The organism is Limosilactobacillus rudii (assembly GCF_014145455.1).
In the GTDB taxonomy this organism is placed as follows: Bacteria; Bacillota; Bacilli; order Lactobacillales; family Lactobacillaceae; genus Limosilactobacillus; species Limosilactobacillus rudii.
In genome coordinates this window covers 57,672-115,342 of record NZ_JACIVB010000054.1, presented here as the reverse complement: position 1 = coordinate 115,342, position 57,671 = coordinate 57,672, and the positions used below count along the sequence as shown (strand labels likewise).

The window sequence follows — 57,671 nt, the reverse complement described above, 5'->3', positions numbered from 1 at the left end:
CAACAAGTGGCAATAGGGTGTGATTTCGTACTTCACGCATTACATCCAAGAATGCCATTGCTGGTTTAACCATTACAAAATCAGCACCTTCTTTTTCATCACTAGCCACTTCGCGTAAAGCTTCTAAACGATTAGCCGGATCCATTTGGTATGTTTTGCGATCTTTTGGCCCCTCTTTAGGAGAACCGTCAGCAGCATCACGGAATGGGCCATAGAATGAAGATGCAAATTTAACTGCATAAGACATAATTGGTGTATTCTCATAGCCTGCTTTATCTAGTCCCTGCCGAATAGCAGCTACATAACCATCCATTGCATTGGAAGGAGCAATGATATCGGCTCCTGCTGCTACTTGGCTAACGGCAGTCTTTGTAAGGTACTCTAATGATTCATCATTTAACACTACCCCATCTTTAAGAATTCCACAGTGACCTGTACTGGTATACTCGCAAAGACATGTATCAGCAATCACAATTAGTTCGGGATAGTTCTTCTTAATTAGCCGAATTGCCTGTTGAACAATTCCGTTGTCTTCCCAAGCGCCAGTACCAACTTCATCTTTCTTTTCTGGGACCCCAAAAATAATAATTGACTTGATACCTAGGCTCACAATTTCTTTAATTTCATCAAGAATTGAACCTAAACTATAACGATAAATCCCCGGCATTGATGAGATTTCTTCTCGGCCACTAATTGTTGCATCAACAAATACCGGCATGATTAAATCATCCTTATTTAGGTGCGTTTCTCTTACTAAATCACGCATAGCAGCACTAGTACGTAAACGACGATGACGATCAAATTCCAACATGATCACTACTCTCCTTCAATAATTCCAAATTTATCCTTAGCCAATAATTGATCGGCAACCATTTTACCGACTCCATACTTATTGGCAGGCACTCTCAATTCTTTAATAACATGCTCACCATTGGGGGAAGCAATTAACCCATCAAAGAGAATTTGCGAACCCTTTTGGTAAGCATGTCCTCCAATTGGAAAATTGCAACTTCCACCCAACTCGCGCATAAATTCACGTTCTATCTTTACACAATATGCAGATGTTTCATCATTTATTTGATCAAGCATCTGGCGAATCGCTGTATCGTTTTTTCGACATTCAATTGCTAAGCATCCTTGTCCAACCGCAGGAATAACATCATCTTTTAGCGACATTATATGATACCCATTCAAATTAGCATTTAAACGGGCTAATCCAGCCTCCGCTAATACAATCCCGACAAGATTCTCTGTGTCTATTTTCCGCAATCTGGTATCGATGTTACCTCTAATAGGCACAATTTCTAAATCCGGACGCACACTTAATAATTGACCTTGACGACGCAAACTATTAGTCCCAATTCGCGCACCATGAGGTAGGTCCTCAACACTTGCAAATTTCTGCCGGCTGACCAAGCAATCAAATGGTGATACGCGTTTAGGAAATGCGCCTAAGATTAATTCATCAGGAAGTGCAGGCATCACATCTTTTAGACTATGGACCGCAAAATCGATTGTGCTATTTTTTAATTTTTCCTCAATTTCTTTTACAAAAACACCCTTGCCACCGATCTTAGCTAGACTAGCCTGTTGCTTACGGTCACCTTCTGTAATAACGTTTTTTATTTCAAATTCTGTTGCTGGAAAAAGCTTTTGTAATGCAGCAATAACTAACTTTGTTTGTGCCATTGCTAACTTACTTTTACGGCTACCAACAATTACTTTATTTGCCATTTTCTTGATTCTCCACCTTTAAATTCTCCATTCCAAAGATTTTACAGAAAAAGTCAATATCCGCTGTTGCCCCCGGTGTTATCGACAATTCTTTAATCTCTTTGATTGGTCCCTTAATCATCTGGTTAATAATACTCTTCATATGTTTGCTAATTACCTTCCGTTCATGCGCATTTAACTCTGGCAATTTCCGAAGTAGGCTATCGTAAGCCTCTCCTTCAATTTTTAATGAGTGTTCCCGAAGTCCTCGGATTACAGGCACAATATGCAATTGTTTTTCCCAGACAGAAAAATCAGCAACTTCATTAGGAACTTCTGCAGCAATTCTAGCTAACATCTGCTTTTTCTTTACATCATTTGTCGTTAAAATTGAACGTAAATTATCAATATCATAATAGTTAATACTTTCGCTACTGTATATTACATTTCGTGGAACTCCTAAATCAATAATAATTTGGCGACTTTTCCCTGCCGCTTTATATAACGGTCTCTTTACCGCAGCAGCAAAAATAGCAGCATCAACTTCTGCCATTATTGTGTCTAATTGGTTAAATGGCCGTGCTTCTACTACTCCCTGTAATGCATCAGCAATCTCTTCTGCCTTTTGGTCTGTACGATTTAATAGCAGAACCTTACTAAAGCCCATGTTGCTAGCATTATAAGCCGTGTGCTTCCCAATATGTCCCATTCCAATTACCGCTAGGCTTTTTCCTTCTAGTGAGCCAAAGCTGCTCTTAATTTGGTGTAACCCTGCTTGACCAGACGACTGGGCCAATTCACTTACACGATACTTGGTATGCATCCGTTTTGAAAAAGTGATTGCCTGCCGAAAGAGATGATTTAGAATTACCCCGGTCGTTTCTTGATTGGTTGCTATTTGAAATGCTCTTTTCATTTGACCAAGGATTTGTGGCTCACCCTTAATTAAAGAATCCAGACCGACAATTACCCGAAAAAGGTGTTCCACCGTATCTTCTTTAGAACTAATTGAAACATATTGATTAAAATCATCTACCGTATAATGAAACCACTCGGCTAAAAATCTTTTAATATAATAACGACCAGTATGAATCTGATCAACAACTGCATAGATTTCTGTTCGATTGCATGTCGAAATCAATAAATTTTCTAAGATACTTTTTTCAGCATTAAGCAATTTATCAGCTTTAGGAATTTCATCTGCTGAAAAAGAAAACTTTTCTCGTAGTTCAATCGGTAGTTGATGATAATTTAAACTTACACACATCAAATACATCCTTATTCAAACTCCTTATGAAATCTTTTACTGATCCACTCTTTAATTTCATTCTTTATTTTTTTCGCCATTCGCGGTGACTTGCCCATTGTCGAAATGCTTATAAACAGATCGTCAGAACTAAGCGTGGCTAAATTATAGAAATCAGAATTAGTTTTATCGCTAGTATTGTTAACTAGTTGAAAATGTGTTGCCTCAGCCTTAACCTGATTATTAACTTTATGATCACTCGTACAAGCAAAAATAATGTCCATTTCTTCAACATACTTACGATGATAGGTGTCTTGTATCCAGTTAATCTTTGTTTTATCAATATTCTTAGCTAACTGTGGACTTATCACAGTCGGTATTACCCCTGCTAATAACAACTTCTCTATTTTACGGTGGGCAACTTTACCACCGCCAATTATCGCTACACTTTTTTCGGCTAAGTTCAAAGTAATCGGATATGGTGCTTCCATCATTCTTATCATCCCTTGCTTTTTGTTGAATCACGTAATACCTGAGTAAATTTTTCCATATCAACATTTTCTTCAAATAGTCGAGCAAGTTTTTCATATTGTTGATCCTTATAATCGCTAATTGAAACATTAGTATCAACAAGCGGTGCTAATCCTTTAGCCATTCGAACCTTATTTAATAAATGCCTCGTCCAATAAGGATTATCAAAAATACCATGAAGATATGTTCCCATTACGGTTTCATCACTATTAACTGCCCCATCTTCACGTTGTTCTGCTTTTCCATTAGTCATACAAATGGTAGAAAATGGTGTTGCATTTATGCCTAAGTTAGTAGTTCCCATGTGGATCTCGTAACCCTTTAATGTAAAGTTTCTTCGCTTTGCGACCGCCTGCGTAGTTGTTTTTTCTTCGTTAAAAGTTGTCGCAACATCAAGCAAGCCCAATCCTGCCTGCTCCTTAATGGATGATTCAATTTTTTCAGGATCATAAAGCATTCGCCCAAGAATTTGATAGCCACCACAGATTCCAATAACCACACTACCATCTTGGTGTGCCCGTAATATTGCGTTAAAAAGGCCATTCTTTTTAAGCGCAGCAAGGTCTTCATTGGTATTTTTACTTCCAGGAAGAATTAATAAATCAGGATTACCTAATTCTTCTGCCTTTACAACATAGCGAACCGACACATCTGGTTGAATTTCAAGGCTGTGAATATCGGTAAAATTAGAAATTTTCGCAAGGTCAATTACAGCAACGTCTAATGCCTTCCCTGTTTCTTTTTGCCGCGGTTTCCGCGCTAATGAAACGCTATCTTCTTCATCAATGTCAATATTGCTCATTGGCAATACCCCAATAACTGGGATGCCAGTCAACTTTTCAATCATTTTATTTCCAGACTCAAGCAGTGCCTTATCCCCACGGAACTTATTGATAATAATTCCCTTAATACGTTGTTGATCTTTTGGCGACATTAGTTTAATAGTTCCATAGATAGAGGCAAATACACCGCCTTTATCAATATCAGCAACAAGAATTACCGGTGAATTTGCAAGCCGTGCCATTCCCATATTAACAATATCGTTATCGTTTAAATTAATTTCAGCAGGACTACCAGCACCTTCAAGGATCACAACGTCATTTTCATTTGCAAGGCCGTTATATGCTTCCATTATTTGCGGAATTAACTGCGGTTTAAATTTGTAGTAAGTTGCCGCATCCATATTCTTTAAGACTTTCCCCATTACAATTACTTGTGAATCCTTATCAGTCGATGGTTTTAACAGGATGGGGTTCATCCTAACATCAGGTTTTACCCGCGCAGCCTCTGCTTGGTATACTTGCGCTCGTCCCATTTCATCACCAGTATCCGTAATAAAAGAATTTAATGCCATATTTTGTGACTTAAATGGAGCAACTTTTTTACCCTGATTTGTCAAGATCCGACAGACAGCCGCGGCCAACCAACTTTTCCCGGCATCCGAAGCCGTTCCCTGAAACATTACAGATTGTACTGACATAACCATTCCCTCCAAAACTTTAACAGCATGTATTAAAGAAGCTAGTAATTTCAAATTTCCACCGAAATTTCTTTACAACACCACTAATTATGTTGTCCATCATTAGCAAACAATTCTTGTTCGTTATCATATAATGGCAACCCTAGCTTCTGATGGATTTTCACTAACCACGGTTGATCCAGCTTGTTTTCTTTCAACAGTTGTTCATTATTAAAAACTTCCTGCTTATTTCCCTGTTCTAAGATTTTTCCCTTTCCTAACAAATAGAAGTAGTCACAGGTTTCATACATAAAATCCATATCATGACTAGAAAGAATTATGTGCTGACCATTGTCAACCAATTTTTGTATTAACTTTTTCATTCTTGCACGACCATCTGGATCAAGCCCTGATGTTGGTTCATCAAGCAGGATCCACTCAGAACCAATCACCATTATTCCAGCAATTGCTACCCGTTTTTTCTGTCCACCGCTTAAATACTGAATTGGTCGATCTTTTAACGGTAAAATATCAAGTTCGCTCAGCACCTTCTCTACCCGCCTGTTTATTTCTGCTGGAGGAAGCTTTAAGTTATGAAGGGCAAAAGCTACATCATCCTTCACAATCGAATAAAAAATTTGCTGGTCGGAATTTTGAAAAACAATTCCTATTTTTCGTCTTAACTGTCGCAATCCCTTTTTGGAATACACTACTGGCTTTCCATCAATCAAAATTTCACCATCAGTTGGTTTTAATTCACCTACTAAATTGAGAAAAAATGTCGATTTCCCGGCACCATTATGACCCATGAAACCAATCACTTTATGATCATCTGCACCAATTTTCAATGAGATTCCATTGAGGATTTTAGTTTTGTCATCATAACTAAAACTAAGATTTTTCAATTCAATCATTTTATCCTCCTAAATGTAAAAATCACCATCATACAATTTAGCATCTAGTGCCTTTGTCATCATTTCATAGTTAATAATGACCTGTTCAAAAAGCATCTTTGCTAAAATGCCAGATGAACGAATCATTAAGCTCAATGAGTCATAACCAAATCGTAATTTTTGTGCCTGACGAATTTGTTCAAATGCATCAATAAAAATGAATATAAATCGATACATCAACATCGTGACTTCAATCATTACCCGTGGAAACCTAGCTGCTTTTAATACCTGCAAAATCTGAATAAACGGCGTCGTTAACGCAAACCAATAGGTACAAACAATTGCCGTCATACACTGAAGTACCATTCGGCCGGCCTTAGGCATCATTACTTTTGCCATCCCAATATAAACGCTGCCAACCTTAACAGGCCAAATCAACGATGTTTTATGTACAGAAGCTGTTACAACAATTCCAACAATACTCAAAATCACAAACGGAATAATTGGATAAAACCAGCTGAAGTAGCGCTTAACTGATACTTTTGTTAGGTAAATTGTAATAGCGACAACAGCCACCAAGACGATAACTTTTAACCATTGAATTGGCTGAAATGCAAGCATGATTCCTACTAGCCATAGCAAGGCTTTAAATTTTGGTGACCAGTTTACAATTCGATTTTCATAAGCATATTTATCAATACTCAACATGAAATAGTCACCACTTTTTCAATTACTTATTTATAACTTGATCTTTCTTACTTTCTGTACTGCTGTGAGCTTTTTTCTTACCATGAGCAACACCAATAAAATAGCAAATAAGCCCAGTTCCCAAAGAACCTTGAACAGTAAAAAGTAGGCTTTCTATTTCACCCGATGGCGGTGTCCATACCGGATGAGCCCATACTTTATAGCCCGGATCATATTTTTTTATTTGCTCTGTTCCTTGATCATCACTACCGCCATATTCACCTTTAACAAAGATGAAAGGACTTAAAACCAATAAAATAACGCAGATCAGTAAAATAATATTAGTTCTCGTTCGCTTTTTCATTGTAATGCCGACTCCTTCCATAAATCATTGCTGATTACGAGGTTGTAAACAATAACCGTTAATAATCCTTCAGCAATTGCCAATGGGATTTGAGTTACAGCATAAATTCCAAGGAACTTTATAAGAGCGGCGCCAACGCCACCGTTCGGGTCAGGAAAGACAATTGCTAACTGAAAGGCAGTTGTGACATAGGTTGACCAATCAGCAAACATCGCACAAAGAAATAAAGATACAGACCGATTAACCTTCATCGCCCGACATAATTTCCAAACAGCGTAACCAACAATTGGGCCGACAATCGTCATTGAGAATTCGTTAGCTCCAAGGGTAGTTAATCCACCATGAGCCAATAATAAAGCTTGAAATAATAGCACAATAACTCCAAGAACAGACATGACCCCTGGGCCAAACATAACCGTTCCTAACCCAACACCTGTCGGATGTGAACATGAGCCAGTGACTGATGGCAATTTTAATGATGAAAGGACAAACACGAATGCCCCACAAAGTGCCAGCATAACCTTTGCATTCGGCACATCTGAATTAACTATCTTATGCATCCGATATAATCCATAAATAAAGAATGGCGCAGATACAACGAACCAGAAAATACACCACTTAGGCGGTAACATCCCTTCCATAATATGCATCGCATGCGCAGTCATTGGATAAGCAAGAGTATAAACAAAACCAACAGTAAGAAACAAGATAAATTTACGATATTTTTTTAATACTCCCATAATTAGCCCTCTTTTTTCTTTAGTAGTGCCGTTGTAAAGTAAGGTAAATTATCCCCAAGCGAATAATCAGCTAATCGTCGTACTTTTTGTGTTGCCATTGATGCATTTTCAACAACAATTGTCTTTTCTAATAACCCTCTTTCCTGTAAAAGCTGATAAACTTGCTTGAAATTAGTAGCAATTTTCATAATAATAACGTTATCGTTTAACTCAATTACTTTAGTTAATTTATCTTCATCTGCTGTTGCCGGAACAATTTCTAACGATTCTTCATCTAGCATTAATGGAATTGATAAACTTGCCGCAATCTGACTAAAGGACGAGATCCCAGCAATCGTTTGTACATCAATATCTTGCTTTAACATATCGGCAATATAACTAAATGTACTATATACAGATGGATCACCTAATGTTAGAAAGCCAACGTTTTGGCTATTTCGAACGTCATCTTTAATTTCATCCGCAATCTTACGCCAACTTTCTATTTTGATATTCCAATCTTTAACCATTGGAAAGTGGCGTTTTTTTATTATCAAAGTGTTTGGTAAGTATGGTGCTGCGATCTTTTCCGCCACACTCTTACCACCCTTATGCGCTTGTGGCACATACAATACGTCTAATTTTTTAATTACGTTAACTGCTTTTATAGTAAGCAATTCACTATCTCCAGGACCAACGCCTATGCCAAAAAAGCTTGCCATTTAGTTTTCCCTCCTTTCAATAGTCTTACTTAACTTATCAATAAACATCTCTTGAATTTCTTTATATTCACCCAGTCCCTTTAAGACAGGATGACCATTTATCCCATTTCTATTCAAAATTGTCTTCCAAGAATCCGGTTGTTCCGAGGCCATATCATTGTGAGCATGATTACCCGCTACCATCATTAGTGGCTGCATATAAACTTTTTCAATTTGTGCATGCTTTAAGCGTTTAATCTCATCATTAATGCCTGGATAGCTTTCAACCGCACCAACATAGCTTTTTGTTCCTGCAAGCATATGGTCTAAACATGCATACGTTGTAAAGGCACTATGAGCAGTCCCATGGCCCATCCATAGAACCGCTTGACCAGATGGTAAATCGGTACTTTGTTTCTTTAAGAACGATACCATCCGCTCAAAATCTTCAAATTTCTCAAGAAGTGGTGGGGTCGCAACCAGTTGTTTAAATTGTTTAGAATAATTTTTTACTGCATCTTGAACTAACTGATACTCAATTCCTGGAATAATATGAAGAGATTGAAGATAAACTTCTTCATACCCGTGCATCTTTAATCTTTCTAGCGCTTCACCAATACTATCAACCGTGGTTCCTTCTTTTTCATGAATCCTTTTTCGGACAATTTTTGATGTAAATGCTCGATAAACATCATAAGCAGGAAAAGTTTCTTTTATTGTCTCTTCAGTAGCACCGATTGTCTTTTCTCGGGTTTCCGGAAATGTTGTCCCAAAGCTTACTGCCAATATTGCTGCTTTAGTCACCAGCGAATTCCTCCTTCACCTGTTCGATTGTCGCGTTAATATTCGGTCGGCAATTAATTACTTTTTTAAAGTTCATTCTTTTTGCAATATCCCCGATTGACTTCCCCATGGCAAAAGCAATTATATTTTTTAATTGCCCAACTTGTTTATGATTTAATGCTGACTTAAAATCCATTAAACTGACCGTACTTGGAAAAATAACAGCATTAAATTCTGTAAGGTCAAACAGCAGCGATTTTACTTGTTGGCGATGATAAAGACTCAAAAACTCAGTATCTTCATACATTGGATATTGACCACCAATTTCCAGTAAATGACCCGTTGACTTCTTATCGGTAATAACTTCGTCAACTAACAAGCCTTGATTATGTAGTTGCTTAGCGATACTATCATTTCCTACCAAAATCTTTTTTCCCACTAAAGCTCGTAAATCTTGTCCACAATCAAGTAATAATTGGACAAACTTTTTATATGCTATAAAATCATCAAATAAAATTGCAGAATAAGAATCCAGATTTGGTAATTTCACAGGTATTGATTTAACTGTTGTTCGTTGATAAAAATCAGCTGTTGCTCCTAAATCTCCAAGCATATTAAATAGCCGTTGACGTTGACTATAAGGTACCAGTACATGAACTTTCTTCAATGGTCTCGTTACATTTAGCTGTTCGCTCAATCTAACAACATTTCCTACAACAATTAACGCTGGCGACGATAATCCTTTTTTGTTAACTAACTCTACAATATTGGATAAGTCACCAATCACCATCTTTTGTCGCCATTGTGTTGCCCACTGAATAATTGCAACTGGCGTTTTTTTATCTTTTCCGTATTTAATTAACTGCTGACATATATTAGAAAGCTGCGCCATCCCCATCAAAAAGACTAACGTTCCTTCCTGACTAGCAATATTATTCCAATCAAGTTGTTGTCCATCTTTTTTATGATGGCCAGTTATGACATGAAAGCTTGATGCAAAATCACGATGAGTAATTGGGATTCCTGCTGCTGCTAAACCGGCAATCGCACTAGTAATCCCGGGAATAATTTCAAAATCAATTCCCTCTTTTTTTAGAATTTGTGCTTCTTCGCCACCACGACCAAAAACATACGGATCACCAGCTTTTAAACGAACAACCTTTTTTTCTGACCGGGCATAACTCACTAGCATTTCATTAATCTTTGATTGCTTAACCTTGTGATGTAAAGGCATCTTTCCTACATCAATTAAGGTTGCTTTTTCATTTGTAAATGCCAACAATGATGGGTCAATTAGCCGATCATATAACACTACATCAGCTTCATTTAATCGCCGTTTTCCAATTAATGTTAATAATTCCGGATTTCCGGGACCTGCTCCAAGGAGACTTACTCTACCATTCATCGTTTTCCTCCAAGTAACTTACTAATTCATCTAAGTTACCAACTACTGCTGGATAATTGATTTGTGGGCGTCGAATGATAACACATGGAATCCTTAATTGTTCACACGCAGTTATTTTCTCTTGAATTCCACCTTGACGGCCACTTTCCTTTGTCACCACTGCTTTTGCATGAGCTCGTTTAAATAGTTCATAATTCAAGGGCGTCGAAAAAGGTCCTTGAATTGCATCGATTTGTGAAGCAATAAAGCCTACAGTTGTTAGCTTATCCATTACTTTAGTTGTTGGTAATACCCGTATATGCAGCCGTTTCACACCTAAATTTTCGGCATAGTCTGGAGCTGTCTTACTCCCTGTTGATAAATAAACGACTCCTTCAAGTGTTTTTAAGTATTCACATGCTTCATTTAGCGAATCAACTATTTTTAATACGGCGTTCTTATCATAAATATTCTGACGCTCATAACGTAAATAAGGAATCTGAAGTTTTTCAGCTTCTTTAATTGCTAATTGTGATATAACTCGTGCAAATGGATGAGTAGCATCAAGAATAAAACTAATTTGATTATCATGGCAAAAACAAGCAAAGCTTTCTTCGCTAAAAGTTGTCTCAATGACATTTTTTGAATGCTGATGGGCTAGCTCTGCACCATAATCGCTAATAACTGACAATATAAAAGGCTTTTTTTGCGCAGTTAATCTATCTGCAACTTCTAGGCTTTCTGTTGTTCCACCTAGTAAAAGAATCATAACGTGTAACCTCGTGGCGTAATCATCCGTCCATCTTCAACATAAGTATTCTTATTGCCAACAATCACAATTGACGTCATGTTAATCTCAGTTTCATCAAGGTCTTTAATTGTTGTAACCTTATCAATCTCTTTTGGACGCGCAACATCTTTTCCAATCCCGACAACAGTATCTGGAGACTTATATTTCAAAATGATGTCTAATGCCTTACGAAGGTGGTGGGGACGCCCTTTACTCCGCGGGTTATAAAGACATATTACAAAATCTGCCTTAGCTGCTGCATCAACCCGCTTTGTAATCACATCCCACGGCGTCATAAGATCACTTAGACTAATATGACAAAAATCATTCATTAATGGCGCACCTAAATGGGCTGCGGCTGCAATGCTAGCAGTTACTCCAGGAATTACTTTAACGTCAATATGAGTATCCATCTTACCAGCTAATTCAAGGACTAACCCTGCCATTCCATAAATTCCAGCATCCCCACTGGAAATAATCGCAACATCCTTTCCGGTTGCAGCAATATCAAGTGCTTTTTTGCACCGTTCAATTTCACCACGCATACCGGTAACCACTAATTCTTTGCCCTCAAGCATGTCTTCAATTAGTCGTACATAGGTCGCATAGCCAACAATTGTATGAGTATTTTCAATTACTTGTCGTGCTTCCTCTGTCATTAATTCCTTTGATCCTGGTCCTAATCCAACTACATATAGCATCTTATTTCCTCCTAAATTTCGTGTAACCGACTAAGTGCCATTGTTATTTCGTGATTAGCATATCTTCTTGTCACATTTTGTTCACCACTTGCATAATCCGCTGCCGCGCAGGCTACATTGCCAACACCAACAGTCTTTAACACAAATGCTGATGCAGGATAATTGGTGCTGACTTGTCGTAACTCTGAAGCCGAATAAAATTCAGCAGTTATATTAAACGTTTGTGCTAAATATTGAATTGCCGGCTCATGTTTTTTCACATCAATTGACGCTAACTTTGCGAACGATTGCCATAACAATTGATGCTCTGTACAAAATTCAGCAAATGTTTGTTGCATCATTTCATAAGTTACATTTTTACGGCAACCGATTCCTAATACGTTCACCTGTGGAATAACATGGATAACATCGTTACTTTTCATAAATCCAGAACGATCAGAAACAATAATCAGTGGTATGCCTTCTTGATGTTCTTTTATTCCGGATAATATTTCAAAACCATTAAGCCGCTTTAAATAACGTCGTAAATAGGGTTCCAAATATAGCTCAACTTTTTTACCCTCAGCTAACAAGCAATTTATTTTTTTAGTATTTTCCTTAAAGTTTGGATACCATCCGTTAACTCGTTTAGCTAAGATATCAAGTGCCTGAACATTTTCTGTATCCGTTGCTGTGGTGATAACTGGTGTTGCTCCAGTTAATTTTGCTATCAGTCTCGTCCACTCGTTTGCACCACCAACATGACCCGATAGTAGGCTAATTACATTAGTAGCCTTCTCGTCCATAACAATGACTGCTGGATCTACCGTTTTATCCACAATTACACTGGCTAATGATCGTACAACAATCCCAGTTGCCATTATGCAAATCACGCAATCATATTCTTTAAACAAGCGGTGAATTGTCCGCGTAAACTCCCCCTTAAGATAATAATTTTCATCATCTTGGGCCAATCGCTGCGACAAAACTACATCAGCATGGCATTCCTGTTCTTGTAAACGTTTCTTTAAATAACGAGCAACCTTAGCGCCACCTACTGTCAACGCGATAATCACAAACCTTTTCATTACTATTTACTCTTTTTACGGAACATCGTGCTGAATCCAGCATCATAAAGGTGCGAATAGTTATATTCATCGCCTAAGAATTTACCAACCATAATCAACGCCGTTCGCCGAATATCTGCTTTGTGAACTTTTTCGGCAATATCTTTTAAGGTTCCGCGAACTACTTTTTCATCTGGCCATGTTGCCTTATAAATAACCGCTACTGGTGTGTCTTCTGGATAGCCGCCTTCTTCAAGTTGGCTTACCACTTTCTTTATTCCTTGAACAGAAAGAAAAATAACCATTGATGTTTGGTGTTGTGCTAATGATTTGAGTGATTCACCTTCAGGTACCGGTGTCCGCCCTGCCATTCTTGTAATAATGACGCTTTGCGCAACTTCTGGCACAGTATATTCCACCCCCATACTTGAAGCGGCCCCAAGGAATGAACTAACTCCTGGAACACATTGGTATTCAATTCCACGTTTCTTCATTTCCTCAATTTGTTCACGAATAGAACCATAAATTGAAAAATCACCTGTCTGTAAACGAACAACCGATTTATCATTTTTTACTGATTGTTCCATTCGATCAACGATGTCATCTAAAGTCATCTTAGCGCTATCATATTTTTCAGCATCGGCTTTACAATAATCCAATAACTCCTTGTTGATTAATGATCCTGCGTAAATTACCACATCCGCATCCGACAATAATTTATAACCCTTCAAGGTAATTAAATCTGTTTCACCAGGACCTGCTCCTACAAAACTCACAATTGCCATTTCAATCATCCTTTCTATTTACGCGCACTAACGATAATGGTTGGATTATTAGGCTTAAAGAAATGCCCCTTGCCTAATTTATGCCAACGCAAAACACCAACTTCGATCATTTCAATATTCTTAAAATCGTTTTCTTGCAATAATTGCTCTACTTGCATTGCGTTTTCAAACAAAATAAAATTCAATACAATCGTGCCATTCGCATTTAAATGGTCACTTGCAAAATTAATAATTTCATCTAAATGTGATCCACTACCACCAACAAAAATTGCATCGTATTTTTGTTCAGGAATATCTTCTGGTGCAGTGCCTTTAATTAACCGAATATTCTTTAAAGCAAACTTATTAATATTTTGGTTGATAATATCAATTCCGTCTGGATTCATTTCAATTGCGGTTACTGTTAAGCCGTTAAACTCATGTGCAGCTTGGATACTAACGCTTCCGGTTCCAGCTCCTACATCTAACATTGACTTTTTACCAATTAAATTAAGCTTATCAATGCTAATCGCCCGAACTTCTGACTTTGTCATTGGTACCTTATTTCTTAAAAATTCATCATCACGCATCAGTAATAATCACCACGTTCATTTCATAATCTCTATTTTCGATTGTTTGTTCATCGTACTTGGTTATCTTTTCATCTGGATAGCTAAGTTTTTCCCCAACATAAATATTTCGTTGAAGTCCTCTTCTTTTGATTTCTTGACCAATTTCATAGGGACCAAGTGTTTTATCCGTAACCATGCCGACCTTTGAATGTTGAAGTAAAAAGTCAAAATCTGGTTTTCGACCGTGACTACTAGTTAAATAGCAGTCATTCATTGATAACTGCAGTTGATGAAACATATACTGGATTGAACTAATTCCTGGAACTATTTTTATCTTTTGCTCATCAATTTGATCTGTTATCCATGTTCCAATGCCGTATAAAAGTGGATCACCCGAGGCAAGCAACACAATGTTCTTTTGCAAATTTGCTTGTAAATATTGCTTTAACTCAGATAAATGCGGCAGCTCCATTTGTTTGCTTTCAACCTCTGGAAAAATTGTTAACTGGCGCTTTGACCCAATTACAACATCCGCCTGCTCAAGATATTCATGTGTCCCTTGAAGCTGGTACCTTGAATCACCCGGACCAATTCCTAATACTGTAATCATTGCCACTCACCTTTAATTTCTTGTAGTGGTTTACTTGCAGCTAAGAAGCCGCTTTCGTGGGAAAAGATAACTGCATCAATCTCTACATGTAGTTTACGGTGAGCTAATAATTTTTCAGCCCGTTGTTTGATCTTATTAGCAATCATTTGATACACCGCTTGATAGCCGGCCTCATTAATTAACTTAATCATTGAAATTGTTGTGAGGCATTGATTTATTTTGCGTAAAAAGTCGGTTGAAACGCCGCCCATCAGCGCAAGGTTAGCAACCATTATTTCAGCTCGGGCATCCGCATCTTTACTATGGGTAGAAAAAATGCCACCAGCAACTTTAATCATCTTACCTAGGTCACCAACAATTAGAACCTTGGTAAATCCTAAGCGCTGGGTTTCATGGAGAACATAACCAACAAAATTGCTCATTTGAACGATTTTTGCATTTGGTATCCCAAGTTTCTCTTTAGCAAAGTCCTCCCCGTAATTTCCGGGAACAAGGACAAGGGTGTTATCCCCACGCTTTCGATGAATATTCATCTCAATTGAAATCGAATGCTTCCAGCTTGATTCCGACATTGGCGTAACAACACCACTTGTCCCTAGGATCGATATTCCACCGACGATCCCTAACCGCGGATTATAAGTCAGCTTAGCAATTCGCTCACCTTCTGGAACCGAGATAACAATATTAACTCCTCGTTTCTCTCCTAATTCATCTCGGGCTGCTTCTGTAATTACCCGTCGTGGGGTTGGATTAATTGCCGCCATTCCCGGTTTATTAGCAAGTCCCTCTTTAGTGACTCTACCAACACCCTTACCACCATCAAGATGAATTTCATTATCATCCCGCATTTTTACAGTTGCAAAAATCAATGCCCCATCCGTTGCATCTTGATCATCACCACCATCTTTTTTTATCGCACAACTAGCTTGACGAGTATCAAAATCGGTTTGCTCAACATCAAATATTGCTGTCTTACCATTAGCCGCATGAACTGTTACCGTTTCTTGTGTTTCTTGGTTTAATAACGTTCTTATTGCTGCAACAGTTGCGGCGGTCGCAGTTGTTCCCGTAGTAAAACCCTTGCGTAACTTTCGACCATTGTAATAGACAAAATTATCTTCAGAGTTATTGTTTGGTGTGACGGCCATATTCATCACCTAACTTTTTAATATCCATGTTATACATCACTGCATTGATCAAGGCTGCCGCCAGGTTACTGCCACCTTTCCGACCAAGAGCAGCAATTGCGGGAATATCTGATTCATATAACGCTTGCTTACTTTCTGCAGCCTCTACAAAGCCAACTGGAACACCTATAACTGCTGCAGTTTGTAATTGATTATCATTTACCATCTCAATAATTTTGCAAAGGGCAGTTGGTGCATTACCGATAATAAAAATTTTCTGGCGAGAATCCTTAGCAGCAACTTCAACCGCTGCCATTGAGCGCGTAATCCCCTTTTTTTGTGCCATTTCAATAACTTGCGGATCACGAATTAAACAATGATAATCAACGCCAAGTTTATTTAGTCGCCGCTTATTTATCCCCGATAATGCCATCGTAGTGTCAGTATAAATAACGCCATGATTCATTAGGACATCCTTCATTTTTTCCAATACATTATGGGTAAATTTTAGATTTTGTAAGTAGTCAAAATCAGCTGTCGTATGAATTGCACGTTTAATCACTGCCTCTTGTAACGGATTTTCAAATTTATAGTTAGGAGCGATCTTCCCAATCTCTTCTTGAATAATTTGAAAACTCTTATCCGTTATTTGGTGTGGAATTGTTATATAGTTTTCTTTTTCCATCCTACTCACTTCCAAACAATTAATAATCTAATGAATTCAAAACATCCGAAGCTAAGTGCCGATGCCATATATAGCATTGTGATTGTTCGCTTTAAATGCCAGTTAGCCGCAATTACTAAACGATCATTACCAATATATGGTTTTTGCACTAATTCACCAAAATAATAATGGGGCCCACCTAATTGGAGATGGAGCGCTCCAGCAACCACTGCTTCACTAAATGCACTATTAGGGCTTAAATGCTTTTTACAATCTCTCCTACCAACTGCAATGGCCTCCCTAGTATCATCACGTAACAGCCAACTGCTAATGATTAAAAACAACCATGTTAACCGAGCAGGAATATAATTAGCAACATCATCAACTCTAGCGGAAAATTCACCAAAAGCTCGATACTTTTCATTTCGATATCCAATCATTGAATCCAGTGTATTAACTGCCTTATACATCAATCCAAGAACCGGTCCACCAATAACTAGAAATAATAACGGTGCAACAACACCATCACTTGTATTTTCTGCAACAGTTTCTATGGTTGCCTTAGTTACCTCTTCAGCACTCAAATTGTCTGTATCCCGGCCAACAATCATCCCCACTTGATAGCGCGCTTTTTTGAGATTATTTTGTTTAAGACTTTTCATTATCTTTTCAGCTTCAATCGCTAATTGCCGCGCTGATAAACAGGTATAACTTAAATAAGTTCCAACAGCCATATAAAGATAGTAATTAATCATTGCTACTCGCATTACTATGTACGTAATTAAACCTGTCCCGCCGACTGTGATTAGCCATGTCAGTATTCCCAAATACTTCCGTTTACTATTAGCGTAGCTTGATTTATTAAATTGTTTGGTTAGAAATGCTATCAACTTACCTATTATCTTTATTGGATGAGGCCAAGAATGTGGGTCTCCAAGTAAAAGATCAAGGATAAAGGCAAACATTACCATTATTACGATATTCATTGCATATCAGCTCCTAAATTCTTTAAGAACCGGGTAAACAATGATTTGCTTTGATAAAAGTGGACATGAAGATAGCTAGCAAATGTTTTTTGTTTTTGATAGCCCCCATTCCATGTATCAACCACTTCATTGTCACGAATCTTTTTCATTTTTAGAACTGGCTTTAGCTGTTCATTTAGTGGGGTAAATACTGAGTGGTGAAATTCATGACCAATAATTTTTTGCTTTGTTGCTCCTAATAGACAATTCTCTTGTGGATATGCAACACAGTAACCAAACTTTTTTAATTGTGGCGTCATTTGACTCCTCCCATCAAAAATTCCTACCATTGGATAAGAAGTCCCCTTCTCTTCCAATGTTTTACCCAAATACATTAATCCCCCACACTCTGCATAAATTGGCTTACCAGCTTGTGAAAATTTCTGAATTGCTTTCTTCATTAATGTATTAGCAGCTAACTGGGATGCAAATTCCTCTGGATAACCGCCTCCAATATATAAAGCATCAACATCGGGCAATTTCTGATCCACAAGCGGGCTAAATGGAACTAGCTCAACTCCTATTTTCTCTAGTAAATTCAGATTATCTGCATAGTAAAAACTAAACGCTTTATCTTTAGCTATTCCTAATTTCAGTCTGACCTGCAAACCAGAAAAAGGATCTTTTACTGTTTTAATAACCGGACTAGCGATTTTCACAAATTGCTGCAGGTCAACGTGTTGCTTAACTTCTTTTGCTATTAGTGCAATCTTTTTGTCAATATTTGGTAGTTCATCATCTGGTACTAACCCTAATTGTCGCGAGGGTAAACTCACGGTTGAATCATGTGGCAGATAGCCAAGAACCGGCAGTTTTAAGTACCGACGAATAGCACCTGCAATCAATTCATAATGATTTTGACTCATTACGTTATTAATAATGACTCCTTTTATCTGAACACCAGGATCAAAATCAATAAACCCTTTTAAAATTGCTGCCGCAGACGTCGATGTTGCCCGAGCATTAATTACTAGCACTACCGGAATATTTAACTGCTTAGCAACGCTTGCTGTTGAATAGGCATCTTTGTCCGTTCCAAGGCCGTCATACAATCCCATTACTCCCTCAACAATTCCTAAATCAATTTCATCCGTATCCTTGGTAAATAAATATTTTAAGGTTGCTGAGTCAGGCACTAGATAGTTATCAAGGTTTCTTGCAGGTCGTTTGGTTATCCTCGTATGAAATTTAGTATCAACGTAATCTGGACCAACTTTATATGACTGAATCCTATATTGTTCATTAAGCGCTTTTAAGATTCCAAGAGTAACAGTCGTTTTCCCTGAACCACTCGTTACACCTGCAATCAAAATCTTCTTCATTGTCTATCACACCTTAGAACCTTTTTCAGTGTATTTACTAACAAAACGTTATCTTGTGGACCTTTAACCGCAATTCGGTAGTATTGAGGACCCAACCCCTCGTAATCATCACATTGACGAATCAATATGTGTTGTTTTATCAACTTAGCCCGCAAATCAGGATCAGAACTTCTGAATAGGAAGAAATTAGTAACACTAGGAAAAACTGTAATTGCTGAAATATTTTTCAATGCCGTATATAAAGCGGGTTGTTGAACATCAAGCCACTGCTGAGTTAATTTAATATATTTTTTGGCGCTAAACATATTTTGACCAAATACATCGGCAATTCCGTTAACCGACCATGTATTTTCTTGAGTTTTTAATAACGTTTTAAGCTTGTCATTTTTGGTAATGCCATACCCTAATCTCAAACCGGGAATTGCAAAAAATTTGGTGGCTGCTCGAACAACGTAAACTCGATCTTTGTTAGTTAATTCACTAATAAAACTAGGCTGGTTACCCACTGTCAAATCAATAAACGATTCATCTAGTATTAATAACCGATGATGCTGATTACAAAAGTCAGTGAGTTTTCGTAAATCCTTTAGAGGAATTAGTTGTCCTGTTGGATTATTGGGAGTGGTTAAGCAAATAATGGTTATCTCATGATGTTGCTTTAATAGATTCACCATGCCATCAATATCCACTGCAAAATTTGCTGCTTCTTGCAAATAATAATGATGAATATTTACCCCAATTCTTTTAAGCAACCGCTCGTATTCACCAAATGTTGGCGCTAAAATCAGTGCATCCGTTGCCTTCTCTGCCCTAATTGTTTCATCTAAAATTTCCGTCGCACCATTACCAACAAATACATCATTCGAATCTACATTAAGGTGCGCTGCAATAGCTTTTTTCAGTTCAGGATAATTGGGATTAGGATATACCTCAATATTGGCAAACGACTGCACTAATACGTTCCACAAGTCAGAAGGAAAACCTAGTGGATTTATATTTGCACTAAAATCCTTTACATCCTCAACTGGTATCCCCAGGGTTTCTGCAATCTCTTCAACATTTCCGCCATGATGAATTTTACTCACGATACCACCGCCGATCTCTTAAAGTAAGCGTTTCCTTAACTTTCGCCTATTAGATTACGATGTTCACCATTCAAGTTCAATACTTAACAACACATATGACAAATAAAGATTATTCATAATTGAACAAGTTAAGAAAAAATAAATATAAGTTTTTTGTAGTTCTGTTTTTTGTCTTTTCTTGCAAAATTATTAGTATGTTTTTGCAATTAAAAATAATTACGTTAGTTTTTGTAACTAATAGCATTACTTTTTTGATTGATTTAATTTGTTTTAGCACTATTTAGTGGCATATATTAAAAGCGCTTACAAAAATAACAGTAAATAGTAAAATGAGAACAAAATAATGAAAGGAATGTAATCTATGAAAATCTATACAAAGACCGGTGATAAAGGGCAAACACGAATTGTCGGTAAACAAATCCTATACAAAAGCGCCCCACGTGTTGAAGCCTATGGGGAAGTTGACGAACTTAATTCATGGGTTGGCTACGTAAGATCATTGTTATCTCCGCAAACAAAAGACCTTTCTCCCGAATTAGAAGAAATTCAACAATTACTTTTTGACTGCGGTCACGACTTAGCAACCCCCAAAGATGAAGAGCGACATTCATTTATATTTAATCAAGAAAAACCAACTAACTGGCTCGAAAAAAAGATTGATGATTATACAGCAAAAGTCCCTACGGTTAAGAAGTTCATCCTTCCCGGTGGTAGTCCGGTTGCATCTGCTCTTCATGTTGCGCGCTCAATTACCCGTCGTACTGAACGTCGAATTGTCCTCCTGATGCAGGAAGAAGAAATCAATCAAGACGTCCTAACATTTATTAATCGCCTATCCGATTATTTCTTTGCCACCGCACGCTATGCCAATTACTTAGAAAATAATGAGGATGTTCTTTACCGCAATAGTAAAGATGTTTTTCGCTAGAAGTATACAAAAAGAGAAATTACACTCAGAAAAAATCTGAAGCGTAATTTCTCTTTTAATTTAGAAAAATATTTTGAAACTGTGGATGTGCCTTTAAATAGCTTTTTGCAAACGGACAATTGGCCTTTACCTGCCGATCAGCCCCTTCGACAAGCCACATCAGAGTTGTCATTATTTTGTTAGCTAATCCCTGACCCCGATAATTTTGATTAACCTTAACTTCTTCTATGACTACTGTCTTTTCATCGACATTATTTAGAATAATCTTAGCAATTTTATCACCATTATCATCCAGCAACGCTAACTCATTAGGAGAATAACTAAATTCATGTCCCATATCGATACAGGCTTGATGTGGAAGCTGACTTTCGTTAATAAAACTCTCAAAGTCTTTTACGTCTTGAATTAAACGTTTTGCCAAATTTGCATCATGGTTTTCGCCATTTTTGAAGACAGATTGTACATTACCAATCGCAATTGTACAATTCATTACCCGCATCCCCAAATAACGTAATACTTGATGAATATGCGCATTAGCAATTATTCCACCTTTTTCACCGGCAGAATCTGTTATTGCCAACACTGGTTTCCCCATCAGATGCTGATTAGGTGATGGCACAGATAAAACATCTAACGCATTTTTCAACCCACCAGGAATTGAATAGTTATACTCTTGCGTCACAATTAACAGTGCATCAACACTATCAGTTGCCTTTCTAAAAGCCTGCCATTCAATTGGTGGATTATTCTTTTCTAAGTCTGGATTATAAAATGGCAATATCGTATAATTCAGTTCCACAAATTCAAGATTACTTGGCAGATTCGTAAAATAATCAGCTACTTTTCTACTATATGAATTCTTACTTAAGCTACCAATTAATACACCAACTTTTGCCATTGCGATCATCCTTTCAAACTTCTTACTTAGAAGCTGTTTCTACTAATCCTTTCGCAAACTCATTTAAGTGCTCTATATCTTCTTCATAGGGTTCCAAATCAATTTTTACTTTAGCAGCGCCAGTAGTCGCACCTGCCTTTTTAAACGCCTCGTCAAAACGGTCCACTGTTACATTAAAGTACTCGCCATAAAACCTGTCACCAGAGCCCGCTACCCCATAGACTTTTCCAGTTAAGTCCATTTCCTGAAGATCGTCATAAAAGTCAAGGCCTTCTTCTGGCATGGCACCTTCATCATAAGTGTATGCACATACCACTAGAATATCCGCCTTAGCAAATTCGGTAACATCTGTCTGTGAAATTTCTGACTCAGTCACCTTTACATTCAAATTTGTCAAACTATCACAAACAATATTGGCAACTTCTTCATTATTGCCAGTCATTGTGGCATAAACTACGTGTGCTGTTAACATTTTAATTCCTCGCTTAAATTATTTAATACCCATGGTCATGTGTAACCGCTTTTATTATAATACAAGTAAATAGTACAATTTTGTAAAATTCGGAGGCAGTAATCATGAAAAGAACTATGTTTATCGGTGCGATCGCTTGCGGAAAGACAACCCTTACTCAGCGTCTAGAACACCAGCAGATTAAATACAATAAGACACAAGCAATTGAATTTTCATCAAACATTATCGATACACCTGGTGAATATATGGAACACCATAATATGATGAGCACGCTCCGGGTAACCTCAATGGACGCCGATATTGTAGTCTTATTACAAAGTGCCATTGATAAACGACTTGTATTTCCAGCTGGATTTTGCTCAATGTTTACTAAACCCACTATTGGTGTCATCACTAAAATTGATTTGGTAGATGACCCTGCCGACATCGAGTATTCAAAAAAGTTATTACTAAGTGCTGGTGTTAAAAAAGTTATTCCAATCTCTGCTGTCAAAAACATTAATATTGACAAACTGCTTACTGAACTCAGTTAAACAATGCCCATAAGTGGTTTATTAAATGACTGCTCCATATTATATATAATCCAGCCAAAACATATACAACTTTACTACCATAATTGCCATATTTTTCTAGTAATTTTGCTATTGGGCTGACTGATATTATTCCCTTCCCTAATAAAATAAGGACAACCGAACAGGCAACAAAAATAATACCAATATAGACTATTTCAAGCCATGTTAAATTTACTACCCATGGAATATAAACGGCTAAGTTGTCACCTCCAAGGCTTAAGCAAAATAAAAAGAGCGACATAAAGTTAGTATTAACACTTTTGTTATCATCATTCTGACCAAATATTGCTAAGAAAATCAATATAATTCCCATAAATCCCGTAATCCAATTAGGAAAAAGCAATGCTAAACTCTTTCCTAAAATGACTCCTAAAATCCACAGTACGATTGTTGACATTCCAAAAGCGATAATAGGTAACCGATAATTATAGTTTCTAAGAATAAATAACAACGCAATAAAAGTATCAATATTTAACCCGATAAAAATCATTAGAATGGCTACTAAATTCATAATTTACCAATTCCCTTAATTGGACGGTTATAATAGCATACTCGTTGTTTTCCTGTGATTGAATCAACTTGAACTTTACTAATGCTCAAATTTTGTGGATTTTTAAAAGCAGTGCCGTCCGCAGTTTTTAAACATAAAGCAATAATATTTTTTATCACCCAGCCATGGGTAACAATTAAAATTGTTTGGTTGGGGTATTTTTTTGAAATTTCAGTAACAAATGCCCATACTCTTTTTCGTGCATGATCAAAATTTTCACCCTGGTTTATTTCAATTGAATGGGGATAGACATCATTAGTTTCCGAATCAAAATATGTTGCATATTGACTCTTTAATTCATTAATTGCAGTTCCATTCCATTTTCCATATGAAATTTCCCTTAAACGTGAGTCTATTCGTACTTGGATATTACTATTCTTACAAATAATCTTACTCGTTACTAATGCCCTTTTCAGTGGACTCGTGTAAACAAGGTCAATCTGGGCATCCTTCAAAAGTTTTTGATAATTCTTTGCCTCCATAATTCCAAGTTCTGTTAAAGTTGCAAGCTGATCATTTAATGTTCCCTGAATATAATTCAACCGGTTCGCGTAGGTCTCACCATGACGGATTAAAAGAAGAGTTGTCATCACTATCACCTAAAATTAATTATGTATAAGTAAAGCTAGGAATAATTGTTACCGCTTTACTTATTTTAATAATATCGTAAGATGGGCAAAAGCTTAACCATAAAATCAAGCTTTTGCCCACCCTAATCAAATATCTAAACAGCTCCAACTATTTTTCCAAATATAAGTACTTTAGTTGTTCAATCATTGAATCACTAATTTGCAGTACATTTCTGATGTAGTTCTGCATTCCACCATATTTATCATCAATAATAGAATGCACCTGGTTGTAGTAACACTGGTTTGCCGTTGATAAATCATAGATTGACCGTAAATAATTCTCTCCTAAATTATTTTTCACAGCATACTGAAGACGCTCTTTTACTCGCTTGACGGATGCTTGATTTGTCAGCATATAATCTTGATAAATAACATTTTCCGGCACCTGTAAGGCATTTAAAAGATAAATCGCCGCTAGCCCAGTACGATCTTTACCAGCTGAGCAATGAAATAGAACTCCTCCTTGTGCAGAATGAAGGCATAACTTTTTTATAAAAGTATGAAACGCTTCTTGTGCCTGTTCATCCGTGACAAATTGGTGATACACCTTCATCATTCGATTAAATCCTGCTTGTGGATCTTGAGAAAAGTTTTTTCGTGCCTCATTAATACTAATATTACTTTCAGTAAGATCATTATCAAACACTGGTATCCGAATATAATTCATTAGCGATGTTAATTGGTCTGGATATAAGGCAACCTCGGATGTTGACCTGAAGTCAATGACTGTTCTAATACCATATCCGTAAAGTTTTCGCTGTTCAGTTTGATTAAAATAGGAGAGATGTGCAGAGCGAAGGATGTTATTCCACTTTAACTTATGACCTTCATTAGTTTCATATCCACCAAGGTCTCGAAAATTAAAGCCATGTTCAAATGATAATATTCGCTGATGGTTCGCCATAGTACATGCCCCTCCTTTCTAAAGAAGTGCACCCATTCATGTTAACTTACAGAATGAATGCACTTCTAAATTATGTTCGTGTAATTTCAGGAACATCAAATCCTAGTAATGCATGTAATTTATCGACAACGTGGCGAAGCGCTGACTCGACTTCAGAAACTTCTCCCACAATTACAACCGATCCGCTAAATCGATCAATAAATCCTAAAGTTACATTGCTCGATTTAGTAGCGATATCTCCAGCAATAATTGAGGCTTCACTTGGCGTTATTGTCAAAATACCAAGTGCATTTTTAGGCGTTTGTATTCCTAATTTTTCATAAATATCTGGCGTAGGATTAGCAACAATATGCGCTAATGTTACCTGTTTACCTGGAACATACTCTTGAATCGTTCGCTGGATATCTTGTCTAGCCATAACACCATCCCCACTTTACTGTTGAGTTACCTTCATCACATCACGAGCGATAATGATTTCTTCGTTCGTTGGTATAACGGCTACTTTTACCTTGCTATCTGGCGCTTCGATGCTGAGTTCATTATTCTTATTCTTCTCTTCATCAATCTTGACTCCTAAATAATCAAGATTCTTACAGATTTGACTTCGAATATAAGCAGCATGTTCACCAATACCCGCTGTAAATACTAAGGTATCTAACCCATCCAAGTCGGTTGTGTAAGCGCCGATATATTGTTGGATTGAGTGAACAAACACATCTAACGCTAATTGAGCACGCTCATTACCATTTTTAGCTGCACTTTCAATTTCCCGTTCATCATTTGAAATACCAGACAAACCTTTAAGTCCAGAATCTTCATTCATTATCCGCCGTATTTCATGCGAATCGATATTAAGCTTTTCTTCTAAGAATGGAATTATTTCTGGGTCAATATCCCCACAACGGGTTCCCATTACAACACCTGCTAACGGGGTAAAGCCCATTGAAGAATTAACTGACTTTCCGTCTAAGATTGCAGAAATGCTGGATCCATTTCCTAAGTGGCACGTAATCATGCGACGAGTCTTTTCCTTACCAAATAATTCACGTGCTTTTTCAGAAACGTATTGATGAGAGGGAGCATGAAATCCGTAGCGCCGAATTTGATATTTTTCATAAAACTCATATGGCAAAGCATACATATAAGCCTTTTTCGGGATAGTGTGGTGGAACGAATTATCAAACGTAACAACTTCCTTTGCATCTGGAAGGAACTTTTCAAAAGCCTTTATTCCTGCTAACCCGTTTGGATTATGCAGAGGTGACAAAACTTTTAATTCGTCAATTCGCTTTTCTACTTCTGGAGTGACAGCTACCGCGTGGGTATAGTAACTTCCACCATGAGAAATTCGGTGGCCAACACCATAAATTTCAGACTTATCTTGAACAACCCCACTTGACATTAAAATATCAATAATATGATCAATTGCTTCTGAATGATTCTTTAAGGGAAGTTGTCTAGTTTCTCCTGTTTTATCAGTCTTATATGATAATTGACTTGTTGAGGAACCAAGATTCTCTGCAGAGCCACTAATTAATAGTTTTTCTTCTGGCATTAAGTAAAGCTTAAACTTTATTGATGAACTACCAGAATTAATCGCAAGTATTTTTTTAGACATCTAATCACTCCAAATAAACTAAATTAACGAATTATTGCTTCGTAAACCATCTTCAAATCATCGTCTGAAGGAACAACCGGATTACCAGGGAATGTAGCATCCTTTTTGGCATTAGCAACTACTGTATCAACAGCAGCTTCCGCCTTAGCAGGATCAACGCCAAATGCTTGAAGTGTCATTGGACAATTCATTTGGCGTGCCATTTCACGAATTTTTGCAATCAAACGCTTAACAGCTAATCTATCACCGACACCAGGAGCGGCAATTCCTGCCTTCTTTGCAGCAACTGCAAATTTATGCAAAGCTTCTTCACAATGTTCAGCATTATATGCAACAACATATGGTAATAGCATCGTATTGGCCAAACCATGAGGAACGTGGAAATTAGCACCTAATTGGTGAGCAATTGAGTGGCAAATTCCAAGGCCAGCAATGTTGAAGGCTGTTCCAGCAATGTTTGATGCTTCGTGAACAATCTTTCGGGCATCAACATTATCACCATGGCGATAACATTCAACTAGGTACTTAGTTACTGCATCGATAGCTTCTTCAGACAAAGCAACTGTAAATAGGTTAGCATCCTTTGCAACTAAGGATTCAAGAGCATGGGTCAAAACGTCCATTCCTGAATAAGCTGTAACACTCTTTGGTGCTGTCATGACCAACTTAGGGTCAAGTAATGCACAGTCTGGTGTTAGGTAATCTTCAAGGATTGGAATCTTGCGGTGTTCCTTTGTATCAGAGATAACTGCAGTATTCGTAACTTCTGACCCAGTACCACTCGTGGTTGGAATAGCAATATATTCATTAATCTTGCATTTGCCGAGCTTTTCACCAAAGAAACGAATTCCCTTACCAGTATCCATTGCAGAACCGCCACCAATACCGATTACAATTGTTGGCTTCAACTTTAAGAATTGTTGGACACCTTCCATAATCTTGTCTAGAGGTGGATCAGGGACAACATCAGAAAAAATCTCGCATTTATTGCTATCATTAATATGGCTTTCAATTTCCTTTAATGTGTCACTGCCTGGCAAGAATGAGTCACAAACTAGTAAAATTCGCTCATTATGAAGAGTTTCTAGTTCCTTCAAACTATCTGTTCCCGAATAAATTCGGGTTGGCATACTAAATTTTTCCATCGGCGTTATGCCTCCCATTAGTACCAATTTCGTACTGAGAATCCTTGCGGTGAATTCAAACGAACTCGACGAGTAAAGGTTCTTGCAGTACATGTTCCTTCACCAGTTGGCGTAGCAATTGTTAATGCTGAAGCACCTGAATGAGCTCCGTTATCAGCAACCCCTGTTCCAACATAGGATGGACCATTAACAACAAAGATTGAACATTGCATTCTGTGAGCAGCATTATTAATATGCTTCAAATTATTAGAATGGATAGTAGCAGTATGGTGGTTTCCTTGTTCTACTTCAACAGCAGTCTTCAAAACATCATCAAATGTTGGGCAGGAGACAACTGGAAGAATTGGCATTAACATTTCAGTCATTACCAATGGGTGATCCTTAGGTAATTCACAAATAATCTCAACAGGGTGACCAGTGTATGGAATGTTAGCTTGATCCATAATATAAGTTGCATCTTTACCAACAAACTTACGATCAGGAGTCCCATTCTCTTGAATACACATGTCAGCTAACTTATCAGCTTGTTCACGTGTTACAACAAAGGCCCCTTCATCTTGCATCTTTCGGATTAATTCATCTTTAATGCTACTTTCTGCAACAACTTCCTTTTCAGCGGTACATAAAATATCATTATCAAATGATGCAGATGCAATAATATTATGAGCAGCAAGATCAATATCAGCAGTTGCGTCAACCATTGCAGGTGGGTTACCAGGACCAGCACCAACGGCTTTCTTTCCACTAGTCATTGCTTGGTGAACAACAGCCGGGCCACCAGTTACGGCGAGCATTGCAATGTCTGGGTGCTTCATCATCTGTTGAACAGATTCGATTGTTGGCGTTTCAATGCTTACTACTAGGTTATGAAGGCCTGTAGCATCAGCAATGAAATCATTCATCTTTTCGATTGTCCAACGAGTAATATTCTTAGCACCAGGGTGGGCACCAAAGTAAAGAGTGTTTCCACCGGCAAGCATCATAATCGCATTAGCAATTACCGTTTCAGATGGGTTAGTACTTGGACCAACCGCACCGATAACACCATATGGTAAACGTTCATACATTACCATTCCGCCATCGCCGTTTTCAACAACTGGTTCAAGAATTTCAGGACCGGGAGTGTTATACAAAGCATTGTGTAATTTAGCAATCTTTGCTTCCACTGTTCCCATTCCAGTTTCTTCTTTAATATCTTTAGCCATCTTTTCGATGTACGGACGGAATCCTTCCTTAATTGCATCGATTACTTGTTGACGAACTGCAATTGGCTTATCCCGGTATACTTCTTGAGCAGCCTTTGCGGCAGCAATCGCATCATTAACATTTGTAAAAATACCGCGATGACCATCATCTTTAGTAACTGCCGCACTAGCAGAAGAAGAGTTAGCATTATCTAGTTCTTCTGCAAGAATCTTACGAACAGCACTTTCAATATCATTAATCTGCATATCTACTTACTCTCCTTCAAGAATTCTGCAACGGCTGCTTCACAGATTGATTGATCTTCTTCAACCAATCCACCACTAACACCAATTGAACCGATAATTTCGCCATTAATCTTCAATGGAATACCACCGGCAAATGATGCCAAACGACCGTCAAGCATTGTTTCCATTTGGTATAATCCAGCACCTGGTTGAATATCTTTACTAATATCCTTTGTTGGTTCCTTCATTGCAAGTGCAGACCATGCTTTCTTTGGTGCAAGAGTACAACTTACTAAGTTAGCATTTGGCATATGGTAGCTCATTTGAAGTACTTGATCAGCCTTCATAATTGCAATTGTTACACCAACACCAAGCTCATTAGCACGAGCAACAGCTGCATCAATTACCTTTTCCATCTTATGACGATCAAATAGGTTCTTAGAATTATTGCTGTTGATTACGCTTTCAACAATCTTACTAATTTGCTCCTCATTCATTTTTAACGCACGCCCTTCTTTTCCTGGTAACGTTGATAGATTTTAATCACATCATCAGTAACAGTATTTAATAAATCTTCGTAGTCCTCATCACGAGCCACAATATAGAGAAAATCAGATAACCGATTTACATATCGCTCTAGCTCTGGACGAAACTTAACATCTTTTGATAATCTGACAAATAGTCTTTCTGCCCGACGACAAATTGTCCGGCAAACATGGAGTTGTGCACCAGCAGTACTCGACCCCGGTAAGATAAAGCTATGAACTGGTGGCAACTTAGCTGTATACTCATCAATCACTTTTTCTAATCGACGGGTATCCTCATCCGTGATAATTTTACTTTTGTCAGTAAAATATTGTCTCTTCTCGGTAGCTATCTCACCTTGAAGGAAAAACATCTTATATTCAACTTCTTGTAAAAGTTTTTTATTACGATTACTTTCACAAAATTTATCCGCCAAACTAATATTGGCGTTTAATTCGTCAAAAGTACCATAAGTTTCAACCCTTAAAGAATCTTTAGGTACCCGTGTACCATCAAATAAGCTTGTTTCTCCCTTGTCACCACCTTTTGTGTAAATAGCCATTTCAATTCCTCCAATGCATTCTACTTATCAAAACGATCAATTATTCCGACAATCGTACAATCATTTACATCCCTAGTCTGGTTCTCATCACGTTCTTTATCCGCACGCCTTGCACCAGCTCCTCGTACAATCAACACATTGTCACCGATACCGGCATTCACTGTATCTGCCGCAACCTGTTCAAACCTAATTGGCTGCTGATCTGAATTAATTTGTTGAACAATCATTAGCTTTTTTCCAACTAATGATGGATCTTTTTGGGTCGCAACAACACTGCCTACTACTCTCGCCATATACAATTTTCTTCAGTCCTAATCTTAATTTTTATTTTTTTATAGTTACAAATATCAACCGCTTCATCAGTAATGAACTGCTTTTGATATCTGACAAGAATTGACTTATCTGGTTTAGCAGCTATTTCTCCTCTTGTAATAATTCGATTATGACTGGCAATCACTGGCGATTCGTTATTAACAACAAAGAGGATTGGCCAGTCCAAAATCATCATTCGCGGAATAAAATTAACCATCTGCTCATTAATTAAGAAATAAAATTTAACATCATAGCTAATTCCTTCTAATACCCAGTTAACCCAGGCATTAGTCTTATCCATTGAATACAAATCCTTTACTAGGCTAATTGAAATATTTCTAAGAATAACCTTACCGTTTCGTAAGAAAATCTGTTCACTAGGTGGGGCAACTTGCTGATTAAAGGAAACTTCTGTCCTCGTATGCTTCCGTTCCTCTAATCGTTGCATAACCTGTTGTAATAGGCTATCCATTTATTCACCCCCTCATATCTTCTAAAAAGTTAATTTTTCTTTTTAATAATAACTTTTCCGTAAGAATTATTACCTAGTCCAACGTTAGCCGCATTGGCTTCATCAGTATCAATATGCATTTCAAGAACAAAGTCTTCACGTGGCCGCGCAACAACATCATCAAAGATTGTTTTACGTCCGCCATCACCATCAACTTCAACCTGCATTGAATCACCAAGCTTAACACCAAATCGTTTAGCATCCTCAAGGCTCATGTGAATATGCCGCTTGGCAACAATTACTCCTTGGATTTCAATTTCCGCATATGGGGAACGTACTTTAATTGAAGGAGTACCATCAAGGTCGCCAGACATTCTAATAGGGGCATTAATTCCAAGAGTAAAGTTCTCAGAACGTGCAATTTCTACTTGAGAGTGTGAACGATATGGTCCCATCAACCGGACATTCTTAATCGTTCCCTTAGGTCCAATTAGGTCTACCGTTTGTTTTGCAGCAAAGTCGGCATGTTGCCGTAACTTTTTAAGCATCTCAATCTTTTGACCAGGGAATAACTTTTGAAAGTCTTCTTCCGTTAAGTGAACATGGTGATTTGAAACACCAATTGGAACTAGGTTTGGATTAAGAGTTTCCTTAATGATAGTTCGAATAAGCGTTCTTAAATGTTCTTCATCCATAAACTATCTTCCTCTTTTAATAATTATTCAGCATCACTGTTTGAACTAACTGGTAAAATCTTTTCAACTTCTTCATGTGGACGTGGAATTACGTAAGATGATACAACCTCGCCAACACCTTCAGCAGCTTGAACACCTGCATCAACAGCTGCCTTTACAGCACCAACATCACCACGGATCATAACAGTTACTAATCCGCTACCAATTTTTTCTTGACCAGTTAGTGTTACATTAGCTGCTTTTACCATTTGATCTGCTGCTTCAATCGATGCAACTAAACCCTTAGTTTCAATCATTCCTAAAGCGTTATTCATAATAGATTCCTCCTATTTTTTCTTTAATTCATTGTAATGAATGCACTTCTTATGTGGTTCTCCTAGTTTGCGTGGGCACTTTGGATCTCCACACATGTTGCATGTGACCTTTTCATTAGAACTTACATTCTGTTGTTCCTTATCAGAATCGTCTACTTTTTGCGAATTATCAGATAACGGCTTAATGTTTTGGCTTGAAGTCTCATCAGTCTGCTTATCTACTTTTTCATCAATGCTATTTTCTACCGGCTTCGGCTCAATAACGACTGTTTTTTCTGCTGGCTTTGCGGGTTCTTTTTCCGCTGAATTTTGACTCAGTAAGTCCGTTTTGCCTAAAGAACTCAATCCTGAAGCAGGACGCCCAATTACCGTCGATGTTACATACACATCTGGCAAATAGTCTTTAACTGCCTCCACAGCAACGGTTACAGCAGATAGTTCACCACTAACCTGTAATGTAACCCAGCCGTTTCCCTTTGTATTTTGAATACTACTAAGGTCAACATCCGCAGTCTTTAGCATTCGATCAGCAGCAACAATAGCACCAGATAATCCATTACATTCTACATAGCCCAAAGACTTCATAATTAAATCACCTGTTTACCATTTCTTTAAAGGGAATTCCCTTTACTAGTCGCGCTGCATTTGCCCCTAATATCCGTAATTGTTTTGGATTATCAATTGTTTCATCAAATAAGGGGTGTGTTTCTTTAAGATTTTTATAGTGAACAATAAATCGATCACCGTCAAAAGCAATTCCTACCGACAATCGTGATGCAAGTGCTGACTGATATGCCCGGCTCACAACATTATCTATATCAATTTCTTTGACTACTACCGGTATTTGTTCTTCTTCAATTCCGTTAAATAACGGTGTGGCGTTTTGTGGAATGGTAGTTTCATTTTCCACGCCTACAATGATTGAAGGACGCTCTGAATCATTGTTCATATTGCTTCCTTCTTTCTTCGCCATAACGGAGAATTAATCCTGTTGCAACCGCATTTCTTGGTCCTTCAATTCCACGAACATTTCCGCGCCCAGCAACTAAGTTAAAGTGCGCTAACTCGTCTGTTACTAGCTGTGGAATTTCAAAATCAAGCGCAGAACCACCAACAATTACAACAAATGGAATGTCTCGAATATTTCCTGTCGGACTTACGTATCTAAGAGCACGGAGCGCATTCGTAACAAATACCCGTTTCTTAGCACTTTGCCGAACAAGCTTAATTTTCTCAATACTTGGATTCCCCGTAACAGGTTCATATCCATCTGGCTTAATGACAACTACTCGGGCAAACAATGATGATGGAAGTGGATCTTCAAAGAATTGTACTGAACCATCTTCGTGACGAATTTGGAATAGGTTTTCAACTTTAGCCAAAGGATACCGTTTAATATCTTCAGCCAAGTGAATATCATCTAATCCCAATTCAGAATTAATAATCATCGTAACCATATCACCAGCACCAGCTAAGTGAATCGCTACAGTTTGATTTTCCTTATTAATGATTGAGGCATCAGTTGAACCGGCACCTAAATCAAGGATTGCGATTGGTTTATCCGTTCCCGGTGTAGTTAAGGCACCACGAATAGCTGATTCAACTTCAGCACCACCAATTTCAACCTTTGTATGGAATTCTTCTTCAATTAACTTAGCAATTACTTCCATTTGTAAGTGATCTGATTTAACCATTGCCGCAATACCAACTGCTGATTCATTCGAGAACTCACCAGCTAAACCACCACGGACTTCAACAGGAACTTGCGTATCAACGGCAAGTAAGTCTTGAATAGCAATTTCACTATTTTTCTTTCCTGTTAAATCGGCCATCGTTTGACGGACATTTTCAAGCATTCCACCAACGTTAGTTCCGGATTCACCGGTAATATCATTGATATGCCGGAAACTTGAAACCTTCTTCATAATGGCGTTAGCGCCTTCTGAAACGCCGACTTCTTCTTTTCCTGTATCACCATCAATAATGATATTTCCTGCTGGGATTACCCGCGCTTTGACATCTCCTGCTGGCGTCTTAATAACAACGGCGGAACGGTTGCCGATAAGTGCTCGAGATACTGGAACAATATTCTTAGTTTCTTCAGGATTCAATCCAAATAAAGTGGCAATACCATAAGGATTTGAAAGCTGTGAGATAACTTGTCCCGGGCCAGCAACTTCGACAGCTGCTAGCATATTTAATGGAACCTTATCAATCATGGCAACTTCATCAACAATCGGAATTGGCTTATTCAATCGATTATCAACCAATACACCATCATCATTTTTCAATATTGCAGCTGTAATCTTATAGCCTGATGCGACATAAGCATTAATAAGTTTAGCGACATCCTCAAAATCGATGTCTTTAGGAACAACAACAATATAATTCTTACTTTTATCGGTCTTTTTCAGAAGGTCTAGCAATCTAACTGTTATTCCTGCACCAGTTCCAATGCCACCTGGAGTATCAGGATTATGACCAATCATAGTTGATTCAGTCACAACCGTTTCCGTAATTGTTTCCATTGCGACATCACCGATAACTGGTGTTGCTTCATTAATTCGAATAAGATCAATATCATCAATTGTCAAATTTGCTTTATTTAAGACTTGATTTATTGAGTCTCTAATTCCAACTAGGTTTTGCTTTGTACCCTTGATACCAGTAGTAGGAGCTATTCCAGAGCCAATAAAGTTAATTGCTCCATTATCAGCAACATCAGCTAATGCTACTTCAGTGGAAGAATTACCAATATCAACACCAATTACTTTTTCAGTTGCCATATAAAAAACTCCCTACTCTATCAACTGCTAGTTATCACCTTTTAGCTTCTTCCTGCTTTCATAGTAGTCGGCCGCTTCTTCAAACCAAGCAGCACAAACTTCTGCGTGATATTTGTCACGAAGTTCTTTAGCGATATCCAACAACTCTTGTTTAGTGGAACGGAATGGCCGCAATGCATCATACATTTGAAGAACTCGTTCATCAGGAACACGTGTTAATTCAGCAGCCCGTTGAAGGTTCTTTTGAATTGCTGGTCGACCCGCGTTTGCAGCAATTTCACCCTGTAACTTCAAAGCTTCTGGAGTAATTCGTAATTCTTTTGGATCAACTTGATCATTTACAACATTTTGTAAAGTAATATCGTCAAGTTTCTTGCCTGATGGCGTCTTTACTAAATCACGGTGTTTTTGGTAAAGCGGATAGTCATCTGCTGTCATTTCCTTACCATTATTTGTTGAAGTAGCACTTGCTGAGCTGTCAGAAGATGAGCTATTTCCCATCTGTGCCATGATCTTTGCTACTAAATCATCAACTTCACTCATCTGTTATGCCTCCCTTAATCGAACGTAACTTTAATTTCTTCTTCAGGCTTTCCAACAACAACTTGGTGAGTTTCACGGATATGCATAATTGCTGAAATAGCTTGGTAGTGAATACGAGCAAGTTGATCGTTCTTAGCTGGAACAGGTTCTGGAGATTCACCCTTGGCATACATTGCTGCATTTTTACCAATAGCCCGGAATGTTTCCGGTGTAAGAACAGGTGCTTGTGGGAATAACTCAAGGTTACCCAATGGGTCTTGATCCTTTTGGTGAATAACAGTTGTTCCTTTAGATTGAATACCAATTGCAATTCCTGAACCAGATAAGTGATCACCTTGAACAGCACAAAAGGCTACATCTGATGTCCGGTATACCTTGATTACCCGTGCTTTGAGTCCTTCTTCTTCAATCCCGGCAATTAATTGCCGAAGAACTTCTTTATGTGGAATTCCAGTTTCAGTTTTATCAAGAACTGTTGCAAATGCAGGAGCAACCGCAATTACAACTTCATCCTTTGAGTAACCTGGTTTAGCTTCCCCAACTGGTTGGAACCAATCAAGTTTCTTTTCTGGAACAGCCTTGCTATTTGGTTGTTGAACTTCTTTTGTCGCTGTTGCAGTAGAACTACCCTTATCAAAATCGATCTTAGTATCAATTTGGTTAGTTTCATTTAAAACTTCTTTAACAATCTTGCGAAGTAAATTTTCATCGATATCAGCCATAAGAGATTACCTCCTCTCTACAGTTCCAAGTGTTCTGGATCAAGGGCAAATGGAAGATCCTTAATCCGATCCCATTCTTCCTTGTCTTCATATAGACGATACCCAGTACCTGGACCTTGGTAATCATTTCCGTCATTTACGGCAGAAGTGATGTTCCAATTCTTATCAAAGATTGATGAAGTTTGCAGGTAATCACCAACAACCTTTTGCTTTTGAAGATTTAAGATAGCTTCAGCAACATCCTTAAATCCGTGATTATACAATGCCTTAATAATATCAACAGCAGTAATACCACGATCCATCATATCTTGAGCAGCCTTCATATCTGCAACCATATCACGCTTTGGCATGTCATCATGAGTATTTGCATATGTTGCTGCTTCAACTTCTTCATCAGTAATCTTAGGAAGTCCAAGATCTTCAAATACAGCTTGTAAAGCCTTAGCAGCTTTGTTACGAGCCTTGATAATGGTTTCTTCTTGAACTGGGTGAATACCGTAATACTGACCTAAGTCACGTTCCATAACATACATATCGTCGTAGTCCATAGCATCAGTGTTTGAACCAGCAAACGTATTATCATAGTTAGGAGTTGATGAGTAACCTGAGTTAATGTAGTCGGTACCGGCAATAAATTGACCAATAAACCGTTCCGTCCGTCGCATATCTGAGTGTGAGTATGCCTGGTCACAACCAGAAGCACATTCGATATCACACATCATACATAAGAGGTTTTCACCGAGAACTTCACGAATACCATTTGGAACAGCACCTGGAATTTCGATACAACTTACGGCACCATTTTGAAGGCCTTGTACACCGGAAGCCTTTGTAAGTAAAATACAACGTGCTTCAAGGTATAACATTGACTTTCCTTCTGGGTAACCCATCAGAACTTCTGAACCGGCACCTGAAGTAAACCGCATCTTCAAACCACGTGATGCATAACATGATGCTAAGAAACCTTTTGACCATGGTGTGTCGTCACCATCAGTAAATACCCGGTCAGTACCATAAACTGAAATAGTTTCAGCATAAGCAGTAAAACCACGCATACCTAATTGCAATTCAGTTGCTTCTTCAACAGAACATTGTGTTAATACACCTGGACGACCAGTTTGTGCACCGATTAAGATTGAGATGGCATTAAACGGTGCATAACGAGCAACAGCAGTAGTAGTTTCTTGTTCTGGGAAACCACGAAGCGCAGCATCTGCAGCATCCGCAGCGATCTGAACTGGATTATCAACAGTGTTAGTAACGTGACATTGGTTATCAGGCTTACGACGTGGACGCATTTTCTTAATTGCCATAATCATTTCACCAAAATCAAGCTTACTAATAATTTCTTCAGCCTTAGCTGGTGTCAATGCTGAGGTAATTTTAATGATATCTTCACGCGAAACATTTGGATCAACTAACATCCGAGCAATCTTAGTTGAGTCCATGTTCATTACCTTTTCAACGTTATCAATATTAATTCCATACTTAGCAATGTAGAGGTCAATTAGGTCAAAGTCTTCTAACTTTTTACCATCCATTTCGACAATCTTGCCGTTTTCGACTTTTACACTTGGCTTCGGGTCATTAGGACCCATCATTGCAACGAAACCTTCTTCGGGCCATTCTTTAACAAATGTATCTTGATGAATTGGCCGCTTTTCTAGTTCTTCAAAACGTTTTTGACGTTTCATAATAAAGTAGTCCTCCTTCCAGATCTACTTAATGTATGATGGGAAATCATTAACTGGTTCTTCACCAAACTGTGACAACAACTTTAGTCCAACTTCTCGTCCAGCCATAACCGCTTGCCGAACAGCACCTGAATCACCGGTAATAGTTAAGCATCCCTCATTTGAGAAGCTTGTTCCATGACTAGGAGAAGTGAAGTTCAATGGTTCAACACCAGCAGTCTTCAAAGCTTTATCTCCCATAACAACACCAATTCCTGAAGGACAACCACAGATTAATCCAAAGGCTTTTCCTTCAACAGCGCCTAAGCCAAGGTGAGCAGCACCTGCCGCCCGAGCTGTAAATTGAAGTTCAAGGTGTCCTGCTTTAGCATTGTAAACATCACCAAAGGTCCGGTGAAGATTGTCAAGAGCAACACGAATTGCCTGGCGTGCATCAGCTGGATCGTCACCACCGATGATAATAAGACATCCGTGACCACCGCCGCCTTTAGTATCACGTGGCCATTCAACGTCAATACATTCCATATTGGTTGCCTTAATTCCTTCGTCCATTGCCATAATTTGTGGACCAGCACCAGTACGGTCACTTAGAATTCCTAAAGTCTTATATTGCTTTTCTACATGTAATTTATCCAATAATTGTTGGTCAACACGAGGAATAACCATTCCAATAGTGTCACCAATTTCACTAGCACCAACAAATTCGGGAACTGTACTAGTAGAATTTAGAAAGTCATTCATTATTTTTGCCTCCTGCTTGTAAAAGCTCCTAATAATAAAGCTCTTATTACAGATATTTGTACCTTTCCGTCTGTATAAGGGCTTTAACATCTAAAAACTATTCTTTATTTGGTAAGAGCTTTTCAACTTCAGATTGAGGACGTGGAATTACGTAGTTAGAAACAACTTCACCAATATTTTCAGCAGCTTGAACACCAGCGTCTACTGATGCTTTAACAGCACCAACATCCCCACGAACCATAACAGTTACTAAACCATGACCAATCTTTTCTTGACCAATCAATTTAACATTAGCCGCCTTAACCATTGCATCTGCAGCTTCAATTGATGCTACAAGTCCTTCGGTTTCAATTAAACCAAGTGCTTCTTGTCCCATAAAAATTGCCTCCTAAGTATGAATACAAACAGCGATCCGAGAAATCGCTTACAATTTGGTACATGTTCATTCTATAACATGGTGTTTGTGATATATTATCTTAAAAATACATATATTAGAGAAAAAGACAAAAAATAACAATTATATGATATTAAATTGACAAAAGAGCGCTTACTTTAGATAAATTTATGCTAGTATTATAGTGATATAGTTGATATTAACTTCTAAACAAGGTAAGTTAGGTGGATTTTTTATGTACGAATATTCATCAAAATTTCTAAATGATATTCAAAAAGTCACAAAAATTTTTCAAGATATCACCAAAAATAATATTGTTTTCACAAGCATGACTGGTGCTGTAGTAGACTGTAATACTCTTCTTTTTGATTCAAATGTTTCTTTAGACTATTTGAAAAAACTAGGATTTAAAAGTTACTCGTTATTTCCTCTCTCTATTAATTCCTCATTAAGCGGCTTCTTCATCTTAGATACCTCACACATCGAAACGGATTTTATTAAGCTATGTGGGAAATATATCGAAATATCCCTCAAGCAAACAATTGACGATTCTTCAAATCAGATCATAATTCTTAACCCTATCGAATCTTCAAAAATTAGTTCTCTAGCTAAGTCCCTCAACGGGATTCTAAGCATTGCCGGTAATTCAAACATGCTCGGCATTATCCCACCACAAAGCTTCACTATCAATGGCGGTAATTCTGGAGATTTCTCGCCGTCAGATATCGAAAAAAACATCATAATGGCACTCAAATACATCAATGCTAATCTTGAAAAGTCGCTAACTTTAGAAAACGTTTCGCAAAAAATTTATCTGTCTCCATCTTACTTAAGTCGTATTTTTAAAAATTACTTTAATGATAACTTCATCAATTATATTAATCTGCAAAAGATAGCACTTGCCCAAGAAAAATTAGTCTTCACAAATACACCGATTAATAAGCTGGCCCATTCTGTCGGTTTTTCGCAAACAAGTTATTTCACTAAAATATTCAAGCAAAAGGTTGGTATGACGCCATCAAAATACCGCAAATATAACTCCGCAATTAAAAAGATTTATACCATTCCACGTAGTCTTGATTGGCGATCAAATAAGTCAGTATACGAAATTTCAAAGGAATTTTTTGATAAAAATGAAATTTCGTTTAAAGCTCGTGATTTAAATGGCTATCCTTACATTTATTCAATCAACGATTTAAGTGATATCCGTAATAAAGCAGGTTGGGTTTATACAGTTGACTGTTCACAGCCCATCATCCCTGCAAGTGAAATTAATGTCCTTGATCGTTCAGTAATCCAATGGATCTATACCGAAAAAATTATTTAAAAAAAGTGTGTTAAACATCTGATTTTCTAAGACGTCTAACACACTTTTATTTATTCATCAAACATTGCTATTCCTAGCGGAGTCACAAATTGCGGATACAGTGGCTTATATACCTTTCGCTTCAACACCTTACTAAAGGTTGTCGTAAATTCGGTAAAGTTAGTTGCCCCGCCAACCACAATAACGGGATCATTAATCTCTGCTCCCATATTTTGGACAATCGCCGCCATTTTCTCAACAACAGGTTTAATTACCGAATACACTTCTTGTTCCTTCTCCTTGTTGCGTTTTAACTTTTCTGCCTCATCATTTTTAATCTTATAGCGTCCACCTAATACCAATGTCATATGAAAACCACCTGTTGCTTCATCAATTACGTGGATAAGTTTATTATTTTGAAAAATACTAATCCCGGTTGTTCCGCCCCCGATATCAACAACGGTTCCGTTAGATAGGCGAAGAAATTTTGCAGCTGCGGTAGGTTCATCTTCTATTCCGGTACACATCATCCCGGTTTCTTCTATTACATTAGCAACAACCTTTGCACTTTTCTCACCTGTTTTAGGTGGAATTGCCCCACATGCTGTTGTCAACTCACGTCCTAACACTTTTTCTGCTTTTGCCTTCAGACGTCGTAAAATATTAACAGATTCCATAAAATTTACAACAATACCGTCTTGAACTGCATGATCGTATTCATAAGCTCCGTAAACAATCTGATTCTTACTATCTAATACTGTTAAAACAATTGATGACGTTCCCAGATCTACACCAACTTTTATCTTTTCTTCAGGAGTAACTTTCTTTAGAGGGTGGTCACCATTAACTATTCCCGCAAATTTTTCTAACTGATCATTGCTGCTTAATAAAAAGTCTTTTTTCATTACTTTCACTTCCCAAATTTAAACTAATAAAGAGGCCGCTCTCGACCCCCTAACTATTTATTAAAATTAAACAAGTGCTGTTTGGAGTGCACAAGCTAAAATTCCACCAACAATTGGCCCACACATTGGAACCCAAGCATACCACCATTCAGCAACTCCTTTATTAGGAACTGGAAGAATCGTGTATGCGAAACGTGGGGCCCAATCACGAGCTGGATTCAACGCAAATCCAGTTGTTGTACCAAGACAGGTACCAACAACCGCAATTACTAATCCAACAATAAATGGCTTTAATCCCTGGGTAAAGTTACCAAGATTTAACAAAACAAAAATAAATGCAAAGGTTGCAATCACCTCTGAGAAGAAATTAAAAATAGGACTATTAACTGCTGGGCGGGTAGCAAAAATACCAACGTTATTTCCTTCTTCTTCATTTGGGGTTGCCTTAAATTGCGGATAAAATTGAATAATAACTAATACTGCCCCAACGAATGCTCCTAAAAATTGCCCAAGTAGGTACGGCACAACATTACTCCACGGGAATAAGCCAAAAATAGCAAATGGAATAGTAACAGCAGGGTTCAAATGACCTAGAGAACCAAGAAATCCAGCCACGTAGACTCCCATTGTGACTGCAAGCCCCCATGAAATACATACAAACCACCAGCCACTTTGTTTACCATATGTCTTATTTAAACTATTACCGGCACAACAACCTGCCCCAAGTAATATCAGAACCATTGTTCCAAAAAATTCACCAATAAATCCATGCATATCAAACACCGACCCTTTTATTATATTTCCCAAATTGTATGCGCTTTCTATACACGTTTATGTTAACACATTCACTATATACTTTATTGTCGTTATCTTATTATTTGTCCATCAACAACAATATTTTACTAATTACTCAACAAGAAAATGGTGTTATTTCCAACTACTGTCATTTTGTAAAATAATAATTCACTACAAGCAAAGATAGCATTAACATCCCACCAAGAAGAATATACCTTTGGGGGTGACCGTTAACATGTCCATAGCGGTAATCATTTTCATACCGTTGCATCGCCCCTATTATCAATCCAGTTATTCCATAAGCAATTAAACCTGCAACAAAGCAATATGAACTTATAATAAAAGTTAAACTACCTTGATGATACAAAATAATAGAACAACATCCACAAATAACCGCTAAAACTACTGAAACCAAATGAATTCCAATAAACATTTCATAGATAACACTATTAGTAGCAAGTGCTTTACTAAATATTCCTTTTAAGTTTTGCCAGCTCATGAACGCAAAACAAGTAAGCAAAATAAAGCCAATAATTAATAACGATGTAGACCAACTATTATACAAGGTCAAATACAGTGGTATATATATTCCGGCAATTCCTAGTACTACGGTGGGAAAATATAGTGACGCTAACTTACGCCTAGTCTTGGGACGTTCTAATAACGTAAAAAACTCACCAAGAAGTGCCTGTATAAAGTTTAGTGCAATAAATACTGCTACCCATCGAGTCAGGCGGTTTGGTATTAAGACCACTTGTGGTTGTCCCCATGCTAAAACTATTGATACGATTAAAATAATTGCAAGTAACATAGCACGGGGCCCATACGTTGGAAGATTCCGGTACTTATCCGTTCGTTGATATATCAAAATCAAATTATAGATATTAACAAGCAATACTAATGCCGATACCAATAAAACAGAATCTTGTAATTGTGATGGTTGAGGATATCGAATCCCCATAAGGAATCGAGCAGACACTATACAAAGCCAACTTACGGTCCATACTAACGGAATGACTGGTGCTAAAATTAATGGTCGCCGAGGTAACCATTGTTCCATGTGAAACACCTCCCCTAATATGGTATCTTACCACGACGGTATTATCAAAATCTGTTAAGATATAAATAGTGCTTTATTTAGGAGGTTAGTTCATGTTTCAACCACAATTAGGGTTAAAAGGAAGCAGCCACCAAGATCAGCTTGATGATCGGCTAATTCACCATCCTTATACTTACGAATTTTTTACCGCTAATACTGACTTTTCTGAAGATGGTTACCAACGTTTATATGATGCTATCCAATACGTTCAATCTACTGGAGTGACTCATATCGTTCTCCACCATCCGATGAAATATCACGAATATCATTCGGAAGTGGTTGCTCCTGAACAGGCATATCCAGAGCTTTACCGTTTTATTGAGGTAACTACTGAAAAACTGCTCCGCTTGGCTAGCGATCTCGATGCCCAAGTCTTAATCCATGGTGGGTATTCTGGCCCCAAAGTTCAACATATGGTTTCATTATATCCAAGCGTAACTGCTGCCCGTGAGTTTGTGTACCGTCGCTTAGATCGTTTTGCAGCAGATGGCGGTAATCATATTATGTTTGAGAATTCGATTGCACCAGTCTTTGCATATGGTGATCCAATTCAACGCGAAGAAATCTTATCTCATAATTATCGACTAGCTTTCGATACTTCTCATTGTTTCATTGACCTTCACGGTGACAATTCAGGTTTACAGTCAGCGCTAAAACAACTTCGCAATAATGTTGTCCATTACCACTTAGTCGACTCGATGGGCCAAACACACGATAGTCTTACCCTTGGTACCGGCAAAATTGACTGGGATAGAGTATTGCCTCTTCTTAATGAAAAAGCAACAAGTATTTATGAAATCAACCTTAAGGACCAAACTAACTGTTACGAACAACTAGTCAGTCATGACTACTTAACGAAGGTCTATCAAAAGCTCAACAACTAAGGAGTCGCGCTTTGAAACAATTAATAAATCAACGACATTTTTCCTTGCTTTTAACCTTATTTATCCTTTATTTGGGAATTACTTACTGGAATATTATTGCCAAATTTATTCAAACCGTTTTTTCGGCAACTATTCCTCTGTTGATTGGCTGCTTAATTGCCTACATCGTAAATTTATTATTACGTCAATACGAAAAACTATATTCCAGTATCTTTAGAAAAGCCACTGGTAAAAAAGGAAAACGGCTTTTTGGCATTGTCATGGCATATCTGACGATTATCGTGATTATCACAGTCGTATTTGCACTCGTTATTCCTGAATTAGTTTCATGTATTAAATTATTAGTTGCAAATCATAGCCATGTAATCAACCACTTTATCGATTACTTTCAACACAATAATGATTTTAAAAACTTAATCACCAGTTTTGATACAAGTAAAATTCAATGGGATAAAGTCGGTAAATACTTAACAAGCGGTGTCGGTGGAACATTTAGAACTGTCGTTTCTACTGCCTCATCTATTTTTTCAACTGCAACAACGGTAATTATTGCTTTCTTCTTCTCAATCTACCTATTGATTTATAAGGAGATGCTCCACCGACAATTTACTAAAATTCTAAATACCTACTTCAAAAAGTACAATTCCCAGATTATTAAGGTTCTGAGAGTATTTGATGAAAGCTATAGTAATTACATTGCCGGTCAGTGTAAAGATGCTGCTATTCTCGGAATATCATGTTTTATTGGGATGACGATCCTACGAATGCCTTATGCTTCGATGATTGGGGTCGTTACTGCTTTTGGTGCGTTGATTCCAATTATCGGTGCAATTTTAGGCGCAAGTATTGGTGTAATCATTATTTTTGCGATTTCACCTTTACAAGCGGGAATCTTCCTAATATTTATTATTTTATTACAGCAGTTAGATAATCGAATCACCTATCCTCTCGTGGTCGGAAAATCAATCGGTCTTCCCAGTGTATGGGTCTTCGCTGCCGTAATCATTGGTGGGGGGATCTCTGGAATTCTTGGAATGATGTTTACGGTCCCATTCTTTGCTGCAATATATAAACTAATTAAAGCTGATACCGCCAAACGTAACACGACTAGCAAATAATTTGTTTTAAAAAATGAACCCACATAGTTGGATAAAAATCTAACTATGTGGGTTCATATCTTTTTACTGTAATTCTGCTGGTACTTCTGCACTCGGATTGTCTTTAGTTAAATGGTAAATAGTAGAAGCATTTACACCAAAGTAATGATTAATAAGCTTGCTTAATTCTTCCATTGCTTCGTTTGCACGTTCAATTTGTTCTGGATTAACTGCTTCCATAACTGCAACGACATTTTCGGAATCTTCAGTAAGCATTGTCCGCTGGGCTTCACGCCAATTTAAGCATCGACATACTGCGCCGTCGTTATCGTAATAAATAACTTCACCTGATAATGCTGGTTCATCATCATCGGCTCCTACTGGACGGAAGCTCTCGCCACCTTTAGCAACTCCAAGGTGAAGGTCACCGGTAATTTTATTACGATCTTCAATCCCGACCGGAACCCCATAACTTAACGAAATACTATTATATACATCAACAAGTGGTTCAATTGGTTCAAAACTACGACCTTGATTAGCTCGCTTTAATAACGCTTCAATAGATGAACGGGCACCCTTTTTCTTTTTAAATTGTTGAAAAGCTTTTCGCCATTGATCTACCACTGGATTTAACCGAAAAGTTTCATTGGTCAAAAACTTGTCAGCTTCGTGTGTTGCATCTGCGAGTAGTTTCTTTCGTTCATCATAATTTTCACTGTTATCATGGTTGTTAATTCCATTCGCAAATAATATGTTAATTTGCGCATCTGGAAAAAGTTCCCAAAAACTTGGATCAATTGTTACTTGCTTCATAAAACTAGTCTCCTTCATTTAATATTGGCGTTTGCCCCCACGCTTAACGGTTTCCCAATCACCATCAATATTTTGGCGAATACGAACTAAATAATCATGAACCTGTTGGGCTTCTTCTGCCGAAAAGCCCTTCAATGCCTCATTGTTCGAATAACGGTTTTCACGAATGATAAACGGGTATATTGACTTACCCTTTTCAGTAACGTATAACCGTTTAATTTTTTTGTTTTCAGGATCATTTTTTCTTTCAATGAAACCATTTTTCTCAAGTTTCTTTACGGCGCGGGCAATCGTTGTCCGATCAACTTTTATCAAATTTGATAGTTGTTCTGAAATAATCCCAGGATGTTCATAAATACGTACAACATAAAGGTATTGTCCGCGGGCTAAATCAACCTGTTTAAACTCAATATTGGCAATTGAGTCCAGTGCCCGGTCAATCATCCCTATTTCTCGTAAAATATCAATCATTGATAAAAATCTCCTTAACCAATAATAATCTCTTTTTGTTGCAAATGCAACAAAAAGAGAGAGGAAAACTATTTTTTCTCCAGTGGTGCCGGTTGTGCTATTTTCTGCATTGACGCTAATAACTGAGTAGCGTGCATCCGTGATAAAACAGATTTTAATGCTAACGTCATTAAACGATCATTTTGCGGATTAATTACATTATCACTAGGAATCTCCTGACCGGCTAATAAAGCATTCAAAATCTCCACAAAGCGATCATATGCTGCCTGCGGGTATGAATTTATTGTGACTTGCGCAATTCCTGCTCGAATATCGTCTAAAGAGAAATTTGATTTTAGTAACCCAATAAGCAACAAGTCAACAAGCTGATTAACTGCATACTTCTTTTTTATCGGCGCTTGGATAACTTTCTTCTTAACATAATTATTCACCATTGATTTTGTGAGTGGTTCAATTCCTAAATGACTAAGTTGTTCATTTACAATAGCTACTACCTGGTCAACATAAAGACCAAGCGTTGGCAGTTCTTTCCATCGTGGAAAACGCACTCGTGCTAAATTATTCTGCCATTGTTGGTACTCTTTTAGTTTATCCATATTATTACTCACTTTCTAACGGTGCAATCCCAATCGATTGATTTCGAAAATCATCGGTTGTCACTGCTCGTTTAATCACTTGCGCAACTTGCTCAATTCCAATCCCTTCACCGGTTAATAAACTTCCTTCATTTACAATTTTAACATTCGTATCATTATCAATAATCGGTAATGTTCTAATAATTGTATATGGCAGCTCAAACTCATCAATCATTTTTACTGCGTATTGGTGGGCAAATACTGCTTGAACTGCTTGTTTACCATACCATGCTTGAAGCTGCTCATCAGTCGCATCATCTGCGGTTCCTGCAATGGATAGCATAACAATTTTAGCTGGCGGAAATAATGAATTGTCGATTAATTTTGCTAATTCTTGTACTTCGTCATCAACATCTTCTGTAACTGTTGGCAGCCAGCATAACACATCCCCACTTTGTAAAATGATTTTAAAGTTAGTGGTTGCAACTGCAGCAGAAACACTTTCCATCAACAAGGATACCAATTTATCATGACGGCGACTAACAAAAACTACACGACTCATTTTTCCCTCCATATTAACTAATATGCCATTAATTCATCTTCAATTGTTGCGTCTTCAATTCGCACATCCGTAATAGTACTCTGCTCTAATAACGGCAAAAGCGCTTGAATATTCCCCGTAAACAAGAAACGCGTTTCATCAGTTGCCTCTTCTAACATATGTGCACCCATTTTCACTGCTACGTCAATCGGTAATCCCGTTCCCATAACGGTAACCGTACAGTCAACACCCTCATTCATTGACAAATCACGAGCCGATGTCAAGTGACTACCATTAAAGTAATATAACGTATCAGCATAACGCATCAAGGTTGATATATCACTACTTGTAAATAATACAAGAGCATCAACTTTTTGCGCATAGTCTTTAATAAGACTACCGAGTAATTGTCGTTGTTCGACATTTAGTCCATCAAGTGCATTGCTTAGTATAACAATTGGACACTGCCATGCTAACAAGATTGCTACCCGTAATTCTAATTGCTGATTATCATTTAATTCAGCAATAGCCTGATCAGCTGTTATTTTTAGCGACTTAATCATTTGCAGGGTTTGTTCTGGCGAAAGGGCGTTTTCACGATGCCGCAACATCCGTTTAACCGCCTTCTCGACTGTTTTCCCCTTTAAAGTTACGTCATCGATTCGGCCAATATCAGTTTTACTCTGGCGCTTATACTTTTTAAACGGCACCCCATTGATCGTTACATCGCCGCTCAAAATATTGCCACGAACAGCTAACAACTCTTCCAACGCATTAGCAGCCCCGGTATCATTACTACAGATTCCTACTAGTTGTGGCGACTTAAGCTCTAATGAAACATTATCTAATTGATCTCCCGATTTAGCATCAAATGTTAGATCATTAATTGTAATATTACTCAATATTTAACCTCTTTTCATAAGTTATTTTATCTGTATTAATCTTATCATTTTTTAGTTAATGAACGAAATAATCCAGTATTTCTTTTTTGTTTACTTAAGTTGGTAAGCTTTTAGGACAATGGTAAAATAATAATCAAGAATTATACCTAATTTAAAGAAACGAGGAATGTTATTTTGAATAACGGCCAGTTGCTAACTAACTTTGTAATTATCATAATTACTTTTATTTTTGCAGCATTTTTCGTGGCTGCAGAATTTGCCCTTGTTCAAGCACGAGTGACTGCGCTAGAAGAATTGCAGCAAAAGCGTGATAAGCCTTCTGCTAAAATCAACCGTGCTATTAAAATGGTTACAAATTTAACAGAGTACCTTTCAACTACCCAAGTTGGTGTTTCAATCTGTGGAATTATTCTTGGGTGGGTTGGTGAAGATACGATTGAATCTTTACTTTCTAGCGCCTTAGCGATTCCAAATTGGCCATTAAATAATAGTGCCATTCATGTAATCAGCGCCGTCATTGGTGTTTTGCTTTTGACTTATTTTGAGGTTGTCCTTACAGAGATTGTGCCTAAAAATATTAGTATTGACCTACCGATAAAAACACTGCTGTTCGTTGCAACGCCACTACACTACTTCCATATCACATTTTATCCTTTCGTATGGCTTCTTAATAATTCCGCAAATGGAATTGTTAAGATGTTAGGGATGAAGCCTGCCGATGAGAGTCAAGACGTTCTTTCTCAAAGCGAGATCATTAGTTTGTCACGTAACGCCGTCAAGGGTGGTGAACTTGAACACAATGATTTGCTATATATGGAACGGGCATTTGACTTCAATGATAAAGTCGCTAAGGATATCATGATTGACCGTACCCAATTAACAGTGATTGATATAAATAAAACGGTTAACGATGCGATTAAGTTATACCTAAAGACAAAGTATAGCCGTTTACCCGTCGTAGCAGACAACGACAAAGATAAGATTCTCGGTTATGTGTTTAATTATGACTTAATTCGTCAAAAACAAATTAACGGGAATGTTTCGCTAGCAAAGGTTCTCCGTCACATGCCCACTACCCCAGAAAGCACTCCGATTACTGAAGTACTAAAGTTAATGATTAGGACAAGGGTACCAATGGTCGTAGTTGTTGACGAGTATGGTGGTACAAGTGGAATTATCACCGATAAGGATATTTATGAAGAATTGTTTGGTACCGTTCGTGATGAGATCGATAATGTCTCTGACAATATGATTGCTAAAATTGGCGAGGACAAATATCGCGTTGATGGTAAGACTACGATTTATGATTTTGAGCGATTCTTCCATATTGAATTGAAGGATAGCGACGATAGTGATGTTGTTACCCTCTCTGGATATATTCTTGATAACTATCATAATGTACACGAAGGTGAAACGATTCAGCTAGCTAACCTTAGTCTCAAAGTCGGCGATTACCATAATTCATATATCGACAGCTTTATCGTTAGCCACCAGCCGAAGTAAAATTTTACATTTTTGCAACAATAGACTCATTATTCTTTTAATTATGCCTGTTTCTGCTAAAATAGTTTTGTAATCTTTTTAAACTAAATCTAAATTAGAAGGAAGAAAATCACATGGCACCAATGAATATTATTTATATTTCGTTAGAGGGAAATACCCGTTCTTTCTTAACACGGATGCAAGGTTATGCTAAGCAACAACACAGTCTCAGCGCAGACAGACCACTTATCGAACTAAAAGAAGTTAGCGATCAGACCCTTCCAGCTGACGAGACAGAACCTTTTTTTGCCTTTGTTCCAACATACTTAAACGGTGGAAATGGTATTGATTCTGGCTTTACTGAAATCATGACAAATGCTTTAGGGGAGTACATTGCTCATGGTGATAATGCAAAGCAGTGCATCGGTGTTGTCGGCAGTGGTAATAAAAACTTTAACGAACAATATTGTTTAACCGCACGTAAGTATTCGCGAGACTTCAATGCACCATTTCTCGCAGATTACGAACTACGGGGTACTTCACAAGATATTGAACGAATTTATTCCATTCTTTCTAAACGATGGAATGAAGTTAACGCTTAAGCAAAAGGAGCAATGAGAAAGTTATGCTTTCCCACTGCTCCTTTTTATATGCTATTCATTTTATTCCTGCTTACTTGCACTTATTAGCCACGTGACCCCGTACTTATCTACTATCTGACCCATCAAATTGTTTAATACCCAATCTCCAAACGGCACCGTCACCCGTTGATTCTCTGACTTTGCTAAACGATTAAACAAATTACGCGCAGCTTCATCATCATTTTTAAAATCAAGCATTATGGAAATTAAGGTTGACGTCTGAGGATGACCCATTGTTGCATCTGAACAAATAATTTTTTGCCCTGCAATCATAAACTCCCCTCGCATTGTTGTCTGGTTTAACTGGTCAATTGGTAAGCCAAGGTTTTCTGCTTGTTCTTTTGATAAGGGCTTATGATACGTAATCTCTGCGCCAAAATCTTGTTCATAGTAAGCCATGGCTTCCTTCGCATTTTCAAATGTTAGGTACGGGTATATTGCCGTCATAGTATTCCTCCGAAAAAATATTCACTGTTGATTATATGTTTTGAAACACATTCCGTCAAACTAACTTCAAATTGGATTAGCTACTTCTAACCGTATATTAATCATAACTAAGGGCGCATTATGATATAATTGTCTAGTCTATTATCAGGCCGATACCAAAATATACAGAAGAAGAAAGGATGAATTTTTTGGAAAAAATCAAAAAACATAGTCCGCTATTAATCCTCGGGTTATTGCTTTTAGGGGTTTGCATGCGGATGCCTATTACAGCTATTCCATCTGTTATCAAAGATATTGCAAATACATTCAATGTTGAGACTACCAGTTTAGGAATTTTAACTACTATCCCCTTGCTTTGCTTCGGGCTGCTATCATCGGTCGTTTCTGCCCTCGCACAACGGATTGGAAACGAATTAACAATCGAATTAGCAATGATTCTCATGTTTATCGGTTCATATCTGCGAATATTGAACTTTTCTTCCTTAATGGTTGGTACTATCCTAGTCGGAGCTGCTATTACTTGTATTAATGTTCTTTTACCAGCAATTATTTCTGACAAACTCCCTAATCGTATCGGCAGTGTAACGGGAATGTATAATGTTGCCATGACATTATTCGCCGCAATAGGTGCATATGTCATCACCCCGATCACCCATGCGACTAGTTGGGAGACTGCCGTAATTATTATTAGTGCTATCGCCTTAATTGCAGCAATTATTTGGGTACCAAATTTGCGTTACAATCAGCGAGCAGCCAATAGCAGTGAACCAGCTGATCGTGGTACAAACATGTGGAAAAATTCTAACGCATGGTGGCTACTGCTTTTCTTCGGTGGACAATGCTTTGTATTTTATAGCATTGTAGCCTGGTTACCAACAATTGCAATGGATGCCGGCTTAACTAGTGATCAAGCAAGTCTTGTTGCTGGTTTGTTGCAGCTTTTCTCCATGCCTTTTGCCTTCCTTGTTCCTGTTATTGCTACAAAAATGCAAAACCGACAACCAATTATGCTATTTGCCGGAATTGTTTCCCTAATTGGAACGGGTATGATGTTTTTCCCAGTTAACTCATTTGTTTATTACGCTTTTGTTGCCCTCTTCCTTGGTATGGGGACGACAACAACTTTTGTCCTTGCAATGACCCTCTTCGGTCTCAAGACAAAAAGTGCTGCTGATACACGAAACCTTTCGGGGATGGTTCAATCAGTCGGTTACTTAATTGCAGCGTTAGGCCCAATCGTTGTTGGGAATCTCTATTCACAAACACATAACTGGGTTGCGAGCCTTATCGTTATCGCCATTGCGGCTATCTTCTTTACCGTATGTGGCGTTATCGCAGAACGAAAACAGTTTGTATAAGAGTTAGGGAACGAAATTGCTGACTTCGTTTTCACACTCCACGAGCATAAAAAACTCCAGAGTTCGGTTTTACCGATACTGGAGTTTTTTTGTGCCATGTTATTCACATAACTTAAGTACTTATATATATTATATATGGTCCATTTCTGGCACATTAGTCTAACTAATCACAATTAATTTTAAAATTTTTTTGCTCTAGACCATTAATTATCAAACGCTTAACAAACGCAAGCTAACAAGGCGTTTTACTTCAATGGTCCATTTGCATTTTCTTAAAAATCATCTTAGAAAACGTTTACTTTGATAGTGCAGATTGCGCTTTAAGAGTATATAATTGTCACGGTATAAGAATTTTCTGAAATTTCAGAAGGAGTGAACATTTTGGCTACAGAAAACAAGGCTGTAATTACATTATTCGGTGCTACCGGTGACCTTGCAAAGCGAAAACTTTATACTGCTTTATTTAAGCTTTATCAAAAGGGTTATCTCGCTGATCACTTTGCATTGTTAGGTACATCTCGTCGCCCATTATCAGATGAAGAATTTCAAAAAATTGTTTTGGATTCAATCAGTAACATTCCAGAAACTGAGAATGGTCAAGCTGAAGCATTCTCAAAGCACTTTTTCTACAAGTCACATGATGTTACCAAGCCAGAACACTATGAAATTCTTAAGCAACGTCTTGCTGAATTAGACGAACAATTTGGAACTGAAGGTAACCGCCTCTTCTACATGTCAATGGCCCCACAATTCTTTGGTACCATTGCATTAAATTTGAAGAAGCAAGGATTATTAACTGATAACGGCTTTAATCGGTTAGTTATTGAAAAACCATTCGGTCGCGATTTTGAATCTGCTAAAAAGCTTAATGACGAATTATCACAAACATTTAGCGAAAATCAAATTTTCCGGATTGATCACTACCTTGGTAAGGAAATGGTTCAAAATATCCAAGCTTTACGTTTTGGTAACACAATGATTGAATCGCTCTGGAACAATCGTTATATCGACAACATTCAAGTTACATTAAGTGAAAAGCTTGGTGTTGAAGAGCGTGCTGGTTACTATGACCAATCAGGAGCATTACGTGACATGGTCCAAAACCACATCATGCAAATTGTTGCTCAACTTGCAATGGAACAACCAGTTGCATTTACTGATGCCGATGTTCGGGTTGAAAAGATTAAGGCTCTTCGTAGTCTCCGTCTATATACTCCATCCGAAGCAGCTGGTAATTTTGTTCGTGGTCAATATGACGCTGGTGACGGCACTAATGCTTACCGTCATGAAGATGGCGTAGATCCAGAATCAGGAACTGAAACTTTCGTAGCTGCTAAATTAATGTTTGATAACTATCGTTGGTCTGGAGTACCATTCTATGTTCGGACTGGTAAAAAGCTTGCTGACAAGTTTACCCGCATTGACGTTGTCTTCAAGAAACCATTAATTGATATTTTTGCTAACCCACGTTCCGAAAGTGACCAATCACTTAATTCTAATGTTTTGACGATTTTTGTTGAACCTAAGTCTGGTTTTGCAATTCAATTAAATGCAAAACGTGCTGGCCAAGGATTCACTACTGAACCAGTCGACCTTAGCTACTTGCAAAGTGACTCTGACAAGAAGGAATCACCAGAACCATACGAACGTCTCTTCCATGATGCTCTTGAAGGAAACCACACCAACTTTGCTTCATGGGCAGAAATTGCATACGCATGGAAGTTTGTTGACGTTATTCGGAAACTCTGGGATATTGAAAAGCCTCAATTCCCTAACTACACACCAGGTTCAATGGGCCCAGCAGCTTCAGATGAATTGCTAGCTCGTGATGGTCGTAAGTGGGTTTATCGTTTAAATCATTAATTTACTGTAAGCGATTTATAGTTATTTAACTATAAATTGCTTTTTTTATTATAAAATTTGATGTTTAGCGTTTGCACTATCACCAAATTTTGTTATAATCAAGGTTGTGAAATATATTACATAAGTATTGAGGAGAGTGACTTTAATGTCTGATCAAAAAGCACAAATTGGTGTTGTTGGTTTAGCTGTTATGGGTAAGAACCTTGCACTGAACATCGAAAGCCGTGGCTTCACGGTTGGTGTATACAACCGTCACCGCAACCGTACTGACGACATGATGCGTGACCACAGTGATAAGAAGTTAGTACCTAGCTACACTATTAAGGAATTCGTTGACTCACTAGAAAAGCCTCGTCGTATCCTTATGATGGTTAAAGCAGGTAAGCCAACAGATGCTCTTATCGATGAATTATTACCATTACTTGACAAGGGTGATGTTTTAATCGATGGTGGTAACACTAACTTCCACGATACTATGGCTCGTAACGCTAAGTTAGACAAGTCTGGTATCAACTTCATCGGAATGGGTGTTTCCGGTGGTGAATTAGGTGCTCTTCACGGTCCATCACTTATGCCTGGTGGTCAAAAAGAAGCTTACGACTTAGTTGCTCCAATCCTTACTAAGATTGCTGCTAAGGCTGAAGAAGACGGCAAGCCATGTGTTGCTTACATTGGACCAAACGGTGCTGGTCACTATGTTAAGATGGTTCACAACGGTATCGAATACGGTGATGAAGAATTAATCGACGAAAGTTACAACATCATGCGTAATGTTTTGAAGATGCCTGTTGATGACATTGCTAAGACATTTGCAGAATGGAACAAGGGTGAATTAAGCAGTTACCTTGTTGACATTACTGCTGACATTCTTACTCGTAAGGATGACCTTGGTGATGACAAGAACAAGCCAATTGTTGACATGATTCTTGACCGTGGTGCTAACAAGGGTACTGGTAAGTGGAGTTCAATGACTGCTCTTGATGGTGGTGCTCCTCAATCTGTTATTACCGAAGCTGTTTACGCCCGTTACATCTCAATGATGAAGGACGAACGTGTTCAAGCAAGCAAGGAATTGCCTGTTGACACTGAAGCTATCTCAATCGATGATAAGACTGAAATGATTGAAAAGGTACGTCAAGCCCTCTACTTTGGTAAGCTTATGAGTTACGCTCAAGGATTCGAACAAATGCGGATCGACTCCGAACGTTACAACTGGAACCTTAAGTATGGTGAATTAGCTCAAATCTGGCGTGCAGGATGCATTATCCGTGCACAATTCTTACAAAACATCACTGATGCCTTCACTAAGAACCCAGACTTGAAGAACTTACTTCTTGATGACTACTTCAAGGACATTGCTAAGAAGTACCAAAAGGCTATTCGTGACGTTGTTGCTCTTGCTGTTAAGGCTGGTATTCCTGTACCTTCACTTAGCGCTGCTATTAGTTACTACGATTCATACCGTTCAGAAGTGCTTCCTGCAAACTTGCTTCAAGCTCAACGTGACTACTTCGGTGCTCACACTTACGAACGTACTGACCGTCCAGGTAACTTCCACTACAGCTGGTACGAAGAACAATAATCAAATAATAATTGATTTAAAAAGGACCGAGATTTCGGTTCTTTTTTTATTTTCTTCACAATTTAAGTAAAACATGTTTTGATTAACCTAGAGGTGATTAAAATGAATAAAGTGTTTATGACTGGTTATTACCAAGGAGTAGTTGAAACTGCCCCTGCTACCCTTTCAGCAGCTAAGGTCACACAATTGGCGGTTGCCATGACCATTTTACATTTACGACACGCTAATACTAACATTACATCCATCCACGACTTCTTAGTAACTGATCTTCATGTAGACAAGCGACTTGTAAATAAATATATTAATTTAAACGCTGACCAATTAGAAACTGCTCAGGCAGAAGTACTTGCACTAGCCTTTAAAAAATAAAATTATTCATACTCTTCTCTTTTTCGTAAAACTTTACTAAAATCAGATTGACTTTTTCTATGAAAACGCTTACTATTATGACTGTAAGATATTTTATGTTGTTGTAGAAAAGGAGAGTTAACATGGATGCGAAAATTGAGAATTCAAAGAAAGAATCTCATGTTGTTCGTTCCCGCTTGGCATATTCGCTAGGTGCGTTTGGACATGATGCTTTCTTTGCATTACTTTCTACCTACTTTATGATGTACGTCACTGGTCACTTATTTACTACTAGTGACAAGGCTTTTGATAATCGGATGGTTGGATATGTTGGTGCCATCATCATGATTTTGCGGATTGTTGAATTGCTAATTGACCCATTGATTGGGAACGCAATCGACCGGACCAACACTAGATGGGGTAAATTCAAGCCATGGGTTGTTGGCGGTGGTGTTATTTCTGCCGTTCTCTTGGCTGCCCTCTTCACGCCATTAGGTGGTTTAAACGTAAGTAATCCATTTCTTTACTTAGTTGTATTTGCTATTATTTATATCATTATGGATGTGTTTTACTCGTTTAATGATGTTGGTTTCTGGTCAATGGTTCCTGCTATGTCATTCGACTCACATGAACGTGACAAGATAGCTACCTTTGCCCGGGTTGGTTCCACAATTGGTGGACAGATCATTGGGTTTGTCATCATGCCAATGGTACTGTTCTTCTCCATTAACCAAAATGGCGGTACTGGTGATGACCGTGGTTGGTTCATCTTTGCCGCAATCGTTGCTGCTATCTCAGCTATCACTTCAATTGGGGTTGGGATGTTTACTCACGAACAAAAGTCATTGCTTCGTGAAAATAAGGAACAAACTAAACTTAAAGACATTCTTCATATCCTAATCAAGAATGATCAACTTCTTGCAATTGCAATGTCTTACTTATTCTTTACTACTGGTCAAACTCTACTAAACAGTTTTGAACTTTACTACTTCACTTACATTTTAGGTAATGCCAAGGCCTTCTCAATCCTTGGTGGTTTGAACACAATTGTTGGTGTTATCTCCGTCTTTGCCTTCCCATTATTCTCAGGCAAGATCGGTCGTCACAAACTTTTCTACGGGGCTGCTTCAATCGAAGTTGTTGGTGCTTTGATCTTCGCCTTCGCTGGCAAGTCATTAGCCCTTGTTTTACTCGGTGCTGAATTATTCTTTATTCCGCAACCAATTATCTTCTTAGTTGTCCTCATGACCATTACCGATTCAGTTGAATATGGTCAATTAAAGTTAGGACACCGTGACGAATCACTTACTCTTTCTATCCGTCCACTTCTTGATAAGTTCGGTGGTGCCGTTGCTAACGGGGTTGTTGTTATGGCGACTGTTGCCGCTGGTATGACCGGTGGTGCTACTGCTGCTACTGTTACTGCTCATGGTGTTAGTGTATTTAAGATTTACATGTTCTTAATTCCAATTGCTTTAATTATCGTTGGTA

Annotated in this window: 67 protein-coding genes (2 of these 67 cut by a window edge); 12 read left to right on the top strand and 55 right to left on the bottom strand. The window is 37.9% G+C overall.

Annotated elements, in window-relative coordinates:
* The 23 genes from hemB to H5S39_RS06030 all read right to left on the bottom strand — a co-directional run.
* Positions 1-811: the 5' portion of a porphobilinogen synthase gene (hemB, locus tag H5S39_RS06140; RefSeq protein WP_182596217.1), read on the bottom strand. The gene continues 161 nt to the left of window position 1, outside the view; 811 of the gene's 972 nt are visible here — the first part of the coding sequence; it begins with the start codon at positions 809-811; the stop codon falls past the left edge of the window.
* A gap of 5 nt (positions 812-816) precedes the next feature.
* Complete coding sequence (gene hemC / locus H5S39_RS06135) at positions 817-1,734, bottom strand: hydroxymethylbilane synthase (RefSeq protein ID WP_182596216.1); 918 nt, start codon at positions 1,732-1,734, stop codon at positions 817-819.
* Positions 1,724-2,980, bottom strand: coding sequence for a glutamyl-tRNA reductase (gene hemA / locus H5S39_RS06130; protein ID WP_510610089.1), 1,257 nt, complete (start codon positions 2,978-2,980; stop codon positions 1,724-1,726). Before hemA ends, hemC begins: the two co-directional genes overlap by 11 nt.
* Before the next feature lie 11 nt (positions 2,981-2,991).
* A complete protein-coding gene (locus H5S39_RS06125; protein WP_231832861.1) occupies positions 2,992-3,453 on the bottom strand; it encodes a precorrin-2 dehydrogenase/sirohydrochlorin ferrochelatase family protein in 462 nt (153 codons plus the stop codon).
* A 5-nt stretch (positions 3,454-3,458) separates the two neighbouring features.
* Positions 3,459-4,970, bottom strand: a complete 1,512-nt coding sequence (locus tag H5S39_RS06120; RefSeq protein ID WP_182596214.1) for a cobyric acid synthase — start codon at positions 4,968-4,970, stop codon at positions 3,459-3,461.
* Positions 4,971-5,053: 83 nt separating this feature from the next.
* The gene (locus H5S39_RS06115; RefSeq protein ID WP_182596213.1) at positions 5,054-5,863 is read right to left on the bottom strand and encodes an energy-coupling factor ABC transporter ATP-binding protein; all 810 of its coding nucleotides are present in this window, start codon (positions 5,861-5,863) and stop codon (positions 5,054-5,056) included.
* A 9-nt stretch (positions 5,864-5,872) separates the two neighbouring features.
* Complete coding sequence (cbiQ, locus tag H5S39_RS06110; protein ID WP_182596212.1) at positions 5,873-6,550, bottom strand: cobalt ECF transporter T component CbiQ; 678 nt, start codon at positions 6,548-6,550, stop codon at positions 5,873-5,875.
* Positions 6,551-6,572: 22 nt separating this feature from the next.
* Complete coding sequence (locus H5S39_RS06105) at positions 6,573-6,893, bottom strand: energy-coupling factor ABC transporter substrate-binding protein (RefSeq protein ID WP_182596211.1); 321 nt, start codon at positions 6,891-6,893, stop codon at positions 6,573-6,575.
* On the bottom strand, positions 6,890-7,636 hold the full coding sequence (locus H5S39_RS06100) for an energy-coupling factor ABC transporter permease (protein ID WP_182596365.1): 747 nt from the start codon (positions 7,634-7,636) through the stop codon (positions 6,890-6,892). Before H5S39_RS06100 ends, H5S39_RS06105 begins: the two co-directional genes overlap by 4 nt.
* On the bottom strand, positions 7,636-8,334 hold the full coding sequence (locus H5S39_RS06095) for a cobalt-factor II C(20)-methyltransferase (RefSeq protein WP_182596210.1): 699 nt from the start codon (positions 8,332-8,334) through the stop codon (positions 7,636-7,638). The genes H5S39_RS06100 and H5S39_RS06095 overlap by 1 nt, the downstream gene beginning before the upstream one ends.
* On the bottom strand, positions 8,335-9,117 hold the full coding sequence (locus H5S39_RS06090) for a sirohydrochlorin cobaltochelatase (RefSeq protein WP_182596209.1): 783 nt from the start codon (positions 9,115-9,117) through the stop codon (positions 8,335-8,337).
* Positions 9,110-10,501, bottom strand: a complete 1,392-nt coding sequence (gene cobA, locus H5S39_RS06085) for a uroporphyrinogen-III C-methyltransferase (RefSeq protein ID WP_182596208.1) — start codon at positions 10,499-10,501, stop codon at positions 9,110-9,112. The genes H5S39_RS06090 and cobA overlap by 8 nt, the downstream gene beginning before the upstream one ends.
* Complete coding sequence (gene cobK, locus H5S39_RS06080; protein ID WP_182596207.1) at positions 10,491-11,249, bottom strand: precorrin-6A reductase; 759 nt, start codon at positions 11,247-11,249, stop codon at positions 10,491-10,493. The genes cobA and cobK overlap by 11 nt, the downstream gene beginning before the upstream one ends.
* On the bottom strand, positions 11,246-11,971 hold the full coding sequence (gene cobJ, locus H5S39_RS06075) for a precorrin-3B C(17)-methyltransferase (protein ID WP_182596206.1): 726 nt from the start codon (positions 11,969-11,971) through the stop codon (positions 11,246-11,248). The genes cobK and cobJ overlap by 4 nt, the downstream gene beginning before the upstream one ends.
* A gap of 11 nt (positions 11,972-11,982) precedes the next feature.
* On the bottom strand, positions 11,983-13,038 hold the full coding sequence (locus H5S39_RS06070; RefSeq protein ID WP_182596205.1) for a cobalt-precorrin 5A hydrolase: 1,056 nt from the start codon (positions 13,036-13,038) through the stop codon (positions 11,983-11,985).
* A 2-nt stretch (positions 13,039-13,040) separates the two neighbouring features.
* Entirely contained in the window at positions 13,041-13,802 is a 762-nt protein-coding gene (locus H5S39_RS06065; protein ID WP_182596204.1) for a cobalt-precorrin-4 methyltransferase, read from the bottom strand.
* 14 nt (positions 13,803-13,816) lie between these two features.
* Positions 13,817-14,371 carry a decarboxylating cobalt-precorrin-6B (C(15))-methyltransferase gene (locus H5S39_RS06060; RefSeq protein WP_182596203.1) on the bottom strand — a complete coding sequence of 185 codons (555 nt, stop codon included), beginning with the start codon at positions 14,369-14,371 and terminating at the stop codon, positions 13,817-13,819.
* Complete coding sequence (locus H5S39_RS06055) at positions 14,364-14,963, bottom strand: cobalt-precorrin-7 (C(5))-methyltransferase (protein ID WP_182596202.1); 600 nt, start codon at positions 14,961-14,963, stop codon at positions 14,364-14,366. Before H5S39_RS06055 ends, H5S39_RS06060 begins: the two co-directional genes overlap by 8 nt.
* Positions 14,960-16,111 (bottom strand): cobalt-precorrin-5B (C(1))-methyltransferase CbiD, encoded by a 1,152-nt coding sequence (gene cbiD / locus H5S39_RS06050; protein ID WP_182596201.1) that lies wholly within the window; start codon positions 16,109-16,111, stop codon positions 14,960-14,962. The genes H5S39_RS06055 and cbiD overlap by 4 nt, the downstream gene beginning before the upstream one ends.
* A complete protein-coding gene (locus tag H5S39_RS06045; protein WP_182596200.1) occupies positions 16,089-16,775 on the bottom strand; it encodes a cobalt-precorrin-8 methylmutase in 687 nt (228 codons plus the stop codon). The genes cbiD and H5S39_RS06045 overlap by 23 nt, the downstream gene beginning before the upstream one ends.
* Positions 16,776-16,780: 5 nt before the next feature.
* The gene (gene cbiB / locus H5S39_RS06040) at positions 16,781-17,740 is read right to left on the bottom strand and encodes an adenosylcobinamide-phosphate synthase CbiB (protein WP_182596199.1); all 960 of its coding nucleotides are present in this window, start codon (positions 17,738-17,740) and stop codon (positions 16,781-16,783) included.
* Positions 17,737-19,101 carry a cobyrinic acid a,c-diamide synthase CobB gene (locus tag H5S39_RS06035; RefSeq protein WP_182596198.1) on the bottom strand — a complete coding sequence of 455 codons (1,365 nt, stop codon included), beginning with the start codon at positions 19,099-19,101 and terminating at the stop codon, positions 17,737-17,739. Before H5S39_RS06035 ends, cbiB begins: the two co-directional genes overlap by 4 nt.
* Entirely contained in the window at positions 19,098-20,186 is a 1,089-nt protein-coding gene (locus H5S39_RS06030; RefSeq protein ID WP_182596197.1) for a pyridoxal phosphate-dependent aminotransferase, read from the bottom strand. Before H5S39_RS06030 ends, H5S39_RS06035 begins: the two co-directional genes overlap by 4 nt.
* Before the next feature lie 361 nt (positions 20,187-20,547).
* Between H5S39_RS06030 and H5S39_RS06025 the strand changes: the two genes are divergently transcribed.
* A complete protein-coding gene (locus H5S39_RS06025) occupies positions 20,548-21,114 on the top strand; it encodes a cob(I)yrinic acid a,c-diamide adenosyltransferase (protein WP_182596196.1) in 567 nt (188 codons plus the stop codon).
* 55 nt (positions 21,115-21,169) lie between these two features.
* On the opposite strand, the gene H5S39_RS06020 is transcribed toward H5S39_RS06025, so the two are convergent.
* Together H5S39_RS06020 and H5S39_RS06015 are read right to left on the bottom strand one after the other, a co-directional pair.
* Entirely contained in the window at positions 21,170-22,012 is an 843-nt protein-coding gene (locus H5S39_RS06020; RefSeq protein ID WP_182596195.1) for a GNAT family N-acetyltransferase, read from the bottom strand.
* Positions 22,013-22,034: 22 nt separating this feature from the next.
* Positions 22,035-22,484, bottom strand: a complete 450-nt coding sequence (locus H5S39_RS06015; RefSeq protein ID WP_182596194.1) for a flavodoxin — start codon at positions 22,482-22,484, stop codon at positions 22,035-22,037.
* Positions 22,485-22,588: 104 nt separating this feature from the next.
* On the opposite strand from H5S39_RS06015, the gene H5S39_RS06010 reads away from it, so the two are divergent.
* Positions 22,589-23,017, top strand: coding sequence for a EutP/PduV family microcompartment system protein (locus H5S39_RS06010; RefSeq protein ID WP_182596193.1), 429 nt, complete (start codon positions 22,589-22,591; stop codon positions 23,015-23,017).
* Here H5S39_RS06010 and H5S39_RS06005 read toward each other — a convergent pair.
* From H5S39_RS06005 to H5S39_RS05905, 21 genes are all read right to left on the bottom strand, one after another.
* Complete coding sequence (locus H5S39_RS06005; protein WP_182596192.1) at positions 23,010-23,567, bottom strand: cadmium resistance transporter; 558 nt, start codon at positions 23,565-23,567, stop codon at positions 23,010-23,012. The two genes, H5S39_RS06010 and H5S39_RS06005, sit on opposite strands and share 8 nt — an antisense overlap.
* Positions 23,564-24,196 (bottom strand): histidine phosphatase family protein, encoded by a 633-nt coding sequence (locus H5S39_RS06000; protein WP_182596191.1) that lies wholly within the window; start codon positions 24,194-24,196, stop codon positions 23,564-23,566. The genes H5S39_RS06005 and H5S39_RS06000 overlap by 4 nt, the downstream gene beginning before the upstream one ends.
* 148 nt (positions 24,197-24,344) lie before the next feature.
* Positions 24,345-25,139, bottom strand: coding sequence for a tyrosine-protein phosphatase (locus tag H5S39_RS05995; RefSeq protein WP_182596190.1), 795 nt, complete (start codon positions 25,137-25,139; stop codon positions 24,345-24,347).
* Positions 25,140-25,209: 70 nt separating this feature from the next.
* Entirely contained in the window at positions 25,210-25,557 is a 348-nt protein-coding gene (locus H5S39_RS05990) for a BMC domain-containing protein (protein WP_003675166.1), read from the bottom strand.
* A 15-nt stretch (positions 25,558-25,572) separates the two neighbouring features.
* On the bottom strand, positions 25,573-26,757 hold the full coding sequence (locus tag H5S39_RS05985) for an acetate/propionate family kinase (RefSeq protein WP_182596189.1): 1,185 nt from the start codon (positions 26,755-26,757) through the stop codon (positions 25,573-25,575).
* Between the two features lie 23 nt (positions 26,758-26,780).
* Positions 26,781-27,902 carry a 1-propanol dehydrogenase PduQ gene (locus tag H5S39_RS05980; RefSeq protein ID WP_182596188.1) on the bottom strand — a complete coding sequence of 374 codons (1,122 nt, stop codon included), beginning with the start codon at positions 27,900-27,902 and terminating at the stop codon, positions 26,781-26,783.
* Between the two features lie 17 nt (positions 27,903-27,919).
* On the bottom strand, positions 27,920-29,353 hold the full coding sequence (gene pduP, locus H5S39_RS05975) for a CoA-acylating propionaldehyde dehydrogenase PduP (RefSeq protein ID WP_182596187.1): 1,434 nt from the start codon (positions 29,351-29,353) through the stop codon (positions 27,920-27,922).
* A 2-nt stretch (positions 29,354-29,355) separates the two neighbouring features.
* Positions 29,356-29,829 carry a GlcG/HbpS family heme-binding protein gene (locus H5S39_RS05970; protein ID WP_182596186.1) on the bottom strand — a complete coding sequence of 158 codons (474 nt, stop codon included), beginning with the start codon at positions 29,827-29,829 and terminating at the stop codon, positions 29,356-29,358.
* A 2-nt stretch (positions 29,830-29,831) separates the two neighbouring features.
* Positions 29,832-30,419, bottom strand: coding sequence for a cob(I)yrinic acid a,c-diamide adenosyltransferase (locus H5S39_RS05965; protein WP_182596185.1), 588 nt, complete (start codon positions 30,417-30,419; stop codon positions 29,832-29,834).
* Between the two features lie 20 nt (positions 30,420-30,439).
* Positions 30,440-30,718: a EutN/CcmL family microcompartment protein gene (locus H5S39_RS05960; RefSeq protein WP_510610081.1), complete on the bottom strand. Its 279-nt coding sequence runs from the start codon at positions 30,716-30,718 to the stop codon at positions 30,440-30,442.
* Positions 30,700-31,203 carry a PduM family microcompartment protein gene (gene pduM / locus H5S39_RS05955; protein WP_182596183.1) on the bottom strand — a complete coding sequence of 168 codons (504 nt, stop codon included), beginning with the start codon at positions 31,201-31,203 and terminating at the stop codon, positions 30,700-30,702. Before pduM ends, H5S39_RS05960 begins: the two co-directional genes overlap by 19 nt.
* Before the next feature lie 29 nt (positions 31,204-31,232).
* Positions 31,233-31,877 carry a phosphate propanoyltransferase gene (locus tag H5S39_RS05950; protein WP_182596182.1) on the bottom strand — a complete coding sequence of 215 codons (645 nt, stop codon included), beginning with the start codon at positions 31,875-31,877 and terminating at the stop codon, positions 31,233-31,235.
* A 23-nt stretch (positions 31,878-31,900) separates the two neighbouring features.
* Positions 31,901-32,194 carry a BMC domain-containing protein gene (locus tag H5S39_RS05945; protein ID WP_310735860.1) on the bottom strand — a complete coding sequence of 98 codons (294 nt, stop codon included), beginning with the start codon at positions 32,192-32,194 and terminating at the stop codon, positions 31,901-31,903.
* Positions 32,195-32,203: 9 nt separating this feature from the next.
* A complete protein-coding gene (locus H5S39_RS05940) occupies positions 32,204-32,776 on the bottom strand; it encodes a BMC domain-containing protein (RefSeq protein ID WP_182596180.1) in 573 nt (190 codons plus the stop codon).
* A 7-nt stretch (positions 32,777-32,783) separates the two neighbouring features.
* Positions 32,784-33,164, bottom strand: coding sequence for a glycerol dehydratase reactivase beta/small subunit family protein (locus H5S39_RS05935; RefSeq protein WP_182596179.1), 381 nt, complete (start codon positions 33,162-33,164; stop codon positions 32,784-32,786).
* Positions 33,130-34,977 (bottom strand): diol dehydratase reactivase subunit alpha, encoded by a 1,848-nt coding sequence (locus H5S39_RS05930; protein ID WP_182596178.1) that lies wholly within the window; start codon positions 34,975-34,977, stop codon positions 33,130-33,132. The genes H5S39_RS05935 and H5S39_RS05930 overlap by 35 nt, the downstream gene beginning before the upstream one ends.
* Before the next feature lie 27 nt (positions 34,978-35,004).
* Positions 35,005-35,520: a diol dehydratase small subunit gene (locus tag H5S39_RS05925; protein WP_182596177.1), complete on the bottom strand. Its 516-nt coding sequence runs from the start codon at positions 35,518-35,520 to the stop codon at positions 35,005-35,007.
* Between the two features lie 14 nt (positions 35,521-35,534).
* Positions 35,535-36,242: a propanediol/glycerol family dehydratase medium subunit gene (locus H5S39_RS05920; RefSeq protein WP_182596176.1), complete on the bottom strand. Its 708-nt coding sequence runs from the start codon at positions 36,240-36,242 to the stop codon at positions 35,535-35,537.
* Between the two features lie 17 nt (positions 36,243-36,259).
* Complete coding sequence (locus H5S39_RS05915) at positions 36,260-37,936, bottom strand: propanediol/glycerol family dehydratase large subunit (protein ID WP_182596175.1); 1,677 nt, start codon at positions 37,934-37,936, stop codon at positions 36,260-36,262.
* A 24-nt stretch (positions 37,937-37,960) separates the two neighbouring features.
* Complete coding sequence (pduB, locus tag H5S39_RS05910) at positions 37,961-38,677, bottom strand: propanediol utilization microcompartment protein PduB (RefSeq protein WP_182596174.1); 717 nt, start codon at positions 38,675-38,677, stop codon at positions 37,961-37,963.
* Between the two features lie 97 nt (positions 38,678-38,774).
* Positions 38,775-39,053, bottom strand: a complete 279-nt coding sequence (locus H5S39_RS05905; protein ID WP_182596173.1) for a BMC domain-containing protein — start codon at positions 39,051-39,053, stop codon at positions 38,775-38,777.
* 253 nt (positions 39,054-39,306) lie between these two features.
* On the opposite strand from H5S39_RS05905, the gene H5S39_RS05900 reads away from it, so the two are divergent.
* The gene (locus H5S39_RS05900; RefSeq protein ID WP_182596172.1) at positions 39,307-40,398 is read left to right on the top strand and encodes a helix-turn-helix domain-containing protein; all 1,092 of its coding nucleotides are present in this window, start codon (positions 39,307-39,309) and stop codon (positions 40,396-40,398) included.
* A gap of 50 nt (positions 40,399-40,448) precedes the next feature.
* Here the strand turns inward: H5S39_RS05900 and eutJ are convergent, their stop codons facing one another.
* The 3 genes from eutJ to H5S39_RS05885 all read right to left on the bottom strand — a co-directional run bounded on the left by eutJ (position 40,449) and on the right by H5S39_RS05885 (position 43,137).
* Entirely contained in the window at positions 40,449-41,282 is an 834-nt protein-coding gene (gene eutJ, locus H5S39_RS05895) for an ethanolamine utilization protein EutJ (protein ID WP_182596171.1), read from the bottom strand.
* 66 nt (positions 41,283-41,348) lie between these two features.
* Positions 41,349-42,056 carry an MIP/aquaporin family protein gene (locus H5S39_RS05890; protein WP_182596170.1) on the bottom strand — a complete coding sequence of 236 codons (708 nt, stop codon included), beginning with the start codon at positions 42,054-42,056 and terminating at the stop codon, positions 41,349-41,351.
* 169 nt (positions 42,057-42,225) lie between these two features.
* Positions 42,226-43,137, bottom strand: coding sequence for a hypothetical protein (locus H5S39_RS05885; RefSeq protein ID WP_182596169.1), 912 nt, complete (start codon positions 43,135-43,137; stop codon positions 42,226-42,228).
* Between the two features lie 92 nt (positions 43,138-43,229).
* Between H5S39_RS05885 and H5S39_RS05880 the strand changes: the two genes are divergently transcribed.
* A complete protein-coding gene (locus H5S39_RS05880) occupies positions 43,230-44,060 on the top strand; it encodes a sugar phosphate isomerase/epimerase family protein (protein WP_182596168.1) in 831 nt (276 codons plus the stop codon).
* An 11-nt stretch (positions 44,061-44,071) separates the two neighbouring features.
* Entirely contained in the window at positions 44,072-45,178 is a 1,107-nt protein-coding gene (locus H5S39_RS05875) for an AI-2E family transporter (RefSeq protein ID WP_182596167.1), read from the top strand.
* A gap of 63 nt (positions 45,179-45,241) precedes the next feature.
* Here the strand turns inward: H5S39_RS05875 and H5S39_RS05870 are convergent, their stop codons facing one another.
* The 5 genes from H5S39_RS05870 to H5S39_RS05850 form a co-directional block, all read right to left on the bottom strand.
* Positions 45,242-45,970, bottom strand: a complete 729-nt coding sequence (locus tag H5S39_RS05870; protein ID WP_182596166.1) for a B3/B4 domain-containing protein — start codon at positions 45,968-45,970, stop codon at positions 45,242-45,244.
* 18 nt (positions 45,971-45,988) lie between these two features.
* Positions 45,989-46,441, bottom strand: coding sequence for a MarR family winged helix-turn-helix transcriptional regulator (locus tag H5S39_RS05865; protein ID WP_182596165.1), 453 nt, complete (start codon positions 46,439-46,441; stop codon positions 45,989-45,991).
* 68 nt (positions 46,442-46,509) lie between these two features.
* Positions 46,510-47,037 carry a DUF1836 domain-containing protein gene (locus H5S39_RS05860; RefSeq protein WP_182596164.1) on the bottom strand — a complete coding sequence of 176 codons (528 nt, stop codon included), beginning with the start codon at positions 47,035-47,037 and terminating at the stop codon, positions 46,510-46,512.
* Positions 47,038-47,041: 4 nt separating this feature from the next.
* Positions 47,042-47,578: an NAD(P)H-binding protein gene (locus H5S39_RS05855; RefSeq protein WP_182596163.1), complete on the bottom strand. Its 537-nt coding sequence runs from the start codon at positions 47,576-47,578 to the stop codon at positions 47,042-47,044.
* 17 nt (positions 47,579-47,595) lie between these two features.
* Positions 47,596-48,459: a P-loop NTPase family protein gene (locus H5S39_RS05850; protein WP_182596162.1), complete on the bottom strand. Its 864-nt coding sequence runs from the start codon at positions 48,457-48,459 to the stop codon at positions 47,596-47,598.
* Positions 48,460-48,633: 174 nt separating this feature from the next.
* Between H5S39_RS05850 and H5S39_RS05845 the strand changes: the two genes are divergently transcribed.
* Positions 48,634-49,962, top strand: a complete 1,329-nt coding sequence (locus tag H5S39_RS05845) for a hemolysin family protein (protein ID WP_182596161.1) — start codon at positions 48,634-48,636, stop codon at positions 49,960-49,962.
* 113 nt (positions 49,963-50,075) lie between these two features.
* Positions 50,076-50,543: a class Ib ribonucleoside-diphosphate reductase assembly flavoprotein NrdI gene (nrdI, locus tag H5S39_RS05840; protein ID WP_182596160.1), complete on the top strand. Its 468-nt coding sequence runs from the start codon at positions 50,076-50,078 to the stop codon at positions 50,541-50,543.
* A gap of 60 nt (positions 50,544-50,603) precedes the next feature.
* Here nrdI and H5S39_RS05835 read toward each other — a convergent pair whose 3' ends face one another.
* Positions 50,604-51,029, bottom strand: coding sequence for a VOC family protein (locus H5S39_RS05835; protein WP_182596159.1), 426 nt, complete (start codon positions 51,027-51,029; stop codon positions 50,604-50,606).
* A gap of 179 nt (positions 51,030-51,208) precedes the next feature.
* Here H5S39_RS05835 and H5S39_RS05830 point away from each other — a divergent pair, with 179 nt between their 5' ends.
* The 5 genes from H5S39_RS05830 to H5S39_RS05810 form a co-directional block, all read left to right on the top strand.
* Positions 51,209-52,387, top strand: coding sequence for a CynX/NimT family MFS transporter (locus H5S39_RS05830; protein WP_182596158.1), 1,179 nt, complete (start codon positions 51,209-51,211; stop codon positions 52,385-52,387).
* Between the two features lie 381 nt (positions 52,388-52,768).
* Positions 52,769-54,250 carry a glucose-6-phosphate dehydrogenase gene (gene zwf / locus H5S39_RS05825; RefSeq protein WP_182596157.1) on the top strand — a complete coding sequence of 494 codons (1,482 nt, stop codon included), beginning with the start codon at positions 52,769-52,771 and terminating at the stop codon, positions 54,248-54,250.
* Between the two features lie 145 nt (positions 54,251-54,395).
* Positions 54,396-55,832 (top strand): NADP-dependent phosphogluconate dehydrogenase, encoded by a 1,437-nt coding sequence (gene gnd, locus H5S39_RS05820; RefSeq protein ID WP_182596156.1) that lies wholly within the window; start codon positions 54,396-54,398, stop codon positions 55,830-55,832.
* Between the two features lie 102 nt (positions 55,833-55,934).
* Positions 55,935-56,201 (top strand): hypothetical protein, encoded by a 267-nt coding sequence (locus H5S39_RS05815; protein ID WP_182596155.1) that lies wholly within the window; start codon positions 55,935-55,937, stop codon positions 56,199-56,201.
* 122 nt (positions 56,202-56,323) lie between these two features.
* Positions 56,324-57,671, top strand: partial view of a sugar MFS transporter gene (locus H5S39_RS05810; RefSeq protein WP_182596154.1) — the 5' portion only. Its footprint extends 596 nt past the window's final position; only the first 1,348 of its 1,944 coding nucleotides appear in the window; the start codon lies at positions 56,324-56,326; its stop codon lies off the right edge, out of view.

Coding starts and splice junctions, on each gene's coding strand:
- cobJ (WP_182596206.1), bottom strand. CDS start 11,971: ATGCTATATGTAGTTGGATTAGGACCAGGATCAAAGGAATTAATGACA.
- pduP (WP_182596187.1), bottom strand. CDS start 29,353: ATGCAGATTAATGATATTGAAAGTGCTGTTCGTAAGATTCTTGCAGAA.
- H5S39_RS05865 (WP_182596165.1), bottom strand. CDS start 46,441: ATGATTGATATTTTACGAGAAATAGGGATGATTGACCGGGCACTGGAC.
- H5S39_RS05870 (WP_182596166.1), bottom strand. CDS start 45,970: ATGAAGCAAGTAACAATTGATCCAAGTTTTTGGGAACTTTTTCCAGAT.
- H5S39_RS05990 (WP_003675166.1), bottom strand. CDS start 25,557: ATGGCTAGACAAGATATCCAGCGAACGATTCAAGAGTATGTTCCAGGT.
- H5S39_RS05855 (WP_182596163.1), bottom strand. CDS start 47,578: ATGAGTCGTGTAGTTTTTGTTAGTCGCCGTCATGATAAATTGGTATCC.
- H5S39_RS05835 (WP_182596159.1), bottom strand. CDS start 51,029: ATGACGGCAATATACCCGTACCTAACATTTGAAAATGCGAAGGAAGCC.
- H5S39_RS05890 (WP_182596170.1), bottom strand. CDS start 42,056: ATGCATGGATTTATTGGTGAATTTTTTGGAACAATGGTTCTGATATTA.
- H5S39_RS05830 (WP_182596158.1), top strand. CDS start 51,209: ATGAATTTTTTGGAAAAAATCAAAAAACATAGTCCGCTATTAATCCTC.
- H5S39_RS05995 (WP_182596190.1), bottom strand. CDS start 25,139: ATGGCGAACCATCAGCGAATATTATCATTTGAACATGGCTTTAATTTT.
- H5S39_RS06115 (WP_182596213.1), bottom strand. CDS start 5,863: ATGATTGAATTGAAAAATCTTAGTTTTAGTTATGATGACAAAACTAAA.
- gnd (WP_182596156.1), top strand. CDS start 54,396: ATGTCTGATCAAAAAGCACAAATTGGTGTTGTTGGTTTAGCTGTTATG.
- H5S39_RS05940 (WP_182596180.1), bottom strand. CDS start 32,776: ATGAAGTCTTTGGGCTATGTAGAATGTAATGGATTATCTGGTGCTATT.
- H5S39_RS06000 (WP_182596191.1), bottom strand. CDS start 24,196: ATGACAACTCTTCTTTTAATCCGTCATGGTGAGACCTACGCGAACCGG.
- H5S39_RS06105 (WP_182596211.1), bottom strand. CDS start 6,893: ATGAAAAAGCGAACGAGAACTAATATTATTTTACTGATCTGCGTTATT.
- H5S39_RS06120 (WP_182596214.1), bottom strand. CDS start 4,970: ATGTCAGTACAATCTGTAATGTTTCAGGGAACGGCTTCGGATGCCGGG.
- cbiQ (WP_182596212.1), bottom strand. CDS start 6,550: ATGTTGAGTATTGATAAATATGCTTATGAAAATCGAATTGTAAACTGG.
- hemC (WP_182596216.1), bottom strand. CDS start 1,734: ATGGCAAATAAAGTAATTGTTGGTAGCCGTAAAAGTAAGTTAGCAATG.
- H5S39_RS05950 (WP_182596182.1), bottom strand. CDS start 31,877: ATGGATGAAGAACATTTAAGAACGCTTATTCGAACTATCATTAAGGAA.
- H5S39_RS05985 (WP_182596189.1), bottom strand. CDS start 26,757: ATGTCTAAAAAAATACTTGCGATTAATTCTGGTAGTTCATCAATAAAG.
- cobA (WP_182596208.1), bottom strand. CDS start 10,501: ATGAATGGTAGAGTAAGTCTCCTTGGAGCAGGTCCCGGAAATCCGGAA.
- cobK (WP_182596207.1), bottom strand. CDS start 11,249: ATGATTCTTTTACTAGGTGGAACAACAGAAAGCCTAGAAGTTGCAGAT.
- H5S39_RS06010 (WP_182596193.1), top strand. CDS start 22,589: ATGAAAAGAACTATGTTTATCGGTGCGATCGCTTGCGGAAAGACAACC.
- H5S39_RS05915 (WP_182596175.1), bottom strand. CDS start 37,936: ATGAAACGTCAAAAACGTTTTGAAGAACTAGAAAAGCGGCCAATTCAT.
- H5S39_RS05925 (WP_182596177.1), bottom strand. CDS start 35,520: ATGAGTGAAGTTGATGATTTAGTAGCAAAGATCATGGCACAGATGGGA.
- H5S39_RS06035 (WP_182596198.1), bottom strand. CDS start 19,101: ATGAAGAAGATTTTGATTGCAGGTGTAACGAGTGGTTCAGGGAAAACG.
- H5S39_RS05905 (WP_182596173.1), bottom strand. CDS start 39,053: ATGGGACAAGAAGCACTTGGTTTAATTGAAACCGAAGGACTTGTAGCA.
- H5S39_RS05860 (WP_182596164.1), bottom strand. CDS start 47,037: ATGGATAAACTAAAAGAGTACCAACAATGGCAGAATAATTTAGCACGA.
- nrdI (WP_182596160.1), top strand. CDS start 50,076: ATGGCACCAATGAATATTATTTATATTTCGTTAGAGGGAAATACCCGT.
- H5S39_RS06060 (WP_182596203.1), bottom strand. CDS start 14,371: ATGCGTGATGATGAATTTTTAAGAAATAAGGTACCAATGACAAAGTCA.
- cbiD (WP_182596201.1), bottom strand. CDS start 16,111: ATGGCCGTCACACCAAACAATAACTCTGAAGATAATTTTGTCTATTAC.
- H5S39_RS05920 (WP_182596176.1), bottom strand. CDS start 36,242: ATGGCTGATATCGATGAAAATTTACTTCGCAAGATTGTTAAAGAAGTT.
- H5S39_RS05815 (WP_182596155.1), top strand. CDS start 55,935: ATGAATAAAGTGTTTATGACTGGTTATTACCAAGGAGTAGTTGAAACT.
- H5S39_RS06070 (WP_182596205.1), bottom strand. CDS start 13,038: ATGAAAAGGTTTGTGATTATCGCGTTGACAGTAGGTGGCGCTAAGGTT.
- H5S39_RS05935 (WP_182596179.1), bottom strand. CDS start 33,164: ATGGCGAAGAAAGAAGGAAGCAATATGAACAATGATTCAGAGCGTCCT.
- eutJ (WP_182596171.1), bottom strand. CDS start 41,282: ATGAAAAAAGACTTTTTATTAAGCAGCAATGATCAGTTAGAAAAATTT.
- H5S39_RS06005 (WP_182596192.1), bottom strand. CDS start 23,567: ATGAATTTAGTAGCCATTCTAATGATTTTTATCGGGTTAAATATTGAT.
- H5S39_RS05885 (WP_182596169.1), bottom strand. CDS start 43,137: ATGGAACAATGGTTACCTCGGCGACCATTAATTTTAGCACCAGTCATT.
- H5S39_RS05970 (WP_182596186.1), bottom strand. CDS start 29,829: ATGAATGAGGAGCAAATTAGTAAGATTGTTGAAAGCGTAATCAACAGC.
- H5S39_RS06125 (WP_231832861.1), bottom strand. CDS start 3,453: ATGATGGAAGCACCATATCCGATTACTTTGAACTTAGCCGAAAAAAGT.
- H5S39_RS05880 (WP_182596168.1), top strand. CDS start 43,230: ATGTTTCAACCACAATTAGGGTTAAAAGGAAGCAGCCACCAAGATCAG.
- H5S39_RS06020 (WP_182596195.1), bottom strand. CDS start 22,012: ATGGCAAAAGTTGGTGTATTAATTGGTAGCTTAAGTAAGAATTCATAT.
- H5S39_RS05900 (WP_182596172.1), top strand. CDS start 39,307: ATGTACGAATATTCATCAAAATTTCTAAATGATATTCAAAAAGTCACA.
- hemA (WP_510610089.1), bottom strand. CDS start 2,980: ATGTGTGTAAGTTTAAATTATCATCAACTACCGATTGAACTACGAGAA.
- H5S39_RS05980 (WP_182596188.1), bottom strand. CDS start 27,902: ATGGAAAAATTTAGTATGCCAACCCGAATTTATTCGGGAACAGATAGT.
- cbiB (WP_182596199.1), bottom strand. CDS start 17,740: ATGAATATCGTAATAATGGTAATGTTTGCCTTTATCCTTGATCTTTTA.
- H5S39_RS06055 (WP_182596202.1), bottom strand. CDS start 14,963: ATGATTACAGTATTAGGAATTGGTCCGGGTGATTCAAGGTACCAGCTT.
- H5S39_RS06045 (WP_182596200.1), bottom strand. CDS start 16,775: ATGGAAAAAGAAAACTATATAACAATTCCACACCAAATAACGGATAAG.
- H5S39_RS05930 (WP_182596178.1), bottom strand. CDS start 34,977: ATGGCAACTGAAAAAGTAATTGGTGTTGATATTGGTAATTCTTCCACT.
- H5S39_RS06095 (WP_182596210.1), bottom strand. CDS start 8,334: ATGGCAAGCTTTTTTGGCATAGGCGTTGGTCCTGGAGATAGTGAATTG.
- H5S39_RS06015 (WP_182596194.1), bottom strand. CDS start 22,484: ATGTTAACAGCACACGTAGTTTATGCCACAATGACTGGCAATAATGAA.
- pduM (WP_182596183.1), bottom strand. CDS start 31,203: ATGGATAGCCTATTACAACAGGTTATGCAACGATTAGAGGAACGGAAG.
- H5S39_RS06065 (WP_182596204.1), bottom strand. CDS start 13,802: ATGGCAATTGTGAGTTTTGTAGGAGCAGGTCCTGGTGAAACAGATTTA.
- pduB (WP_182596174.1), bottom strand. CDS start 38,677: ATGAATGACTTTCTAAATTCTACTAGTACAGTTCCCGAATTTGTTGGT.
- H5S39_RS05965 (WP_182596185.1), bottom strand. CDS start 30,419: ATGGCTATTTACACAAAAGGTGGTGACAAGGGAGAAACAAGCTTATTT.
- H5S39_RS06025 (WP_182596196.1), top strand. CDS start 20,548: ATGAAAATCTATACAAAGACCGGTGATAAAGGGCAAACACGAATTGTC.